This window comes from Shimia sp. CNT1-13L.2, assembly GCF_024331145.1.
Classification (GTDB): Bacteria; Pseudomonadota; Alphaproteobacteria; order Rhodobacterales; family Rhodobacteraceae; genus Shimia.
The window spans coordinates 457,251-514,921 of the sequence record NZ_JANDJO010000002.1; the positions used below are offsets into that span (position 1 = coordinate 457,251).

A 57,671-nucleotide genomic window follows, 5' to 3' on the forward strand; every position below is an offset into this window, starting at 1 on the left:
TCTGTCCCCGCGAAGAGGTGAAAGCGCGCCACGTGATTGCGCCGCCCTACGTGGTCAAGCCCAACAATGAGGGGTCGTCGGTTGGCGTCTACCTCGTCAACGAGGCCGCCAACAGCCCACCACAGCTTGCCGACGACATGCCGGATTTCGTGATGGTCGAGACCTTTGCTCCGGGCCGCGAAATGACAACCACCGTGATGGGGGATCGGGCGCTTGGGGTGACCGATATCCTGACCGACGGTTGGTATGACTATGACGCCAAGTACAAGGCGGGCGGATCGCGCCACGTTATACCTGCGGAGATCCCCGCCGAAATCTACGACGCCTGTTTGGACTATGCGGTGCGTGCGCATGAGGCCCTTGGCTGTCGCGGTGTGAGCCGCACCGATTTCCGCTGGGATGAAGAGCGGGGGCTTGAGGGTCTCATTCTTCTCGAAACCAACACCCAGCCCGGCATGACGCCAACCTCGCTGGCGCCGGAACAGGCGCAGTTGATTGGCATGAGTTTCAGCGAATTCTGTTCGTGGATGGTGGAGGACGCGTCTTGCAACAGGTAGGCGCCAAATGTGATCCGGCCCCATCCCGCTGGGTCTATCGCTACGAGCGGTTGATGCTGACGCCGCTGTTCCGCCTGTTTCTTCGGGCGGTTTTGCCTTTTGTCGTGGTGTTTGGCGCTGGCGCGATCTGGCTGTCGAGCGAAGAGCGCCGTGACACCCTGAATGCCGCGATCCACGATATCCGCACCAGCATCGAAACCCGCCCCGAGTTCATGGTCAATGTCATGGCCATTGATGGCGCAAGCGCGGGTATTTCGGAGGATATCCGGGAAATCCTGCCAATCGACTTTCCGATCAGCTCGTTTGATCTGGACCTTGCGCAAATTCAGGACAGCATTTCCGGCCTGCCCGCTGTTGCCGGTGCAACCGTGCGTATTCGCCCGGGCGGGATCATGCAGATCACCGTGACAGAGCGTGATCCGGTGATCCTCTGGAGGTCGCAAGACGGCCTGGAACTGGTCGACAACGAGGGCTTTGTGGTAGCCCGCGCGGACAGTCGTGCCGCGCATGGCACCCTGCCGTTGATGGCGGGGAAGGGGGCGGAGAACCATGTGCCCGAAGCCCTGGCGCTTTACGAGGCGGCGGGGCCGCTGTCGGGCAAGATGCGCGGCCTTGTGCGTGTGGGCGAGCGGCGCTGGGATGTGGTTCTGGAGCGCAACCAGCGCATTCTCCTGCCCGAAGTGGGGGCCGTGCAGGCGCTGGAACGTGTGATCGCGCTTAATCAGGCGCAGGATCTTCTGGAGCGTGACCTTGCGATTGTCGATATGCGCATCGCGTCGCGCCCAACCATAAGAATAGCCCAAAGGGCAGTGGAAGAGTTGTGGCGTATTCGCCAGCTGCAGGTTGAAAAGAAAGAATAATAATGATCGAGCTTTACGAGTCCCAGAGAGCGATGCGCAACATGCGCAAGGCCGCAATGCAACGCGGGGTCGTTGCCATTCTGGATGTGGGAACATCCAAGATTGCCTGTCTTGTCCTGCGCTTCGATGGCACCGAGCGCCTGTCCGAGGTGGAAGGCATTGGTTCTATGGCGGGGCAAAGCGGGTTTCGTGTGATCGGTGCCGCGACCACCCGGTCGCGTGGCGTGCGGTTCGGCGAAATCGACGCGATGCAGGAAACAGAACGCGCTATCCGCACAGCCGTTCAGGCGGCGCAGAAGATGGCCAAGATCCGTGTCGATCACGTGATCGCCTGTTTCTCCGGTGCCGCGCCACGCTCTTATGGTCTGGCGGGCAAGGTTGATCTTGAGGGGCAGGTTGTCAGCGAACAGGATGTCGCGCGCGTTCTGGCGTCTTGCGACGTGCCGGACTATGGCGATGACCGTGAAGTGCTGCACGCGCAGCCCGTGAACTTTGCGCTGGACCATCGCTCTGGCCTGTCCGATCCGCGCGGCCAGATGGGCCAGCAACTGACCACCGACATGCACATGCTGACGGTTGATGCGCCGGCAGTTCAGAACCTCGCGCATTGCGTCAAACGCTGTGATCTCGAACTGGCCGGGATTGCATCGTCTTCCTACGTGTCCGGCATGTCCGCGCTGGTCGAGGACGAACAAGAGCTTGGCGCGGCCTGTATTGACATGGGCGGCGGCTCGACAGGTCTGTCGATCTTCATGAAAAAGCACATGATTTATGCCGATGCGGTGCGCATGGGCGGCGATCACGTGACCTCGGACATTTCCATGGGCCTTCAGGTGCCTGCCGCCGCGGCGGAGCGGATCAAGACCTTTTATGGCGGCGTGCATGCAACCGGCATGGATGATCGCGAGATGATCGAGCTCGAAGGGGACACCGGCGACTGGGAACACGATCGTCGCACGGTGAGCCGTGCCGAATTGATCGGCATCATGCGTCCGCGTGTCGAGGAAATCCTCGAAGAAGTACGCGCGCGTCTGGATGCGGCGGGGTTCGAATACCTGCCCAGCCAGAAGATTGTCCTGACGGGTGGCGGCAGCCAGATCCCGGGGCTGGATGGGTTGGCCTCAAAAATCCTTGGCCAGCAGGTACGCCTTGGGCGACCGATGCGTGTGCATGGTCTCCCGCAGGCGGCAACCGGTCCCGGATTCGCCAGTGCGGTTGGCATGTGTCTCTTTGCGACACATCCGCAGGATGAATGGTGGGATTTTGACCTTCCGGTCGAACGTTACCCGGTTCGTTCGCTGATGCGGGCCATGAGATGGTTCCGGGACAATTGGTAACGGCGAATTTCCGCCCGCTTTGCGTGCGATGTGCTATCAGGCGAAATTGCGGGCGGAAAAATACATAATATCCTAGAGGGTTGCGCGAAATAGCTGATCCAAAAGGTTAAGATTTTTCCGCCAATTTTCCCGACTCCAGATATCGTCTTTCGAGCTAAATAGCGGGGCTTGAAGGGAAAAATCTCTATATTTTGCGGTGCTACGCGCTTTTTTGACGTGACGATTCCTGCTGCTTTGGATAATATCGCAAGCGAGTAGGGATAATAATCACCCGGAATTCGGGGCACATCACCCGAACACGGGAACAAGACAGGCGGAAAACCATGACTCTGAATCTGACTATGCCCGAGCAGGCGGACCTGAAGCCGCGCATCTCGGTTTTTGGTGTTGGTGGCGCAGGCGGTAACGCGGTCAACAACATGATTGAAAAGGCGCTGGAAGGTGTCGACTTTGTTGTCGCCAACACCGACGCGCAGGCGCTTCAGCAAAGCCGTTCCAAATCGCGCATCCAGCTTGGTGTGAAAGTCACCGAGGGTCTGGGCGCGGGCGCACGGGCAACCGTCGGCGCTGCGGCAGCCGAAGAAAGCATCGAACAGATTGTTGACCAGCTGGCCGGCGCGCACATGTGCTTTATCACGGCCGGTATGGGCGGTGGCACCGGTACCGGCGCGGCTCCGATCATCGCGCAGGCCGCGCGTGAGTTGGGTGTTCTGACCGTGGGTGTTGTCACCAAGCCGTTCCAGTTTGAGGGTGCCAAGCGGATGCGTCAGGCCGAAGAGGGTGTCGAAGCCCTTCAGAAGGTCGTGGACACGCTGATCATCATCCCAAACCAGAACCTATTCCGTCTTGCCACGGAAAAGACCACCTTCACCGAAGCGTTCTCGCTTGCCGATGACGTTCTGTACCAGGGTGTGAAGGGCGTGACCGACCTGATGGTTCGTCCGGGCCTCATCAACCTCGACTTTGCCGACGTTCGCGCCGTGATGGACGAGATGGGCAAGGCGATGATGGGCACCGGCGAAGCCGAAGGCGAAGATCGTGCGATCCAGGCGGCAGAGAAGGCCATCGCCAACCCGCTGCTGGACGAAATCAGCCTGCGTGGCGCGCGTGGTGTTCTTATCAACATTACCGGCGGCCACGACCTGACCCTGTTCGAACTGGACGAAGCCGCCAACCGTATCCGCGAAGAGGTTGATCCCGACGCCAACATCATCGTTGGTTCGACGCTGGATGACACTCTGGATGGTGGCATGCGGGTTTCTGTGGTTGCGACCGGCATCGATGCTTCGGAAGTTCCGGCAGAACTGCCGGTGCGCCGTCCGATGTCCAAGCCTCTGGCGACCCATGTTCTTGAAGAGCCCAAGGTTGAAGATGCCCCGGTCGTGGAGGAAACCCCGGCCGTTGCCGAGGCTCCGGTTGAGGAAGAGCCCTCGCTCTTCAATGCGCTGGACGCAGAGCGTGCCGCAGCAGAAGACCAGATGGAAGATATCTTCGAAGAGGCTCCGGCCGCTGTGCAGCAGCAGGATGATGACCTGCCGCCGCCCGCGTACCAGCCGCAGGTTGCCAGCTTCAACCCGCAGCCTGAAGCCTATGAAGAAGACGAACCCGAGACTTTCGTGGCACCCAAGGCCCGCCCTGTCGGCACCCCGTCGCCAGAAGTTCTTCAGCGCCTTCGCGCCGCCGCTGAAAAGGCCCCTTCGGCCCCGGCGGCCCGCCCTGCGGCAGCTGTTGAACCCGAAGCCCCCCTTCAGCAGCCGCGTGCCGAAGAGCCGAAGCGTGGTGGTTTCGGCCTGAACTCGCTGATTGGCCGCATGACCGGACACGGTGCGGAAAGCGCGCCTCAGGCCGCACGTCAGCAGCCGACGGTTCAGGCGGTACAGTCGGAGCCCGAGTATGACGAGGATCAGGAGCGGATCGAGATCCCTGCCTTCCTGCGTCGCCAGGCAAACTAACGTAAAGTAATTTCGTAGAAGAGGCCGCCAAATTGGCGGCCTTTTTCTTTTTAATTCATGGGCTTATCTGTCTTTGAGCGGTGATTTGCCGATTTGTTTCAGCGATGTTTCAGTCCGTTACAATGTTTGAATTGTGAAGCACTGCGCGACCAAGTAGGTCAGGATTGCGGTACCACTGGGGGCGTATCGCGCCATTCGGAGAAAAGCGTGCAACACACGGTCAAATCATCCATTCGCTTTACAGGGACAGGCCTGCACTCGGGTAAACCGGTTCACATGACGGTTCATCCGGCGTCTGCCGATTACGGCATCTGGTTCCGTCGGACGGATATTTTGATTGGTGACGCAATGATCCCCGCCCGCTGGGATGTGGTTGAACAAACCGCTCTGTGCACGCGGATTGTGAATGACGCTGGTGTGACCGTTTCCACCATCGAACACATCATGGCTGCACTCGCAGGTACCGGCGTTCACAACGCGCTGATTGAGATTGACGGCCCCGAGGTTCCGATTCTCGATGGCAGCTCGGCCGAGTTCGTTCGCGGGATCCTGCGTGCGGGCCTCGTTGGTCAGCGCCAGCGCACTCGTGTGATCGAAATTCTCAAGCCGGTTTCCGTGACCCGTGGTGATGCGACTGCCTCGCTTGCACCGGCAAACGAAATGAAGATCGATTTTCACATCGATTTCGAGGATGAGGCCATCGGCGTTCAGGACAAGTCGCTTGTCATGGCCAACGGCAGCTTCGTACGCGAGCTTTGCGATAGCCGCACATTCTGCCGCAAGGCCGATGTCGACATGATGCACGCCAATGGCCTTGCCCTTGGAGGCACGCTGGAAAACGCGGTTGTGGTTGATGGTGCAGATGTTTTGAGCCCGGGTGGCCTGCGTCACCGTGACGAGGCCGTGCGCCACAAGATGCTGGATGCCTTGGGGGATCTGGCTTTGGCGGGGGCGCCGATTGTTGGTCAGTACGTTGGCCATCGTGCAGGCCACGCCCTGACCAATGCTCTCTTGCGCGAGCTTTTTGCGCATCCGGATGCGTATCGTTTCGTTGAAGTCGACGAAATGACGGCTGCGCGTCTGCCCGGTGCCGGCGTGCATATCGCAGAAATGCCTGCCGTCGCCTGAACTTGTCTGCGATTTCCTGCCAAAGACGTTTTGCACCGCGATTTTCTGTGCTAACAGCTTTGGAAAGGGCAGTGTTGGTCTGCCTTAACCGGATAAGAGGTTGTGCAGTATGACAGGTGTCGGATCGCGTTTGGGAGTTTGCGGTGCGATTCTCGCAACAACTTTGCTTGCGGCTTGCGGCAAGGGCAGCATTGCCGAGCAAGTACAGCGTGGCGAGTTGCCAATCGAGTCCTTTTCGGCCGAGCAAATCTACGAACGGGGTGAGTACGAGCTCAACAACAACGACGAAGAGAAAGCGGCGTTCTACTTCTCTGAAGTCGAACGCTTGTATCCTTACTCGGAAATCGCCAAGCGCTCTCTCATTATGCAAGCCTTTTCGTATCATGAGGCTAAGGACTATGAGAACAGCCGCGCCGCCGCGCAGCGATTCATCGACTTTTATCCGGCGGATGACGACGCGGCCTACGCACAGTATCTTCTTGCCCTCAGCTATTATGACCAGATCGACGATGTTGGACGTGATCAGGGCCTGACCTTCCAGGCGCTGCAATCGCTGCGGAAGGTGATCGAGAACTATCCCGACAGCGGCTACTCCAAGTCGGCAAAGCTCAAGTTCGATCTCGCCTTTGACCACCTCGCTGGCAAAGAGATGGAAGTGGGGCGCTACTACCTGCGCCGTGACCACTTTGGTTCAGCCATCAAACGGTTCCGCGTTGTCGTCGAGGATTTCCAGACCACAACCCACACCCCCGAGGCGCTTCACCGTCTGGTCGAAGCCTATCTGTCCCTGGGCCTTGATGCAGAAGCCCAGACTGCTGGTGCCATCCTTGGTCACAACTACCGTTCGACCGAATGGTACGAGGACAGCTACAAGCTGCTGACGGGCCGTGGTCTCGAGTTGGAAGCGGCAAGCGATGGCTGGCTGAAGCAAGTGTATCGTCAGACCGTGCAGGGCAGATGGCTCTGATCAACCCGGACAGGATCTGAGGTTGTCCCATGCTGCGTTCGCTTGATATTCGCGACATGCTGATCATTGACCGGCTGGACCTCGGGTTCCAGCCGGGGTTGAATGTGCTGACCGGAGAAACCGGTGCGGGTAAATCGATCCTGTTGGACTCGTTGGGGTTCGTGCTTGGCTGGCGGGGACGTGCTGAACTGGTGCGCGCCGGTGCCGAGCAGGGCGAGGTTGTCGCCGTGTTTGATTTGCCCGAGGGGCACGCTGCCCATGCAATCCTTGAAGAGGCGGGGCTGCCGGGCGGTGAAGAGTTGTTCCTGCGCCGTGTGAACGGGCGGGATGGGCGCAAGACAGCCTGGGTGAACGATCGCCGCTGTTCGGGAGAGGTGTTGCGCCGTTTGTCCGAAACGCTGATCGAACTGCATGGACAACATGATGACCGTGGCCTTCTGAACCCGCGCGGGCACCGCGACCTTCTGGATGAATTCGGCCGCCTTGAAGGTCTGCGCAGTGATACGCGTTCGGCGTGGGCCGGCGTTTCCAAGGCCCGCAAAGCCCTGAGTGCAGCGGAAGAGGCGCTGGCCGCTGCGCGCGCGGAAGAAGATTTCCTGCGTCATGCTGTTGGCGAGCTGGATCAACTTGATCCGCAACCGGGCGAAGAAGCCGACCTCGATTCCCGCCGCCGCCTGATGCAGGGCGCTGAAAAGGTGCGTGAAACAGTGACGCTGGCGCATAACGCTCTCTCTCAGGGCGCAGAGAGTGCGATGGGGGATGCGCTTCGTTGGTTGGAAAGCGCGACAGAGGGCACCGAAGGTCGCCTTGACGGGACACTGGCGGCGCTTGAGCGTTCGATGAACGAATTGGCCGAGGCCGTTGATGGCGCCGAGCGATGCCTCGAAGCACTCGATTTCAATCCGCACGAGTTGGAGCAGGTTGAGGAACGGCTTTTCGCAATCCGGGCATTGGCGCGCAAACATGGGCAGGCTCCGGATGAACTGGGCGCTTTCGCCGATGACCTGCGCCAGAAACTGGCGGCGCTGGATGCGGGCGAAGGCAATATAGACGCATTGCGCAAGGCGGTGAGTGCAGCTGAAGCAACCTATGAGGCGACTGCGGCCAAACTGCGTGCAGCGCGTACAGAGGCGGCACAGCGGCTTGATGTTGCGGTTTCTGAGGAGCTGGCGCCGCTTAAGATGGAGCGTGCGGTCTTTACCACGCAGGTGAGCGAGGCCGAGGCCGGGCCTGATGGCACTGAAACCGTTGCCTTTACCGTTGCGACGAACCCGGGCGCGCCCGCGGGGCCACTGGCCAAGATCGCCTCGGGTGGCGAACTCAGCCGATTTCTTCTAGCACTCAAGGTCTGTCTGTCGGCCGGGACCACCGGTATCACCATGATCTTTGACGAGATCGACCGTGGCGTTGGTGGGGCCACGGCCGATGCAGTTGGTCGCCGTCTTGCCGCCCTGTCTGAAGGTGGGCAGGTGCTTGTTGTCACCCACTCGCCGCAAGTGGCGGCGATCGGCGCGCATCACTGGCGCGTGGCCAAGCGGGTTGAAAACGATCAGACGCTGTCCGAGGTGACACCGCTGTCCGAGGGTGAGCGCGTGGACGAAATCGCCCGCATGATCTCGGGCGACAGCATCACCGATGAAGCACGTGCCGCGGCGCGGTCGTTGCTGGGCTAACTTGCCCAAATTTTCCGTTTCGCAAGAAATCGTTACGGCCGCCCCCTTTGCCTTTTGCGGTGAAACCCCTAAAGCTAGGAGAAACCTTAGCAAAATCATTGGCTCATGGCGAAAACCACGCGATCCTTTCTGGCCCAAAGTGCCCGTGAAGCTGTCACGACCTGTCGGGGTGGATGGAAGGTTCTGGTCGAGAAAGGGCCGAGCCAGTTCCAATTCTGGCTGATCGCGCTGCTGATCGGGATTGCCGCCGGGTTCGCGGCCTTGTTTTTCCGCAAGGGCATCACTTGGCTACAGTCCACGCTTTACGGCACCGAGGATGTGAACCTCCTGCACAGTTTCGCGGGAACCTTGCCTTGGTACATGCTTTTGGTGATCCCTACGATTGGCGGCCTGGTGGTCGGGCTGATCTTGCACAGGTTCACGCCGGACGGGCGCGTGCGCTCGGTCGCTGACGTCATCGAAGGCGCGGCGTTGCTGGAAGGGCGGGTCGAGAAGAAAGAAGGTATCGCCTCGGCCTTTGCCTCGCTGATTACGTTGTCATCGGGCGGCTCGACCGGGCGGGAGGGACCTGTGGTGCACATGGCGGCGGTCATCTCGTCTTGGGTCAGTAATCGTATCAAGGCTGACGGGATCACGGGGCGCGATTTGTTGGGCTGCGCTGTGGCGGCGGCCGTGTCCGCGTCTTTCAATGCGCCGATTGCGGGTGCCCTGTTTGCTCTCGAGGTGGTCTTGCGGCACTTCGCGGTGCACGCCTTTGCCCCGATCGTGATCGCCTCTGTCGCTGGTACAGTCATCAACCGGCTGGAATTCGGGGATGTTACCGAATTTGCCCTGCCCACCTCAGGGGCCCTGCAGTTCTATCAGGAACTCCCGGCATTTCTCATGTTGGGAGGACTTTGCGGTTTTGTCGCCGTGGCCCTGATGTGGACGATTTTCTGGGCTGAGGACATGGCCACGCATATTCAGGACCGCACCCGGATGCCGCGTTGGCTGCGACCGGCGGTGTCTGGGGCTTTGCTTGGCGTTCTTGCTATCTGGTTCCCGCATATCATCGGTGTCGGCTACGAGACGACCTCTGCGGCGCTGACAGGCAAGCTGGTGCTGCATGAGGCCGTGGTTTTTGCCATCCTGAAGGTTGTGGCCGTGTCTATCACCATGGCCGGGCGCATGGGGGGCGGCGTGTTTTCACCTGCGCTGATGGTCGGGGCGCTGACGGGCCTGGCCTTCGGCCTGATCGCGACAGGGATCTTCCCCGAGGTGTCCGGCACGGTCACCCTTTATGCTCTTGCCGGCATGGGGGCGGTGGCCGCGGCGGTTCTGGGGGCGCCGATCTCGACAACGCTGATCGTGTTCGAACTGACCGGGGACTGGCAGACCGGTCTGGCCGTGATGGTGTCGGTGTCCATCTCGACAGCCCTTGGGTCGCGGTTGGTGGATCGCTCGTTCTTCCTGACGCAGCTGGAACGGCGCAATGTGCATGTCGCTGCGGGCCCCCAGGCGTACCTTCTGTCCATGTTCCGTGTGGCGGGCGTGATGCGATCCAAGGATGATCCGCGAGCAGCCTCAGAGGACACCTGCTGGGAGATGATCGCGGATGGCATCTATGTCGACGGAAACGCTACGCTCGAATCCGCGATGCCGATCTTCGACAAGGCCGCCGTGCCCTTTATCCCTGTTGTCACGATAGCGGGCGAGGGGCAGCCGCCGGAACTCTGGGGGGCACTGTTCCATGTGGATGCCCTCAAGGCATACAACCGCGCCTTGGCTGCGACGGCGGCGGAAGAGCACAGCTGAAATGAAAATTGCGCCGGTGGCACCGACGCAATACCGACGGAATACCGCCGTGATACATATGGCTGTTTTGGGCGCTTAGATACGCTCTACGGTGACGCCGTCACCCGTGTAGAAAGCCAGGTGATCCTTGATGCGCGCGACGTCTTCAATCGGAGCCTCATAGCTCCAGACGGCGTTCTTAAGTGTCTGGCTTTTGGTCACAATCGAGAAATAGCTGGCATCGCCTTTCTTGGGGCAATGGGTGCTGTGATCGCTGTCGTCCAGGAACGCCATCGCGATGTCTTCACGCGGGAAATAGATCACCGGCGGCAGGTCACCCTCGCACAGCTCAAGCGCATTCGAGCTCTCTCCCAGAATCGCGCCCCCTGCGCGAACAGTCCAGTTTCCTTCCGCTTTGCGGATCGTGATATTGTTGCCCATGCTTGTCCCCTTAAAGTCTTGCGACATCCTTTCGGATGCGTATGACACCGATGTGTCATCCTCCCGAGCGCGTACTGTGTCACAGTGGCGCGGTCGCGCGATCCAACCACATCTGTACTTCTTTGGGAAGCCTTGGTCCCAGAACGTGACGACACGTCTCATGATAGGTGTCGATCCAAGCGCGTTCTTGGTCGGATAACAGCGATGTCTCGATCATGCGACGGTCGATCGGGCACCAGGTCAGGGTGCGGAAGCATAGCATGTCCCGGTGAGAATCACCTGTTGGCAGGGCAGGAGCATCTTCGACGACGATGAGATTCTCGATGCGGATACCGAACGCGCCGGGGCGATAGTAGCCGGGTTCGTTAGACAGGATCATTCCCGGTTTCAGGGGAACATCGCTCAGGCGGCTGAGGCGTTGCGGGCCTTCGTGGACGCAGAGATACGAGCCGACACCGTGACCGAGACCATGATCGAAATCCTGTCCTGCCTGCCAGAGCGGCACGCGACCGATGGCTTCGAGGTGCATCCCGGCAAGGCCTTTGGGCCAGCGTAGTTCAGAAATCGCGATCACGCCTTTCAGCACGCGGGTGAATGCCTCGCGTTCGTCCTGCCCGACAGGCCCGACCGGAAGAGTGCGGGTGATGTCGGTGGTGCCGTCGCGATACTGGCCGCCGCTGTCGAGGACCAGAAGGTCGCCCGATGTCAGAATGCGGTTGGTGTCTTTGGTCACGCGGTAATGGATCACGGCACCATGCGGACCGGTTCCCGAGATTGTCTCGAAACTGATGTCGAGAAGCGCGTTGGTGTCACGGCGGCACTGTTCTAGTTTTTCGACAACGTCGATTTCGGTGATGCCCGTTTCCGCGTTTTCGTCATACCAGTGCAGGAAATGGCACATGGCCGCGCCATCTCGCAGGTGGGCTTCGACGCTGCCGGCGACTTCTGCGGGATTCTTGCAGGCCTTGGGAAGCGCGCAGGGGTCATCGCCCCATTGGATTTCGATCCCGGCGGTGTCAAGGGCGTGCGCCACCTTGTAGGGGGTTGTCGCCTTGTCGAGCCGGATTGGACCCGCCATGGAAACCAGCAGTTTCAGAAGCAGGTCTGGCGCATGAACGCGGATATCCGGGCCAAGATGATCGGCCACGTCTTCGAGTTTGACCGGATCCATAAACAGATCGACCGTCGCGTCGTCATTCAGCAGGGCCATTCCGTGTGCAACGGGATTGCGGGGGATGTCTGAGCCGCGAATGTTGAGCAACCAGGCGATGCTGTCGGGTTGGCTGATCAGGGCCGCGCGATGACCTTTGTGGACGAGTTCCGAAGCAAGGCGTGCACGCTTGAAGCCATGCTCTTCACCTGCGAATTCAATGGGTTGCGCAGAAGCGCGGGCACGAGGTGGATCGGGTTGATCCTCCCAGACGCGGTCAACCATGTTGTCACATGCCACCAGGGTGATGCCGCTGCCTTGCAACTTCGCTTCGAGGGTTTCGATCTGTCCGACAGTATGAAGCCACGCGTCATAGCCGATCACACCCGTGCCCTCGACATTGTCCAGAATCCATTGCCCGAGAGACACCTCGGGCCAGTCAACGGGCGTGAAGTCATCCGCGACCTGTGCCTTGACCTGGGTGCGGTAGCGGCCATCAACGAACACGCCCGCACAGTTCGCCAATGCGATACAGTAGCCCGCAGACCCCGTGAAACCGGTCAGCCAGGCGAGGCGCTCGTCGCGTGGTGCAACGTATTCGCCTTGATACACATCGGCACGGGGAATGATGAAACCGTTCAGCCCTTCCCGGGCAAGTTCCTGACGCAGAGCGGCGAGCCGGGGCGGACCCTGTTCCGGGCGCGCCAATACATTGAAATCCTGGAACACAGGCTTCCCCTTCAATCAATTTCCCAAGGGTGCCCCGTTGGCATGAGCACCGAAAGACGTATTAGCCGACTTTGCGCATTCCCAGAACGCGGGCGCGTTTGCGTGGGTCGCTGTCAAACAGGCTTGCCAGTTGTTCGGTCATCGCGCCAGCCAGCTGTTCCACATCGGTGATCGTCACCGCGCGTTCATAGTAGCGGGTCACGTCGTGGCCGATACCGATGGCCAGCAGTTCGACCTGACGGCGCTTTTCGACCATGGCGATCACGTCGCGCAGGTGTTTTTCAAGATAGTTGGCGGGGTTGACCGACAGGGTCGAGTCATCCACGGGCGCACCATCCGAGATCACCATGAGGATCTTGCGCGCCTCGGGGCGGCCAATCATGCGGCGGTGGGCCCATTCCAGTGCCTCGCCGTCGATGTTTTCTTTCAACAGGCCCTCTTTCATCATCAGGCCAAGGTTGTCGCGCGAACGGCGCCACGGGGCATCGGCCCCCTTGTAGATGATGTGGCGCAGGTCATTCAGGCGACCGGGCTGCTGGGGGCGGCCTTCGTTCAGCCATGCCTCGCGGCTTTGGCCGCCTTTCCAGGCGCGGGTGGTAAAGCCGAGAATTTCAACCTTGACGTTGCAGCGTTCCAGCGTGCGGGCGAGAACGTCGGCGCAGATTGCGGCGATCGAAATCGGACGGCCGCGCATCGAACCGGAGTTGTCGAGCAGCAGCGTCACGACGGTATCGCGGAATTCGGTGTCTTTCTCGACCTTGAACGAAAGCGGCGTTGTCGGGTTGGCGACCACGCGGGCCAGACGGCCGGCATCAAGGATGCCTTCTTCGAGGTCGAATTCCCACGAGCGGTTCTGCTGGGCCTGAAGGCGGCGTTGCAGTTTGTTGGCAAGGCGGCTGACGGCCCCCTTCAGGGGTTCAAGCTGCTGGTCGAGGTAGGCGCGCAGGCGTTCCAGTTCCACCGGCTCGGCCAGCTCTTCGGCCTTGATCTCTTCGTCGAAGTCGGTGCTGAAGACGCTGTAGTCGGGATCGGCTTCGGACACCGGCTGCGGGGCAGGCGGCTCGAGCGGGGCCTCGCCGTCGGGCATCTCGACATCTTCGCCCAACTCGTCCTCGGCCATCTCGTCCATCGAGACCTGGGCCTCGGACATGTCCTGCTGTTCTTCCTGCGACTGCTCGGGGTTGGCCTCGGCCTCGTCGTCCTGACTGTCGTCCTGGCCGCTGCTGTCGGGATCGGGCTGTTCTTCGGAATCCTCTTCCGCCTCGTCCTCCTGATCCTCTTCCTGGTCGGGATCGTCGCCAAGCTGATCGCCATAGCCAAGGTCTTCGATGACCTTGCGGGCGAATTTGGCAAAGCCCTGCTGGTCAGACAGCAGTTCGTTCAGGTCGCCTAGCGTGTCGCCGGCCTGCTGTTCGATATAGCCCTGCCAGAGCTCCATGACATTGCGGGCGGCATCGGGCAGATCGCGGCCGGTGGCGAGATGACGAATGAGATAGCCCGCGGCGACGGGCAGGGGGGCGTCGGACGAACTCTTGATCTGGTCATAGCCCTTGCCACGGGCCTCGTGTTCGATCTTGGCGTCGATGTTGCCCGCGGTGCCGGGCATGTCGCGTGCGCCCATCGCCTCGCAGCGGGCGGTTTCCATCGCCTCATAGAGGTCACGCGCCATGCCCTGTTGCGGAGCATAGCGGGCGTGCATGCCGTCGTCGTGGTACTTGAGACGTAGCGCCAGCGCATCGGCGGTGCCACGGGCCAGCAAGACCTCGTCGCGGGTCATGCGGCGCGACACCTGCGGCAGACGCACCTGATCACCGGAGACACCCGAAGGATCAACGGTGTAGGTCACCGACAGATCGGGTTCGTTGGCCATGACCTTGGTGGCCTCGGCCAGCGCCTTCTTGAACGGATCGGCGGGGTTGTCGTTAGGTTTTTTCATCGCGTCTTCGTCACTTCATCCAAGCTGATCCGGCCAGTCGCAAGATCCGACAGGACCGCCACATGCACATCCAGCGCATCAATTACTTTATATCCCGGTTCCTGACCGTCAAAGGCCAGATTGAGATCCGTTCCCGCGAGAACAACCGCTTCGGCACCCAGTTCCGTTGTCATACGCTGACCCGCATCGAGAAACATGGCGCGTTGCTCTGGCGTGCAATGGCCTGCGACTGCCATGTCTTGATAGGTTTGACCTAGTTCATCGACTTCCGCATCCAAGGCGACTGCCCTTGTTTTGACAAGCTGCCCATAAAGGCGTGTCTGCATGACAACGCGGGTTCCGAGCAGTCCCACACTCTCGATCCCTTGTTCAGAGAAGAACTTGTCGAGAGGGGCGACGGCGGAAACAAGCGGGAGCGCGGAGAGCGGTATTGTTTCGTCGAAACAGAAATGCCCACCCAAGGACGTTATCGCTGCACAATCGCATCCCGCAGCTTTCAGCCTGTCGATCAGCTTTGCGTAAACCGACGCTTGCGGGGCCCGGTCATCTGCAAGGTTGTTGCGGATCAGCTCATGCACATCGGCGTGGACGATGGTGAGGTCTAGTGTGCCACCTTTCGCCTCTACCGCCGCAACGAGGCGCTGGTAGTATACGACGGTCGCGGCAACGCCGATCCCACCAATCAAACCTATGTGCATGGGCTCATTCCCGAACTGATTACCCCAGGCTCACGCTTGCGGCGCTTTCCGGCAGTTCTTCGTCGAACAGGCGCTGGTAGAATTCGGCCACGGTCTGGCGTTCGAGTTCGTCGCATTTGTTGAGGAAGGTCAGGCGGAAGGCATAGCCCACGTCACGGAAGATTTCCGAGTTTTCGGCCCAGTTGATCACGGTCCGCGGGGACATCACGGTCGACAGGTCGCCGTTCATGAAGGCGGTGCGGGTGAGGTCGGCAACGGTGACCATCTGCTTGACGATCTTGCGGCCCGCTTCTGTGTTGAAATGCGGGTTCTTCGCCAGAACGATGTTGGTTTCGGCGTCGATCGAGAGATAGTTCAGCGTGGCGACCAGCGACCAGCGGTCCATCTGGGCCTGGTTGATCTGCTGGGTGCCGTGATAGAGGCCGGTGGTGTCACCAAGGCCCACGGTGTTCGCGGTGGCGAACAGGCGGAAATGCGGGTGCGGCTTGATGATCTCGTTCTGGTCCAGAAGGGTCAGCTTGCCGTCGGTTTCCAGAACCCGCTGGATCACGAACATCACGTCGGCACGGCCCGCGTCGTATTCGTCAAAGACGATGGCGACAGGGTTGCGCAGTGCCCAGGGCAGAATGCCTTCGTGGAATTCGGTGACCTGCTTGCCGTCACGAAGTTTGATCGCGTCTTTACCGATCAGGTCGATCCGGCTGATGTGGCTGTCGAGGTTCACACGCACGGCGGGCCAGTTCAGACGCGCGGCAACCTGTTCGATGTGGGTCGATTTGCCGGTGCCGTGGTAGCCCTGGATCATCACGCGGCGGTTACGGGCAAAGCCTGCGAGAATCGCCATCGTGGTGTCGGGATCGAACTTGTAGGTCGGGTCCACTTCGGGCACGCGGTCGCTGCGCTCTTCAAAACCTTTCACGGTCATGTCGGTGTCAAAACCGAATACATCGCGGACCGAAATCGTTTCGGTGGGTTTCGCGTTCATGTCGAGCGTGCCGTCAGCCATGCCTATTGTCCTTATGCCTTGCCCTGGGTGAGGGGTTCAAACCCGCACTTCGTGCCTGATCTTTGGAACGTTAGCAAGAGGAAGAGCGCGGAATGTGTTCGTGACGTGGTGAATGTTCCAGAACTGGATATATAACGCGAACCCGGCATTGCAAAAGCGCCCGCGAATTGTGGGCGCTTCGGGCATTTTTGCAAAGCGTGATCAGAGTGACAGGCGCAGGTCGTTGCGCGCACGCATCAGGCTGCGTTCGTCAAGAAACCGGGGCGTTGAGCGCATGTAGTCGTGAAAGGCCTGTCCATAGCCTTTTACCAGCCAGCGTTCCTCGTTGAGGACAAAGAGGAAATAGAGGGCAAAGAGGGTGGCGGCGAAGCCAAGTGTCAGGAAAGAGCCGCTGGTGATGCCAAGGCCGACGGTGGCCAGAACCGAGGTCACGTATTGGGGGTTGCGGGAATAGGCGTACATGCCGCCGGTGACGAGGCCGCCGCTCTCGCAATAGGTGTTGTCGAGGCCAAGAAAGCGATAGCCCCAAAGGGTGATGCCAAAGGCCGTGATCATGATAGGGAGACCCACGGCATAGCGCAGCCAGTGGCCCCATCCATTGACGCCGATTTCGCAGAGCGCAAAGATCACGGTCGCGCCGCAGAACAGGCGGAACAGGCCAAAGGCGAGGTGGTGGCGCCAACCATCAGAGGCGGGCCAGAGGCCAAGGTCCGGGCGTGCGAGGCTGAGCGAGAGATGACCGCCGAGGGCCAGCGCAGACAGGATTGCGGTGATGAGGGAAATCGTGTGGGCAGTGGAGAAAATGTCGAACAGCACGGCAAGAGGGCTCCTTTGAACGCGCCCGGCACGGTGCCTGTGCCCGGCATCTTCAAATCGGCTAGCAAGCGGATGTAACAGTTCGTTTTCGGTTTGGTGACGCTTGCGTCACCCTGCATCTTGCGTTTTGTGCAACGCTTCGTGAACGGCCTGTGCCACCTTTTCACGCATGGTTTCGCTCATCCCTTCAAGGTCCACGACAAGTTTGTCGCCCTTGGGAATAGGGGCCGTTCCTTTTGTCTTGCGCAGAACGCGGTAGGGGGTGATGTCGCGGGCGATGCCCTTGAAGCGTGTCGGCTCAAGGGCTTCGGCTTCGATCAGGTCGCGGACATGGGCATAGGTTTCGTAGCTCATGACGATACCGCCGGGTTCGGCGATGCCCTCAAGGCGGGCCGCCAGGTTCGCCTCGGCCCCGATGATGGTATAGTCCATCCGCGCGTCAGATCCGAAGTTGCCCACGTTGCAGTAACCGGTGTTGATGCCCATGCGCGCGCGGAAGGGGTGTTCCAGTCCCTTGGCGCGCCAGACATCGTCCAGTTCGTCAAGCCGCGACTGCATCTCAAGTGCCATGCGAACGCAGGCGCGGGCATCTTCGGCGGTGCCATTGGTGGTTGGATCGCCGAAAAATGCGACGATGGCGTCGCCGATGAACTTGTCGATGGTCGCGCCGTGGGCTTCGGCGATCTTGCTCATCTCGGTGAAGTATTCGTTCAGCAATTCGGTCAGTTCTTCCGGCTGCAAGAGTTCCGTTGTGGCGGTGAAATCCTTGATATCAGAAAAGAAAACCGTGAGTTTCTTGCGCTCGGTCGAGATGGTGACATCCTTTTCACCGGAAAAAATCGAGCGGTAGACCTGTGGCGGCAGATACTTGGAAATCTTGAGCGAAACATCGGCCAGGAAGCTGTTGTTCGCGGCCAGTTCGTTGTTCATCTGGCTGAATGAGCGGGCCAGGCGAAATTGCATGGCCGCGAAAACAAGGCCTGCCGTTCCGGCAAGCGCGAGGTATGTGAGCATCCAGCGAAAGGCCCAGAGGTTGCTTGCGATCGGTTGATTGATGGTAACGCTCTGAACGCCACGCACGTCGCCAACGGCCCAATCCTTGTGCGTGCTTTCCGGGTGGGCGTTGTGGCAATCGACGCAGGCCTGTTCCATCAGGATGGGCGTGGCCAGTGTCAGGGTATGGTCGAAGAACGTGGCGCCGCCCATGGTGACGATTTCACGGGTCTCGGGGTTGGTCCGGAAGGTTTCAAGCGCTTGGCTTTCGAATGGAGAGAGTTCGTGAGCGGTGCGGTTCATGAAGGGAAAGTCCGAGACAAACCGGTACGTGACCGCTTCTTCTGCATCGGCGACGAGTTGGCCGAGTTCAATCGAAAGCGTCGCAGGGATCGGGATGGCGCCGGGCGTGTCTCGGTAATTGTGCATCGCGAGCGAATTGCCATCGTGCAGTTTGACCGGGTCAACGACATTTTCGGCATAGTAGGCGCGTACAGCCGACAGGATGGCGTTCATGCTCTGGGTCTGGCGTTCCATGTGGTTGTCGGACAGGGCGTCCATGTCCTGCCAGAGGGCCAGAGGCAGCCCGGCCAGTGCGGCCAGAACAAGGCCAAGCACCCACACGGGGCGATCAATGAAAAATCGTCCAAGCCGTTCCATGAAAGTCTCCGTCCATCCTTGTCCTAAGGGATAGGGCAGGGGCAGGTTTCAAATTAACTGCACCAAAAGAAAGGGCGACCGTTTGGCCGCCCTGTCGAACCTTATTTGAAATTCCGGCTGTCCTTGATCTGGTCCCATGCCCAGACAACCTCTTGAAGCTGTTCTTCCTGGCTGCGGTCGCCGCCGTTCATATCCGGGTGCAGTACCTTGATCAGCTTCTTGTAGGCCTTGCGCACCTCGGCCTTGGTCCAGGTGTCCTTGGCTTCGAGGATCTCGATCGCGCGGCGTTCCGTGGGCGGCAGACGACGGCCAGCGCCGGCACCCTTACCGGGGTTCTGTGTCGCGTTGGCGCCAAGAACCTGATGCGGGTCTTCGATGCCAAGGCGGGCCCAGGCGCGGGCTTCGGGGTCGGTGAATGTCTTGGTTTCACGCTCCCACACCTTGTCTTTCGACTTCTGGGCATTCATCTCGGCTTCGGTCTTGCCGTCGAAGAAGTTCCATTTCAGGTTGTATTCGCGAACGTGTTCCTTGCAGAACCACTTGAATTCATCCAGCACGTCTGGCGCCCTTGGGGCGCGATAGAGGCCAGGTTCGTTGCACCCCTCATGTTCGCATACACGGGTCGAGGTTTCACTGGCTCCAGACATGCTGCGCCGCCCGCGCGGGTTCTTCTTCTTGGCAGAAGACACGGACATATCGAAACCGAATGGATCTTCTTTTGGCATGGACTCACCTTTTCGACTCAGGGCGCAGAGTTTAGTCTAACCGGCGGCAGATAGAAGAGGCTGAGGGCAAAAAAATGTCAGTGACACAGGAAATTCATACTCGGCTGGAAGCGGCCTTTGCGCCAAGCGAGTTGCAGGTCGTCGATGATAGCGAGCGTCACCGCGGCCATGCGGGCTATCAGGAAGGTGGCGAAAGTCACTTCAATGTCAGGATTCGGTCTTCGGCCTTCGAGGGGCTGACGCGTATTGCGCGTCACAGGGCCGTTCACAAGGCGCTGGGGGCGGAACTGGTGGCGCGAATTCACGCGCTGGCATTGGACATCGACGTCTGAGGGCTATTCGGCTGCGAGGTCTGATTTCTTGTCAGGCTTGGCCTCGCCCTCGTCCGAAACGCGTCGCGCACGCGCCAGGAGAGCGGCAGGGAGAGCATTCGGGAACGGGTCATCGCTGCCTTCGTCTTCATCCGGAACAAAGCGGGTGGAGGCTGCCGCATCTGAGACAAACGCCCCTTCTTTCGGAGCAGCTTTGGGCGCAGGCCTTTCGGGTATCGAAACAGGGTCCGTCAGCATCAAATGCCCGTCTTCGGGGGATCTTTGCCAGTCGAACTGCTCAGGAAGCTGGTCTTCGGGAAGGGTCGAATTCCAGGGAAACTGGGCCGCTGCTTCGGATCCGGCTGTCTCGGGAGCTTCGCTTTCCTCGACGTCTTGGGGCTGTTCTGGCGCAGTTTCAGCCTCCGCCGCCTCGGGAGTAGCCTCTTCGGGCAGGCGAGCGGGCGTTTGCACGTCTTCCTCTGATGGCGTCTCTTCGGCGAGGTGATGTTCCGGAATTGACGGCACTGGCACCGCTGGCAACGCATGGCGGGCAACGGCCTCGGCCAGTTGTTCGAAGGGAGCCTGTAGGTCCTCTGCCTCGGCCGACGTTGAACGGCGGAATATCAGGATGGATTTGTAGGATGTCCGGCTGGATGTCAGGCCGGTTCTTTCCTCGCATGGCAGCGTATCCGAGCGCCAGTATTCCCAGCCATCAGCGGCCAGTTCGTTCATCACACACTCAAGCGCATGGGCAAACCGCCCATTCGTGCCCTTTACCCCACGTGCCCGTTTTCCCCGGTCCGGGGCAGGCACAACTTTGTACTCGTAGTTCGTCATTCCGAAATCGGCTCAGTCACTTAATGACATGACTATAGCAGGCGGAAGTGTGTCCGTCTGCATCCGAGTTTCGGTGGTTCACGTTGGTTTCTTGGGAATTCCCATAGGCCTGCCGACGCGGTCGGGCACGGGCAGGTCGGCATGTGCTTTCGCCAAAGCGCGCATGTTTTGCAGAATGTCTTCGGGCATGGGGGCGACTTTTGGGCCGCTCATGTCGATGTGCAGGCCAAGGCCCTCGCCAGTGGCGGAAATCCAACCGTCTTCGTGGATCAACTCCTGATAGAAGTGAAACCGTTTCTCATCGTGATCCAGAAGCTGGAACGAGGCCCGTACGCGGCTGCCCAGATGCACCTCGCGGAGATAGCAAATGTGGAACTCCGCCGAAAAGGTGGTAAAGCCCCGTTTCTCGCGGTACCCGGCACCAAATCCCAGACGCTCCCAGATCTGATCGACACCACGGTCAAACAGCACGCTGTAATAGGCCATGTTGAGGTGGCCGTTATAGTCGATCCAATCTTGTTCGAGCTCCATGAAGTCGGAGAGGAAGGGGGCGTCGAATTGCATGAGAAGCCTGCTTTGGTTGATCTCTTGCCGTCACGTTAGGGAGAAACCGGGGACGGCGCAAAAAAATATCGCGCCGGTGGGGCACCGACGCGACGTGACTTTTCTTGGGGCGTGAAATTAGGTGTTCAGCTTTTGGGCGACCAGCTGGTTTACAGCCTTCGGGTTGGCCTTGCCGCCGGTGGCTTTCATGACCTGACCCACGAACCAGCCCGCGAGCTTGGGGTTCACCTTGGCTTTTTCGACCTGCGCCGGGTTGGCGGCGATGATCTCGTCCAGCGCCGCTTCGATGGCGCCGGTGTCGGTCACCTGCTTCATGCCACGCTCTTCAACGATCTGCTCGGGGTCGCCGCCCTCGGTGTAGACGATTTCGAACAGGTCCTTGCCGATTTTGCCAGAGATGGCATCCGACTTGATCAGCTTGATGATACCGGCCAGTTGCACGGGCGATACGGGGCTTTCGGTGATGTCGTGGTCTTCGCGCTTGAGACGGCCGAACAGTTCGTTGATGACCCAGTTGGCGGCCTGTTTGCCGTCGCCTGCTTCGCTGGCAACCGCTTCGAAATAGACGGCGTTTTCGGCTTCGGCGGTCAGAACCGAGGCGTCATAGTCGCTCAGGCCGAAATCTTCGAGGAAGCGGGCCTTCTTGGCATCGGGCAGTTCCGGCAGGTTGGCGGCGATGTCGTCGACCCAGCCTTGCTCGATCTCGAGCGGCAGGAGATCGGGGTCGGGGAAGTAGCGATAGTCGTGGGCTTCTTCCTTGGAGCGCATCGAACGGGTTTCGTTCTTGTCCGGATCGTAGAGGCGGGTTTCCTGTTCGACTTCACCACCGGCTTCGACGATTTTGATCTGGCGCTCGGCCTCGATCATGATCGCCTGCTGGATAAAGCGCATGGAGTTCATGTTCTTGATCTCGCAGCGGGTGCCGAGATGGCCGAAATCACCGGTTTCGCGGTATTTCTCGTAGGCGCCGGGCGAGCAGATCGAGACGTTGACGTCTGCGCGCAGGTTGCCGTTCTGCATGTTGCCGTCGCAGGTGCCGAGGTAACGCATGATCTGGCGCAGCTTGGCGATATAGGCAGCGGCTTCTTCCGGTCCGCGGATGTCGGGACGCGAAACGATTTCCATCAGCGCAACGCCGGTCCGGTTGAGATCGACGAAAGACATGTGCGGGTCCATGTCGTGGATCGACTTGCCCGCGTCCTGCTCAAGGTGGATGCGCTCGACGCGCACGTTGCGTGCGGTGCCGTCGCCCATTTCGACCAGCACTTCGCCTTCGCCCACGATCGGGTGATAGAGCTGCGAAATCTGGTAGCCCTGCGGAAGGTCGGGGTAGAAATAGTTCTTGCGGTCGAAAGCGGAGAACAGGTTGATGTCCGCCTTGAGGCCAAGACCCGTGCGCACGGCCTGTGCGACGCATTCCTCGTTGATGACCGGAAGCATGCCGGGCATGCCCGCGTCAACGAAGGCCACGTTCGAGTTCGGCTCGGCGCCGAACTTGGTGGATGCACCCGAGAACAGCTTGGCATTCGAGCTGACCTGCGCGTGGACCTCCATACCGATGACCAGTTCCCAGTCCTGCTTGGCGCCAGCGACGATCTTGGGCTTGGGGGATTCATATGTCAGGTCGAGCATGCCAGACTCCTTTGAACGCAATTGGATCGCGTTCTAGGGCAGAGCTTGGACAGGAGCAAGAGGGCAGGCGGCTCAGGAGTTGCTTTGGGTGATGCCATCCGGGCCAAAAGTGACCGTGTGCCCTTCCTGAAGGCGCTTGAGGAAGGGCATGGCCACGGCCTTGAGGGCGGTTTGGCGACCCTTGTCGGCGAGACGCTCTTCCGAAATGATCCGCGCGGTGTTTTCGAAGCCGATTTCCGCGTGGCCCCAGATGAGCGGATGCACCTCGCGCAGGTGATGCGTGATGATGTCTTCGAACCCCTGTCGCAGGTTGGCCGCGATCTCGGGGTTTTGGCCCGTTTCGTTGTAGCGTGAACGCGCGATCTGCCAGCTTTGATAGAGGTGGGCCGCAAGCAGGTTGGCAACGTGCTGGTCCTGACGGCGGGCGAGGATGTCGCGCACACCATCGAGGAAGTAGTCCATCTCGATCATGTCAAAGCCGTCGGGATCGACCAATACGGCATCGAACCAGACCCAGGCATAGGCGCCAGCGCCCCAGTCTTCGTAGGTGCGGGCTGCCGTGCGGCGGGCTTCGAGATCGAGGGCCTGAAAATCTCCGTACCAGCGCGGCAGGAGGTAGTTGCCAAGCGCCCGCATATGGCGCGGGTTCATTGGATCAAGGTCGATCAGACGTTCGAATTCGCGCGACAGGTACAGCGCGGGGTTGGTCTGACCGGGTAACAGGGCACAGCGGGCGGCAGACAGGGCAGGTGATCCCTGTGCTTCGGGGCTGAAACTGTCGAGGATGGTCTGGGCGCGTTCGAAATGCGCCTCGAAGGCTTCGCGATTTATCGGGTGAATGTCTTCATTGGATTTCGCACCACGCCATGCCCAGCCAATATCGATGTGCATGTGAGCGACAACGAGGGCCAGCGGATAGCAGTCGGGATGGTCTTCAAGAACGGACTCGAGGGCCTCTACGCCATGAAAGAATTGTGAGTCATTGGCGGGGCGGCCATGCAGAAGCGAGTGTTCGGCGGCGCGCACCACATCCGAGCGCGCACCATAAGCCAGCAGTTCGGCAATCGCGAGGCCGGCCTGCGTTGTATCGCGGCACTGGTCAGCGTCATAAATCCGGTTGGCCAATTCGCCCCATTCCTCCTGACGGGCGCAGCGTAGGCCAAGCTCTTGCGCAATAACGCCTTCCTTCTGGTCCTTGGGTGCCGAAATCACGGGAATATGCAGTTGTCCGAGCATCTTGCGGTAGGTCACGTTGCCGGGGGCAAGGGCGGGGCCGGGTACGGAAACTTCAGAGGGCTTGCGCGAAAATGCACGTAATGAGGGCGATAGCAGGTCGGCAATCTTGGACGTTGGTTTAGAAAACAGTGACATTCGGGTTCAGGCTCCATCCGTTGCGATACAACTTGACGGAGCATTCAGGCCGAAACATGGCACCTTGTGGGAATGTTGCTGGCGATTTTGGCGTGCAAATAGCGCAGTCAGATCACCCTGAAATGGTGTCTCTCTACCTTGATGCCACGTGCTTTCATCGCCTCTTCAAGGAGTTGATGCGGGGGCGTTGCGTTCTGGGGGATACGTTGTTTGCGTTTGCCCGCAAGAATCAGGGTCACGCGCACAGAGAAGTCCCAGCGGGTATCAAAACGGGCCTTTTCGATATGAGACAGGCCGACTTCTGCATCCTGGCCGGGTGCCTGCCAGAGGATGGCCGTGTCATTCAGTTCGAACCGGGTGGTGGGGTTCTTCACCAGATCCCAGATCGCCGGAAGGATCGGAAGCGCAAAAAGAACCAGAAGCCAGGGCAGTGTCCCGACCGAATAGAGACCGGCGAGGATCGCGAGGGCGAAGAGAACGGCGATCCAGGTGCGGGGCGTGCGGCCTGACGACGTGTGGACAAGCGGAGGCTGGGTCATCCCAGAATCCGCGTGATCATTTCGTTGGTGTCGCGGCTGAGGTTCGGCGTTGCGAGAATGCGTTCCAGCTCTGCCTTGATCCGCGCCTGCCGTGTCTCGTCATAGCGCCGCCACGTCTGGAACGCGGAACACATGCGTGCGGTTGTCTGGGGGTTCAGCGGGTCGAGTTTGATCAGCCAGTCTGCCAGCAGGGTATAGGCCGCGCCGTTGTCGTGATGGAACCCTGCGTGCTGCATCTGCATCGCGCCCATGACGGCGCGGAACCGGTTGGGGTTCTTCATGTCGAAATCGGGATGCTCGGTCAGGGCGCGGGTGGTGTCGGCCACGGCCTCGGGTTTGGCCTGAATGATCTGCAAGCTGAACCATTTGTCCATGACAAGGCGGTCGTGCTTCCATTGGGTTTCGAAGGCGGCCAGTTCGTCCTGGCCCTTGCCAGCGTCCAGAAGGGCGCTGAGGGCGGCGAGTTGCAGGGTCATGTTGTCTGCGGCCGCATACTGTTTCGCCGCCGCCGCGCCACCATCCAGACGGGTCAGGAGGGAGAGGGCGGCGTTGCCAAGGGAGCGTTTACCGGATTGTTCGGCGTCCGGCGCGAAGGGCTCGGTCACGGTGTTGTCGCTGTAGAGATCGGGCAGAATGTCAGCCAGCGCAGACGCCTTGGCATCACGCAGGGCTTCGCTTGCGAGGTGGATTTTGGCCGGATCAGGGGTGATGCCCTGTTCATGCAGAAGCGCGGCCAGTTCCGATTGCGTCGGCTGCCCAAGCATCAAGGCGCGGTAGGAGGCGTCAAGGTTGGCATCGCGCACGACGGCCTTGAGGCCGTCAAGGTAGGCCGGGTTGGGGGCGGCGTCGTTGATGATGGCATTCAACAGCGAGTCGCGCGCCAGCATCCGGCCCGCTTCCCAGCGGTTGAACGGATCGGTGTCATGCGCCAGCAGGAAGGCGCGGCGGTCATTGTCGATATCCTGCTCGAGCGCAACGGGAGCCGAGAAGCCGCGCAGGACCGAGGGGATCGGGCGGGTGGCGTGGCCCTGGAAAGCAAAGCTCTGCTCTGCCTTGTCCAGTTCCAGCACACGGGTTTCCATCACCTCGTCGCCATTGGGGTTCAGAAGACCGACGGCAACGGGGATGACTTGAGGGTGTTTCTCTTCCTGTCCCGGAGTGGGGGCAGAGGTCTGCGACAAATGCAGGGTGAAGGTGTCCCCTTCATATTCCTCGCGGACAGCAACCCGTGGCGTGCCGGACTGTGAATACCACAGTTTGAATTGCGTCAGGTCGCGCCCTGTGGCGTCCTCAAATACTTGCAGCCAGTCTTCGATGGTTGCGGCGTCGCCGTCGTGGCGGTCGAAGTAAAGGTCGAGGGCCTTGGCATAGTCTTCGTCACCGACAAGCGTTTTCAGCATACCGATGACTTCGGCGCCCTTTTCGTAAACGGTCGCCGTGTAGAAATTGTTGATTTCCTGAAAGCTCTCAGGGCGCACGGGGTGGGAGAGCGGCCCCTGATCCTCTGGGAACTGACGGCCACGCAGGGCCAGCACGTTGTCGATACGCGCCACCGAGGCTGAGCGCATGTCGGCGGTGAACTGCTGGTCGCGGAAAACGGTCAGGCCTTCTTTCAGGCAAAGCTGGAACCAGTCGCGGCAGGTAATGCGGTTGCCGGTCCAGTTGTGGAAATACTCGTGGGCTATGATGGCTTCGATGCGCTCAAAGTTGGCATCGGTCGAGGTTTCGGGTGAAGCCAGAACGCAGGACGAGTTGAAGATGTTCAGCCCTTTGTTTTCCATCGCGCCCATGTTGAAATCGTCAACCGCAACTATGTTGAAGATGTCGAGATCGTATTCACGGCCGTAAACGTCTTCATCCCACTTCATGGATTTCTTGAGAGCTTCCATTCCGAAGGCACATTTGTGCTCGTCTCCGGGGCGGACATAGATGTTGAGCGCGACCGCGTTGCCCGATTTGGTGGTGAAGCTGTCGGGATGCGCGACAAGATCTCCGGCCACAAGGGCAAACAGGTAGGCGGGTTTGGGCCATGGATCGGACCATTCGGCAAAACCCTTGCCGCTGGCACCGGGATTGCCGTTGGACAACAGAACAGGTTCTTCGCCTTCGATACGCACGTTGAACGTGGCCATGACGTCGGGGCGGTCGGGGTAGAAGGTAATCTTTCGGAACCCTTCCGCCTCGCATTGGGTGCAGTACATGCCATTTGACATGTATAGACCTTCGAGGGCGGTATTGGCTTCGGGGTTGATCTCGACTTCGGCCTCCCATGTGAATGGGGCGTCAGGGGCGGTGACTTCGATGCCGCCTTCGACCTTCATGGGCGAAACCTCGGTGCCGTCAATCTTTGCCGAAATCAGCTCAAGTTGTTCACCATGCAGGAAAAAACGCCTGTCATTGGCATCCGGGTTCGGGCGGAAACGGATGGTGCTGAGGACGCGGGTCTTGGTGGGATGCAGGCGGAAGACCAGATCGACGCTGTCGATCAGATACCCGAAGGGGGTGTAATCCTTGAGATAGATCGTCTGAGGGGCCGCATCGCGCATCGGGAACTCCTGAGTTGTGGTTGCGTTGAAACCTAATGGAATAGAGCGCGGCTTCAAGCGGCGAAAATTGGCTGTTTTGAATTCAAGGAGAGTGTTTGATATTCGATTGAAAATCTTGAAGGTAACTTTGGTAAGAAAAAATAACCAATTTTGTTGCCTATAGGAAACTTCTGTTCTACATCGGGACGCGAGAGAGTGGAGTTGGAAGGGATAGTCATGTCCGAACGTATCGAGAAACATGGGCTCAGGGTCGATCCGGCCCTTGTGGCTTTCATCGAAGAACGTGCTTTGCCGGGGACCGGCGTATCGGCTGATGCCTACTGGTCGGGCCTAAGCGCACTGGCGCACGAACTGGGGCCGGAAAATCGAAGGTTTCTGGCGGTGCGGGAAGAGGTGCAGCAGAAACTTGATGCCTGGCACATGGCCCGCAAGGGTGCAGAGCATGATGCCGAGGAATACAAGGCGTTTCTGAAGGAAATTGGCTATCTGGTCGAAGAAGGCGCGGACTTTGAAATCGAAACCGCCAATGTCGATCCCGAGATTGCCAAGGTTCCCGGGCCGCAGCTTGTGGTTCCGATCACCAACGCCCGCTTTGCACTGAATGCTGCGAATGCGCGCTGGGGATCGCTTTACGATGCGCTTTACGGCACCGATGCGATGGGCGACCTGCCGACCGGAAAGGGCTATGACGCGGACCGTGGTGCGCGGGTGATCGCCTGGGCCAAGGGGTTCCTTGATGATGCGATTCCGCTTGCCTCGGGCTCGTGGAAAGATGTGTCGGGCATCTCGGTTGAAGGGGGTGTTCTGGCACCGGCTTTGAAGTCGGTTGACCAATTTGCGGGTTACGTTGGCGACGCGGCGGCACCGTCGCGCGTTCTTTTGAAGAACAAGGGTTTGCATGTCATCCTTGAAATCGACGCCAGTGGTGCGATTGGCGCGACCGATCCCGCAGGCATCAATGATGTGACATTGGAATCTGCCCTGTCGACCATCATGGATTGCGAAGACTCGGTTGCCTGTGTTGATGCCGAAGACAAGGTCGTAGCTTATGGTAATTGGCTTGGCCTTATGAAAGGCGACCTTTCGGAAGAGGTTTCCAAGGGCGGCAAGAGCTTTACCCGCGTTCTGAATGATGACGTTGCCTACATTACGCCGGAAGGTGAGGAGAAATCGTTAAAGGGGCGTTCCCTGATGCTGGTGCGCAATGTGGGGCACCTCATGACGAACCCTGCTGCGCTTGATCGCGAGGGCAACGAAATCGGCGAAGGGCTCATGGATGCCCTGACCACCGTGATGATCGCGATGCACGATTTGCAGCGCGACAGCGGGAACTCGGTGCATGGCTCGGTCTATGTCGTGAAGCCGAAGATGCACGGGCCGGAGGAAGTGGGTTTTACTGATCGCATCTTTGACAAGGTTGAAGACATCCTTGGCCTGCCGCGCCACACCGTGAAGATCGGCATTATGGATGAGGAACGCCGCACCAGTGCCAACCTGAAAGAGTGCATTCGCGCCGCCAAGCATCGCGTTGCCTTTATCAACACCGGTTTCCTTGACCGGACAGGCGATGAAATCCATTCCTCGATGGAAGCCGGGGCTTTCCTGCGCAAGGGCGCTATGAAAACCACGCCCTGGATCCTGTCTTACGAGGATCGCAACGTAGACATCGGGCTGGCCTGTGGTCTGCAGGGCAAGGCGCAGATCGGCAAGGGCATGTGGGCGATGCCCGACATGATGGGCGCAATGCTGGACCAGAAGGTCGGCCATCCGAAATCCGGTGCGAACTGTGCCTGGGTGCCGTCGCCAACGGCAGCGACGCTCCACGCAACGCACTACCACGCGATTGATGTTCTGGCCCGTCAGGACGAGATCAAGGCCGGTGGCGCGCGCGGGACTTTGGATGATCTGCTGACCCTTCCGGTTATGAGCGGTGAAAACCTGAGCGACGCCGAGATCCAGGAAGAGATCGAGAACAACGCCCAGGGTATCCTTGGATACGTGGTGCGCTGGGTCGATCAGGGTGTTGGCTGTTCCAAGGTGCCGGATATTCATGACGTGGGCCTTATGGAAGACCGCGCAACCTGCCGGATTTCCTCGCAGGCGCTGGCGAACTGGCTGCATCACGGTGTGGTCAGCGAGGCGCAGGTCATGGAGGCCATGCAGAAGATGGCCGGTGTCGTGGACCGTCAGAACGAAGGTGATCCCCTGTATCGCGCGATGGCACCGGGCTTTGATGGCGTGGCGTTCCAGGCGGCCTGCGACCTCGTGTTCCGTGGGCGGGTTCAGCCCTCGGGCTATACCGAGCCGGTACTGCATGCGCGCCGCCTTGAGTTGAAGGCCAGCTTGTAACGCAAAAAATCAAAAAGGAGGGCGCGCGCCCTCCTTTTCAACATGTTCAAATCTCCGTTGAAGGGACCAAATCTCATGGCCATCTCACTCCGTAAGGCCCGGACAATCATTCGTAAGGCGCTTGAAAAAGGGCGCGAACTGGAACTGAAACCGCTTTCGGTTGTCGTGCTGGATGCAGGCGGAAACGTACAGGCGTTCGAGCGCGAGGATGGGGCAGCTCCCGGGCGTTTCGCGATTGCGCACGGCAAGGCCTATGGCTCGGTCATGCTGGGGATGGCAGGCACGGCGCAGATGGCGCGTGCGGAAGGCCAAGCCTATTTCATGGCAGCGGTTAACGGCGTTTACGGCGGTCAGGTGATCCCTGTGCCCGGTGGCGTTCTTGTGCGCGGCAAGAAAGGCGAGGTAATCGGCGCGGTTGGGGTGACCGGTGACACCTCGGACAATGACGCGATTGCCGCTCTTGCAGGCATCGAGGCAGCCGGTCTGACCGGCGAGGCCTGATCCCCTTTGCCATTCCGGCGGGGCGTGCTTATGTTGAGAGCGACTAAAGGCGCGAGGACACCATGACACGGCCCGTCGTAGGGATTATCGGCAACCAGTATCTTATCAATGACCAGTACCCGGCGCATGCCGGCGGCACCATGAATTCCGAAGCGATTTCAGGGGTGTCTGGCTGTATGCCGATTTTGGTTCCGGCTGATCCACGTTTTGTTTCCGTAGATGAACTGCTGAACATCTGTGACGGTTTCTTGCTGACGGGTGGGCGTCCGAACGTGCACCCCGAGCATTATGGTGAGGTGGCGACCGATGCGCATGGCGAATTCGACCGTGCGCGCGATGCCATCACCCTGCCGCTGGTGCGGGCCTGCGTTGAGAGCGGGCAACCGTTTTTCGGGATTTGCCGTGGCTTTCAGGAAGTGAACGTCGCCATGGGGGGATCGCTTTATCCGGAAATCCGCGATCTGCCGGGGCGTGACAATCACCGGATGCCGCCCGATGGCACGCTGGAAGAAAAATTTGCGCTGCGCCACGTGGTGACCTTCTCGGAAGGTGGCGTATTCCACGAGTTGATGGGGTCGCAGAAGGTGATGACCAATACCCTGCACGGGCAGGGGATCAAGCGGGCTGGTACCCGTGTTGAAGTGGACGGTCATGCGCCGGATGGCACGCCGGAGGCAATCTATATCAAGGATGCGCCGGGCTTTACCTTGTCGGTGCAGTGGCATCCGGAATGGGATGCCGCCAACGATCCGGTGTCTCGCCCCCTGTTCGAGGCGTTTGGATCGGCTGTGCGCGCTTGGGCCGAAGAACGGCGGCCTCAGAGGGTATTGCGCAGCGCCTGACCTGTGTCGGGTTGTTGCGGGGCATTTGCGGGAAACAGCAGGCGGGCCTCGTGCGCCTTGAGACAGGTCCGCGCGGTCGGGCCATAGGCCGAAACATCTCCGCGCAACTCTGGAAAGGCCGAGAACATGGCGTCGCGTGTCGCGGGCCCCATGCCTGACAGCGCATAGTCGGCAGCGTGGAAGCTTTCGGTAGCGACGCCCTCGGCATAGACGATCTGGTGCCGGTCGAACATCATGTGGATATAGGTCACCTTGGGGCAGGGCAGCTGCATCACGCTGTGGTCGTTGATCATGTGCTTGGCGGCAACCAGAACCTCTTGTTCTGCAAACAGAAGATCCGCGCGCCAGTCGTCGACGAGAAAGCGGTGTTGCGGCGAGACGATCAGCGGGCGGTTGGCGCCCTCAAGGGCGTCCCGGCCAAGGTAGATCGGGGCAAAGGCGCCCTGGCCTTCGACGGTGGTGGCCCCGATCCAGCGGATTGGTTGCAACCCGTCGTCGCGGGTCAGGACAAGGTCGCCCGCCTGTAGGCTTTCGATCGGGCGTTCCCCTTGCGCGGTCAGGATGCGGGTGCCGGGGGTGAAACAGACGACGGACTTGAGGCTTTCGTCGAAGATGTTCTCGATTTCCGAGAAGGTTACAACGGTTCCGTCATTGAGCTGGATGGTGCCGCTATAGCCGCCTGCAACGCTGTCCTCGGATGTGATGACGAGGGTGCTGACGTCTGCGACGTCGCCAAGATAAAGGAGGTCGCCACCGGTTTCGTCGCCTTCGCCGCCGGTGATGGAGATCCCGTCAGTGTTGCCTTCGCCAAGGTCCAGAAGCAGGAAGACGTCATCACCGTCGCCCCCCTCGACCGTGTCGCCGTGGCTGACTTCGAAACGGTCATCTCCGGCTCCGCCGTAAGCCTGATCCGCACCTGTGCCACCGACCAGCGTGTCGTCGCCGTCCTGACCATGCAGGATATCGTTGCCTGATCCGCCGTCGATGGAGTCATTGCCACTGCCGATTTCGACCATCGTGGTGAAGTGGATGTCGCTGACCCAGAGGGCCTGGCCGGAGGAACCGCCGTTTTCGTAGGTGATTTCGATCGAGGACACAGGACCCGCGATTTCGATCAGGGCGGAGCCGTTGGCGCTTGAGCTGCTGTCCGAGGAGGCCCCTGCGGTTATGGTGTTGCCGGACAGGGTTTCGTTGCCGTCCAGCGAGATGGTGACAGGGACGGGGTTGCCCTCGGCGTCAAAGGCGTTGACGGTGACGATGTCCTGCCAGCCGGATTGGTCGATGTCGTTGATCCGGAAGGAAACGTCCTGAACCGAGTCGCTGATGCCATCGGTGTTCGAGGAAAAGTCGATGTTTGTCGTCGAGGTGGTGCCAACGCCCGATCCGGTCAGGCTGAGGTTTGAGTTGGCGTCGAAGGGCTCGCCGGTTTCGGTGTAGACCGTCTCGGTGCTTTCTACCGTGATACCAGTGGTTTGTGCGGTGGTTTCGAAACTGACCGCAACGTCCATGTCGCCCGTGGTTTGCGTAAAGCCGCCGCTGAGGTCGCTCTCGTCGGCCCCCGCGGAGGACCAGTTCAGGCTTTCGGAAGCGCCGCTGTCAAAGCCGTCGCCGTAGAGAACGTCATCGCCGCTTCCGCCGTCGATCTGATCGTTGCCTTCGTCGCCATAAACAGTGTCATTGCCGGCGCCAGAAGAGATGGTGTCGTCGCCATCCGCGGCGCGGATGCTGTCGCCAAGTCCGCCGGTGCCCGATCCGGTGCCGCCGTCGACGCTGTCTCCGTCGGCGTCAGAGTAGGTGGCGTCGATGGTTTCGCTTGCGTCGGTGCCGTCGATCTCGCCGTCCGTGGTACTGAAGGTCGGAGCACTTGTGACCGAAGCACTGGTGATGGTGTCGACCGGGCCATAGTCGGGGACGAAATAGACGTTTCCATTGGTCGCGAGGTAGTAGACGCCGGGTTCCGAGGTGTTGGTATAGGTGGTGCCAGCATAGGTGCCGGACCAGACCCAGGTTCCCGAGCCCAGAACGCTATCGGTGGAAAAGGAAACAAGACCGCCGCCGATGGAATCGGTGGGGTCGAGGCTGCCGTTTTCCAATGTGACGAGATAACCGTTTGGCATCTTCGGTCGCGCTCCTGTGGGGGACGGGATCGTCCGATTGTTTCCAAATTGGTAACGGAGCGTTTTGGCGGAAAACGGAGAGTATTAAGGAAAGATTAAGATTTGTGGCGCGGATTGCGGCAAAAATGGGGCCACGGCCTAAACCGTTCAGAGTTTCCGAATGTTGTTTTCTTTGGGTTGGCTGATTGGTCTTAAACTCTTGAGGCGAGATTAAGGCGCAGGGTTTAACGTCAGGTTACTTTCGAGCGCGTCTTGAACTCGGGGCGATCCCAGAGGGCATTGGTCATGACATCTTCGAGGATATCAACGGCAGCGCGAACGTCTGTTTCGTCGATGTAGAGGGGCGTGAACCCAAAGCGCATGATGTCAGGCGCGCGGAAATCGCCGATCACGCCGCGCGAGATCAGGGCCTGCATGGCGGCGTAACCCTGTTCGAAGTGGAATGAGACCTGGGAACCGCGCTGGGCGGGATCACGAGGGGTGGCCAGTTGCAGTTGCGGGCACCTGCTTTCGACCTCGGAAATGAAGAGGGATGTCAGGTCCTGGGATTTCTGCCGAACGTCGGAGATCGTGGTCAAGTCCCAGATATCCAGTGCTTTTTCCAATGCCGTCAGGGCAAGAACCGGCGGCGTGCCGACCCGCATGCGTTCAATGCCTGCGCCGGGGCGGTAATCGAGGTCGAAGGCAAAGGGGGCGTCGTGACCAAGCCAGCCGGAGAGGGCAGGGCGGGCGGTGTCGGCGTGTCGCGGGGCGACATAGATGAATGCGGGCGCTCCCGGGCCGCCGTTGAGGTATTTGTAGGTGCAGCCGACCGCAAAGTCCGCGTTGCATTCGGACAGGCGGACGTCAGTGGCGCCGGCGGTGTGGGCGAGATCCCAGACCGTGACGACGCCTTTCGCGTGTGCAAGTGCAGTGAGCGCCTTCATGTCGTGCAGGCGGCCGGTGCGGTAATCGACCTCTGTGAGCATCAGAACGGCCACGTCTTCGGTGATGTTTTCGGCCACGTCTTCGGGCGCGACGATGCGCAATTCGTGGTTTTGTTTCAGGGACTTGACGAGCCCGTCTGCCATGTAGAGATCGGAGGGGAAGTTGCCGGAATCCGAGAGGATGATCTTGCGGCCTTCTGGGGCGAGGTCTAGGGCTGCGGCGAGGGCCTGATAGACCTTGATGGACAGGGTATCGCCCATCACGACGTGGCCGGGTTCCGCGCCGATCAGTCGGGCGATGCGGTCGCCGACGCGGGTGGGCTGATCCATCCATCCGGCCTTGTTCCAGCCGGTGATCAGCATCTCACCCCATTGATTTTGCATGACTTCCTGCATGGCGGCGGGGGCGGCCGAGGGCAGGGGGCCAAGCGAATTCCCATCAAGATAGATAAGGCCTTCGGGCAGGTCGAACATGGCCTTGGTGGCTTGGAAATTTGTCATTTTTGGCTCCCTCACTCGCGCGGCATCACACTATCGGTTAACCGGTGTGGGGCAAGGCAAAACCAACGTCGGTATTACGTCGGTATCGTGGCGGTATTGCGGAGGTGGCGATACCGACGCGTCGCGGTTTTACACAGGTTGCCAAAGGGTTAATCTGACGGGGGCGGGAATTCGAGGGGGATGCCGAGTTCGATCCGTTTCTTCCTGGACAGCCCCTTGGAGACGAGTTCGTAACTAATCGCGATGTGCCGGCGCAGCTCTTCGTCGGAGAGGCCGGGGGCCGCATAGTGTTGCAGCCACTTCATGCCGCGCGAGGCAAGATAGGGGGCGGGGCGGATGCCCGGGGTTTCCTGGAGCACTTCGAAAGCGATTTCGCTGACCTTGAAGGTGAAGGCATCCACCTTGTCCGCCCAGCCACAGATGGCAAAGACCTTGTCCGCGACTTTCCAGACGTCGGAGTTCCCCCACTGCACCACGTGGGATGTTGCCGGGAAGGTGGCGCAGTAGGTGTTGAACTCGTCGCGGGTCATGGGGCGAGGTTACATCTCGCCGCCGGAGATTTGAATGGTCTGTCCGTTCATCGAGCCGGAATTCGGCGCGCAGAGGAACATGGCGGCTTCGGCGACCTCTTCCGAGGTGATCAGGCGGCCATGCGGGTTGACGCCAACCATCAGCTTGTGGGCTTCCTCTTCGGAGAGGCCGGTGCGCTGCATGATCTTCTGTGTGTTGGAGGTCACGATGTCGGTGTCGACATAGGCGGGGCAGAGCGAGTTGAAGGTGTAGGGCTTGCCCGCATAGTCGGCCGAAAGGGCCTTGATGAGGCCGTTCAGCGCATGTTTCGAGGCAGAGTAGCAGGGTGCGCCCTTGAGACCGCGCAGACCCGCGATCGAAGATACACCGATAACGCGGCCCCAGTCGGTGGTGACCATGGACTTGAGGCTTTCGCGGATGGTCAGGAACGCGCCGTCGACGTTAATGCCCATCATGTGACGCCATTCGTCCAGCGTGGATTTGTGCAGGGCGCGGCCTTCGGCGACGCCGGCATTGGCGACACAGATCTGGATCGGGCCGCGCGCTTCGACGGCCGCGGCAACGCCGTTCACCACCGAGTCTTCGTTGGCCACATCCATCTGAAGCGCGTGCAGACCGTTGCCCGCGTTCTCCTCGAGAACGCTTTGGCGACGGCCTGTAATGGTGACCTGCGCCCCTTCAGCGGCCAAGGCGCGGGCGATGGCGAGGCCGATTCCGGTGCCGCCGCCGGTGACAAGCGCATGTTTTCCTTGCAGATGCATATCTCTCTCCCTGTTTTGAAAGCAGGGTACATACCCGCCGGTATGTTTCAAGGTGCGCCGTTCCGTCACTTTATTACTTATTCACAGTTGCGAATTTGTACATTATTGCTTTGGGAGTGACATTTTCAGGGAGGGCGAGGATGACTCGTTTTGCAGTTTGGGCCGCCGCGATGGCGCTTGGCACCGCGGCTTTGGCCAGTGAGGACATTGCCGATCAGTATCCGCAGTCAGAGCTTTATTCCAAGCCGGTCGAGGTGATCCCGCACGTGTTTTCGGCGATCGGGGCGACGGCGCCGCCGACCTACGAGAACTCGGGGCATAACAACAACCTGTCCTTCGTGGTGACGGACGAGGGGGTTGTCGTGGTGAATGGCGGGGCGTCGGTGCGGCTTGCCAAGGCGCTGCATGACGAGATCAAGGCGGTGACGGACCAGCCTGTGAAACTCGTAATCAATGAAAACGGGCAGGGGCACGCGATGCTGGGCAATGCCTATTGGATGGACCTTGGGGTCGACGTCCTTGCCCATGTGGACGCCATCGAGGCCTTTACCTCGGAGGCGGATTTCATCCTTCAGGGCATGGAGCGTTACAACCGTGACAAGGCGGAAGGCACGCGGACCGTCACGCCGAACCTGTCGTTCGAGGACGAGTACAAGTTCACGCTGGGCGGGGTTGAGTTTCATGTCATGTACATGGGCCCCTCGCATGATCCGGGGGATGCGCAGGTCTGGTTGCCGCAATGGGGTATGCTGATTGCGGGGGACATTGCCTTCCACGAGCGCATGTTGCCGATTTTCGAAGGCATCTGCACCAGCTGCTGGATCGAGACATGGGATGAAAAGCTGGAACCGCTGGCACCGACCTATGTCATTCCGGGGCATGGCCACCCGACCAACCTTGCGCAGGTGCGTCGGTATACTCGCGACTATCTGGTGGATCTGCGCGAGAAGATTGGCGCGCATATCGATGAGGGTGGTGACCTTGCCGGGGCCTATTATGTCGACCAGGAACGCTGGAAGACGCTTGATACCTTCGAGGAACTGGCGACCAAAAACGCAGGCCGCGTGTTCGAAGAGATGGAATGGGAGTAAATCCCGAAACGCCCGTACCAATGCTGTGGCACGGGCGTAACTTTTTCCTTTTTGTTGCGCAGGGTCAAAATACGACATTGCGGACGCTGTAAACGTCGTTAAAGGAGATGTCATGAAACGACTGGTGTCGGCAGTTCTGGCTTTGGCCTTGGCCATGCCCGCTTTGGCGGACGAGGAAATCGTTCTCGAAGCGGTTCAGGACTATATGGATTTTGCCACCTATGAGGCGGGTATCATCCTTCCTGCACAACTGACGCAGGACGTATTCGAAGCTGCGACTTTTGTCGATACCCGTGATGCCGAACAATTCGAGGCCGGCCATATTCCGGGCGCCATGCATATGGAATGGCGCGAGGTGGCTGCCCGTCTTGACGAAATTCCGGACAGCGGAATGGTGGTTTTTTATTGCAATACCGGCACGTTGTCATCGCAGGCCACTTTCGCGGCGCGTCTTTTGGGGCGGGAGAACGTGGTGGTGTTGCAGACTGGCATGAGAGGCTGGTCGGAGACGGCGGCGTATAAACCATGAAGCAGTGGATTGATCTTCCTCCCGCATGGCTAGCGGGTGCGCTGGTGCTTGCCTGGGTTCAGGCCAGCCACTATGCGCTGGGCCTGACCTTCGGGCCGGTCTGGGCCGACCTTGTTGGCGGGCTTTGCGTGGGCGGCGGGATCGTCCTGATGCTGCTTGCGGTGACGGAAATGCGCCGCCAGAAAACCACGCTGATCCCGCATCGCGACGCGGATCGTCTGGTTCAAAGCGGGATTTTCTCGCGCACGCGCAACCCGATCTATATCGGGGATGCGCTGATCCTGTTGGGATTGATCCTGTACTGGGATGCGGTTCTTGCAGTGCCGCTGGTGCCGATCTTTGTCTGGATCATCGAAAAGCGCTTTGTCATCCCGGAAGAAAACCGTCTGCGCCGCAAGTTCCGTGCGGATTTCGCCCGCTATTGCCAGAAAACACGGCGGTGGGTGTGATGACGTGGCGGCGCAGAAATCGGGGAGATGCCATTTTGCTTGTGCAGCATTTGGGATGTCGTTAAAACTTTTCGCAACCGCAGCATGGGTTGCGTGAAATAATCTTGCTCTTTGACCGAAGGGGGATAGGAAACGTGAAAATCGGTACACCAAAAGAGGTGTTTGACGGGGAAAACCGGGTCGCAATGACACCGGACTCTGCCAAGCAGCTTCAGAAACTGGGTTACGAATGTGCCATTGAGACCGGCGCCGGTTTGGCAGCCGGGTTCTCGGATGCCAGCTATGAAGAGGCGGGCGTCGAGATCATCAAGACCCCCGCTGCTTTGTGGAAAGCGGTGGATATCGTGGCCAAGGTGCGTCAGCCGAATGAAACCGAGCTGAAGCGCCTGACCAAGGACAAGACGCTGATTTCGTTCTTCAACCCGGCAGGGAATGAAGACGGCATGGAAGTGGCCAAGTCCAAGGGCGCGAACGTGATCGCCATGGAAATGGTGCCGCGTATTTCGCGTGCGCAGAAGATGGACGCGCTGTCGTCGATGGCCAACATCGCCGGTTACCGCGCGGTGATCGAGGCGGGCAACAACTTTGGCCGTTTCTTCACTGGCCAGATCACGGCGGCGGGCAAGGTTCCCCCGGCCAAGGTTCTGGTTGTGGGTGCGGGTGTTGCCGGTCTGGCAGCGATCGGTACTTCGACCTCGCTTGGCGCGATCACCCTGGCGTTCGACGTGCGTCCGGAAGTGGCCGAGCAGGTTGAATCGATGGGCGCCGAGTTTGTCTACCTCGACTTCGAGGAAGAACAGCAGGATGGCGCGGCGACCGGCGGTTACGCCTCGGTATCGAGCCCTGAGTTCCGCGAGGCACAGCTGGCCAAGTTCCGTGAACTGGCGCCGGAAGTCGATATCGTGATCACCACGGCCCTTATTCCGAACCGCGAAGCGCCGGAACTGTGGACCGAGGACATGGTTGCCGCGATGAAACCGGGTTCGGTAATCGTCGACCTTGCCGCCGAGAAGGGTGGTAACTGTAAGCTGACCGTCATGGACGAGAAGATCGTGACCGAGAATGGCGTGACCATCATCGGCTATACCGACTTCCCGAGCCGCATGGCAGCGCAGTCGTCGTCGCTTTATGCCACCAACATCCGTCACATGATGGCCGACCTGACCCCCGAGAAGGACGGTCAGATCAACCATGACATGGAAGATGACGTGATCCGCGGCGCGACCGTGACCTTTGAGGGTGACATCACCTTCCCGCCGCCGCCGCCGAAAGTGCAGGCGATTGCCGCCAAGCCCAAAGAGACGGTGCCGGAACTGACGCCAGAAGAAAAACGCGCTGCCGAAGTGGCCGCGTTCAAGGCGCAGACCAAGCAGCAGGTGACCCTGCTGGCGGTAGGTGCGGCGCTGATGATGGGCGTGGGTCTCGTGGCCCCGGCAAGCTTTATGCAGCACTTCATCGTGTTCGTTCTGTCGGTCTTCGTGGGCTTCCAGGTGATCTGGAATGTCAGCCACTCGCTGCACACCCCGCTGATGGCCGTGACCAACGCGATTTCGTCGATCATCATCCTGGGTGCCGTCCTCCAGATCGGATCGGGCAGCTTCCTGGTGATCCTGCTGGCCGCGATTTCGGTGTTCTTTGCCGGGATCAATATCTTCGGCGGCTTCCTCGTAACACGGCGCATGCTCGCCATGTTCCAGAAATCTTAAGGAGGCCGGGACTATGGAATTGGGCTTCACTACTGCCGTCTACGTTGTTGCGGCTGTTCTTTTCATCCTCAGCTTGGGTGGCCTTTCGGGGCAGGAAAGCGCGAAACGTGCTGTCTGGTACGGCATTGTCGGCATGGCGCTGGCGGTGTTTGCCACGCTGATCGGCCCCGGTGCCGGCCTGTGGTGGCTGTCGGTTATCCTGATCGCTGCCGGTGGTGTGATCGGTTATCAGCTGGCGTCGAAGGTCGAGATGACCCAGATGCCGGAACTGGTTGCCGGTATGCACGCGCTGGTTGGTCTTGCGGCCGTGTTCGTTGGCTTCAACGCGCATTTCGAGCTGGGCAACGTCATGGCGATGAGCCCCGACGGCACCCTGCCGCTGAGCAAGGATCTGGCCAAGGGGCTTGAGGGTTTCGCGGCGCTTTTGGCCAAGAAGACCCCGGTTGAGATCAACATCCTGCGGGTCGAGGCGAGCCTTGGTATCTGGATCGGTGCCGTGACCTTTACCGGGTCTGTCATCGCCTATGGCAAGCTTTCGGGCAAGGTGACGTCGGCGGCAACCAAGCTGCCTGGTGGTCACGCGCTGAACGCGGGTGCGGCGGCGATCTCGCTTGTCTGCCTGATCTGGTACCTGAACTCGGGCAGCCTGCTGCCGCTGCTGATCCTGACCATCGCGGCGCTGTTCATCGGTTATCACCTGATCATGGGTATCGGCGGCGCCGACATGCCGGTGGTTGTGTCGATGCTGAACTCCTATTCGGGTTGGGCCGCGGCCGCGATTGGTTTCAGCTTGGGCAACGACCTGCTGATCGTGGTTGGTGCGCTTGTGGGTTCCTCGGGTGCGATCCTGTCCTACATCATGTGTAAGGCGATGAACCGTTCGTTCGTCAGCGTTATCCTTGGTGGCTTTGGTGGCGCGGCTGGTCCGGCCATGGAAGTGGAAGGCGAGCAGATCGCCATCGACGCAGACGGCGTGGCAACCGCGCTGGAAGAGGCCGACAGCATCATCATCATCCCGGGCTACGGTATGGCCGTTGCGCAGGCTCAGCAGAACGTGGCGGAACTGACCCGTCGTCTGCGTGCCAAGGGCAAGACCGTGCGTTTCGCGATCCACCCGGTTGCGGGCCGTCTGCCGGGCCACATGAACGTGCTTCTGGCCGAAGCCAAGGTGCCTTATGACATCGTTCTGGAAATGGACGAGATCAACGAGGACTTCCCGGAGACCGATGTTTCGATCGTTATCGGTTCGAACGACATCGTGAACCCGGCGGCACAGGAAGACCCGAACTCGCCGATCGCAGGCATGCCGGTTCTGGAGTGCTGGAAGTCGAAGCAGGTGTTTGTTTCGAAGCGTGGTCAGGGCACCGGTTACTCGGGCATCGAGAACCCGCTGTTCTACAAAGAAAACACCCGCATGTTCTATGGTGACGCGAAGCAATCGCTGGATACCCTGCTGACCATGATCAACTGATCCGGTTGCAGAAAAGACAGGAAAGGGCGCCCGTTGCGGCGCCCTTTTTGTTTTGCGGGAGTGGGCGCGATTTGACCGAATGGTTGGGCATTGGGGGAATATGCTTGTTTTTTAGGGTGTTGAGGCGGTTTGTATACCATTGCATTCGCGTAACATGTTGAAATAAAACATTTTTGTTTACATGTGGTCAAAATTGGCTAGGGTGCGGGGACTTCAGGAGAGTGCCCATGGCCCCGATTGCCGATCACCCGCTGCGATACAAGCTGACCAACGAGTTGCACGCGCGCCCCTTCCCATCGCTGGAGGAGCCCTGCACGGCGGTGTTCATAGCCATCAAGAAGCCGGTCAACGCGGTGGGGCGGGACCGGGGCGAGGATCTTGCGCATCTGTGCGATCTTCTGGATCGTCACGGGGTGGCGCATCCGCAACCGGGGGCCACGCATTACTCGGGGCAGATCGGGCGTCATGCGCTGAAGTGGGAGCAGCACACGGAGTTCGTGACCTACACGGTGTTCACACCGGGTCTGAGTGCGCGGCCGTTTGATCCCGCGGAATTCGAGGTGTTTCCCGAAGATTGGTTGGCGCAGGCGCCGGGTGTGCGGGTGACATCGGCGTTGATCCGGGTGGAGGAGCGGCCGGAGGAAGAGGTGATCATCCGGAGCCTGCGGGACTGGTTTGTACCCGAAAGCCTGGCGGTCTCCGAAGTGCTGGATGGCTCTGCCGTGGTCGGAACGGACTTTCGGATCAACCCGTCAGGACATATGCGGATGGGGGTTTTCGTAACGCCGGGTACGGGGGCGCGGCGGATCGGGCGGATCGTGCAGCGGCTGTGCGAGATCGAGACCTACAAGAGCATGTCTATGCTGGGCTTCAGCCGCGTGCGCTCGATGACGGGGCCGCTTGGGGCGCTGGAGAGCGAACTGACCGCGCTGATGGGGGAAATCAGCCGCGGGGATGCACCGCCGGAGGAGACGCTTGAGCGTCTGTTGCAGGTCTCGGCGGAGCTGGAGAACATGATCGCAGAGAGTGCTTTTCGCTTTGGAGCCACGGGGGCTTATGAGACCATCGTGCACCAGCGCATCGAAGTCATGCGGGAAGAGCGTTATGACGGGCGCCAGATTTTCTCGGAGTTCATGATGCGCCGCTATGATCCGGCGATGCGGACGGTGGCCTCAACGCAAAAGCGGTTGGAAGACCTGTCGCAGCGGGCGACGCGGGCGGGCGAGTTGCTCAGGACCAAGGTGGATGTTTCGCGGTCTGCGCAGAACCAGGCCTTGCTTGAGAGCATGGACCGGCGGGCGGATCTGGCGCTGCGCTTGCAGGAGACGGTGGAAGGGCTGTCGGTGGTCGCGATCAGCTACTATGCGGTGTCGCTGGCCTCATACGCGGTGTATCCGCTGGCCAAGAGCCTTGGTCTCAGCAAGGGCGAGGTGACGGCGGCTTTGGTTCTGCCGGTGGTTGGCCTTGTCTGGTGGATGGTGCGCCGTATCAAGCAGAAGATGCACTAGGGGCAAAACCTTCTCGAAGGTTTTGCCCGGGGAGATTTTTCCAGAAAAATCTCGTTACTCGGCAGGGATGGCCGCGGTACGTGGGCTGGCGTTCAGCAGGCTGTGCGTGACCCGTGCACCGGCGACGATGGCCGCCACCGCGGTGATAGCCGAGAGCGAGAGGGTCGGGATGCCCGACAGGCCTGCGCCGACGGTGCAACCGCCTGCCAGTACACCACCGAACCCCATGAGCGTTGCGCCCAGCAGGTAACGGCCGGTTTGCGCCGGGGTTTCGAAACTCTGCCAGCGGAAGCTGCGGAAGGCGAGCGAGGAGAGCAGGCTGCCCGCGAGCACGCCGCCGATCAGGGCTGCTCCGAAGTTCGCAGAAACCGCGCTGGAGGCCACCGTGAAGAAAAGGGCATCTGCGGCGGGGGCGGTGAAGGCGAGGCTTTCGAAGGGGACGGGATCAAAGTCGTCGTAGAGGACAAAGCCGGTGCCAACCCATGCCAGCGGCACCAGTGCGCCGATCAGGGCCGCGCCGAGGAGGGTGGCGGGACGGTTGCCCGAGCGCAGCGCGATGAAACCTGCCGCGCCGACAATGAGCGCAACCCAGAGTGCTGAAGGGCCGGGGAGTGAGGTGGCCTCGAGCGGGAGGGTATAAGCGCTGATCGACAGGCGCAGGGGTGCAAGCACCCCTTTCATGGCCGCATGGGCCACGAAGGCAAAGACAAGAAGGACAAGGGCGGCTCGCAGGTTGCCTGTGGCCGACAGAACGGTCAGGCGCGAGGCACAGCCGCGGGTGAGGACCATGCCAACCCCGAACAGGCCGCCACCGATCAGAAGGGCTGCCAGCGGCAGGTCGGGTGACAGGAAGCGGTGGTCGGCAAACGAGATCAACCCGGCCTGTACTGCGGTCTGGGTGCCGAGAACGGCCACGGCAAGGGCGGTGAGCCAGACACCGAGGGCGGCGCGGCGGTCTTCACCGACGATACCTCGGCGGAAACAAAACTTGGTGCGCTCGGCCAGTGCGCCGAAGGCAAGGCCAAGGGCGAGTGCGAAGAACACGATTGCCTCTGGGGCGGTGAGCGTGTCGAAACCGAGGGACTCGAACATGGTGTTGTCTCATGCATTGGAATTTTTTCCCAAATGCAGACGAATTCAAATATGATCAAGTGTTGTTGCGTTGCCGGAGGGGCAGGGTTTCGGGACGCTGTTCCGTCAGGGTGTGTGCAGGGAGGAACAGGGTTCCGATAACGGCAAAGGCCGGATCAATTGACCCGGCCTTTGGAGGAATCCAGACTGGATGTCCTTATTTCGTTAGCGACCCCGGATGCGCGGGTCGAGCGCGTCGCGCAGGCCGTCGCCAAGGTAATTCACCGACAGAACCGTCAGCGAGATGGCCATGCCCGGCAGGACCACGCGTTCGGGGTATTGGTCCATTCGCGGTACGGCATCGGCCAGCATCTTGCCCCATGTCGGGAAGTCGGGCGGGAAGCCGACACCGAGGAAGGACAGGGCGCTTTCGGTGATGATCGCGGTGGCAAGTCCGAGGGTGGCGGAGACCATGATCGGCGACACCACGTTGGGCAGCAGGTGCCGGCGGATGATTGCGCCGGGGGTGGTGCCGATGGACCTTGCGGCGAGGATGAACTCGCGCTCTTTCAGCGCAAGCACCTCGGAACGCACGATCCGTGCGGTCTGCATCCAGGATGTCACGCCCACCACGCCCACGATCAGGATGAACATCCCGGTTTCCGGCCCGAAGGCGGCGCGGAGCTGATCGCGGAACAGGGTCACGGCAACCAGCAGGAGCGGCAGGATCGGCAGTGACAGCACCAGATCGGTAAAGCGCATCAGCGGGCCGTCGAGTTTGCGGAAGAACCCGGCCAGAACACCGATCGAGGTGCCGATGCTGAGGGCGAGGATCATGGCAACCCAGCCGACGGCCATCGAGGTGCGGCCGCCCACGATCATGTTGGCCAGCGCGTCACGCCCGAGGTTGTCGGTGCCCAGCGGGTGTGCCCACTGGACCTTGGCATCGCCATCCCAGATCGCGGTGTAGATCGGGCGGACATCCTTGTTACGGATGTCGAGTTTCTGGGGATCAAGGGTCCAGATGTATTCGCCGAACAGGACACCGAGGGTGATGAACAAGAGGAAGGTGCCGCCCATGAGGGCGCCCTTGTGTTTCTTGAACTGGTCCCAGACGTCTTTCCACTGCGAATGCGGCGGTTCGGTTGGCACCTTGTCCTGAAGCGGCTCGATCTTTTTTGCGGTCGACTCAGTCATAGCGGATCCTCGGGTCGAGCACGCCGTAGAGAATATCGGCGATGAGGTTGAAGACGACGATCAGCACCGCGATCATGAAGGCGAGTGTCTGAACCGAGGGAAGGTCATTGGCAAACAGGGCGTTCAGCAGCTGGTCACCGATGCCGTTCACTTTGAAGACCACTTCCGTGATGATCGCGCCACCGAAGATGCCGGGGATGCCAAGGGCGATGGCGGTAACCACCGGGATCATCGAGTTGCGCAGCACGTGCACCATGACCACGACCTTTTCGGGCAGGCCCTTGGCGCGGGCGGTGCGGACGTAGTCCTGGTTAAGGTTGTCGAGCATCGAGGCGCGCATGAAGCGGCTGATCTGGGCCGTGGTCTGTAGGGCCAGAACCATGACCGGCATGATCATCTGGCGTAACTGCACCATGAAGCTGTCCCAGTCGTTGACCACGTGTGTGGTGTCATAGACCGAGGGGAACCAGCCCAGCTGGACCGCGAAGATCATAATCAGGAGCGGGCCGGTGAAGAAGGGCGGGATCGAGAAGCCGATCATGGTGATGAAAGTGCCCGACTGGTCGAAGATCGAATACTGGCGATAGGCCGAGTAGATGCCGATCGGCAGGGCGATCAGGATGCCGACGATGTAGGACATGCCGACAACCCAGAGGGTCTGGGGCAGACGCTGGGCAACCATGTCCATCACGGGCGAGCGGGTCTGCCAGCTCAGGATGCGTTGTTTGCCTTCGGCGAAGGTGGTGCCGAACATGTTGTCGAACAGGACCTGCGGTTCGATCCAGAAGAACTGAACCAGCCATTTCCAGTAGCGGATGTGAAGGGGTTCGCCGAGACCGAGCGCTTCGCGCATCTTGGCCTTGACTTCGGGGGGCACGGTCAGCGGGACCTGGGCCATCGGATCACCGGGGGCGAGTTCAAGCAGCAGGAAGATCACCAGGCTGATGAACAAAAGCGTCGGGACCGCGAGGATAAGTCGTCGGATCGTGAATGTGAGCATGATCGGCGCCTTTGTAGAGCAGTCTTTTTCTATTTTTGGCGGGAATGCACCGCCTTTGGCAAGTGGCGGCGTCTTTATGTGCAAAGACGCCCCGGTGCAACGACCGGGGCGTCCTGTTTCGCGTCAGCTTATTTTACGCGATGCCAGTCGGCGATGTTCCACAGTTCCGAATCCCAGGTGTTCAGAACCACGCCACCGAGGGTGTTCGAATGTGCCGAGACGCGACCACGGTCCACCAGCGGAAGGATGGTGTAGGTTTCCTTGGTCAGCATGTCGTTCATCTTCTTGGCGAGTTCATAACGCTTTTCGAGATCCGAGGTGCGCGACAGTTCGTCGATCATCGCATCGTAAGCCGGGTCACAGAAACGGTTGATGTTCTCACCCTGCCACTGCGATTCAGGCTTGGGCTCGTTGCCGCAACGGTACATCGACAGGTAGGCCTGCGGATCGGTGCCGTCGAAGTTGTTGGCGTACATTTCAACGTCGGCATAGAACTTCTGGAAGGTGTCCGGCGAGCCCGGGTCACCACCGAAGAAGACCGAAGCGTTCAGGTTGCGCAGTTCGGTTTCAACACCGATCTCGCTCCACCACTGCTTGATCAGGGCTTGGAAGTCCTGACGAACGGCGTTGGTCGAGGTTTGGTACAGGATCGAGAGGCGTACGCCGTCCTTGGCACGTACACCGTCAGAGCCTTTTACCCAACCGGCATCGTCCAGCAGCTTGTTCGCGCCAGCGATGTCCTGGGTCAGACAGTCGGTGTTGTCGGAGGCGTAAACCGCCGGTCCGGGAACCAGGTTACAGGTCGGGCGACCGGCCTGACCGTAGCCGACTTCAACCAGCAGTTCGCGGTCGATGGCCATCGACAGGGCCTTACGCACGTTGATGTCCGACAGGAACGGGTGCGGAGCCTTGCGGGTCGAACGGGTGTCGGCGTCGAGCGACGGCGACGGGTCGGTCATGTTCATTTCCAGACGCTCGACCAGCGAACCGAAGGCCGCGATCGGGGTGCCTTTGCCGCCTTCAGCCATCTTGGCCAGAACGTCGGGGGCCAGCTGGAGGTTCCAGGCGTAGTCAAACTCGCCGGTTTCCAGAACGGCGCGGCCTGCTGCGGTCGCGTCACCACCACCTTTGAAGGTCAGGGTTGCGAAGGCAGGCTTCGATGCGTCACGGTAGTTCGGGTTGGCTTCCATCGAGATCACGTCGTTCGGTTTGAACTCGGTGACGACGAAGGGACCGGTCCCGATCGGGCCAAAGTTGGCGTCGGTGCATTCCGGGGCCTTGGCGCCCATGCAGTTCTCGAACTGGGCTTTCTGGATAATCGGCGACTGGCCGCCCATGAACGGACCGTAGGGGTTCGGCTTGGGCTCGGAGAAGTTCACCTTGACGGTGAGGTCGTCGATGATCTCGACGTTATCGACGCCGTCGAACTTGGCCAACTGGGCGCAACCACCTTCGGGGTGCATACAGTAATCAGCCGTGAATTTCACGTCAGCCGAGGTCACGGCGGACCCGTCCGACCATTTCAGGCCCGACTTCAGTTTCCAGGTGATCGACTTGAGATCTTCGGACACACCGCCGTTGGCGACGGTCGGGATTGCCTCTGCAAGGTAGGGGACAAGTGCGCCATTGGGATCGTAGCGGCCGAGGGGCTCGATAACGAGCGATGCCGATTCGATGTCCTTGGTGCCGCCCGACAGGAACGGGTTCAGGATCGAGGGCGCTTGCCAATAAATAATGTTGACGTGGCCGTCCGAACCGCGTTCTGCCATTGCCGCAGGGGCCATGGCAAATGCGGCGGCAGCGCCTAGCATAAGTGATTTAACCTTCATGGTTCACTCCTTGTTGCGCACAAAATTGTGCTTATTGCGCGACGGCCTTGCCAGCCGTTCGCTTGTTGGTTGTCATGTGAGAAAACAGATGAGACGCCGTATAAAAACGGTTCTCAAAAATATATCCCCTCTCGACTGAGGGCATCACAGACCAAGGTGCGACAAATTGCAAGCCTTGCGTTTCGATTTACGCAGCGGCAACGGGAAAGAATTCTGCCTCCTGTTTGACAGTAGGGCGTTGCTGTCGTTAGCGTCACCATATTCTAGGGGTAGCTAAAAATGGGGTGAGCGATCCATGTTGGATAACGCCATCGCGTCAATCGAGAACCTGCGCGTCGAGTTCCAGACCAAGAGCGGTCCGGTGGTCGGGGTCGAGGATGTCTCGTTCAAGGTCAATTCGGGTGAAACGGTTTGTATCGTTGGCGAATCCGGGTCGGGAAAATCAGTTTCGAGCCTGTCGTTGATGCGGCTTGTGGAGTTCGGAGGCGGGGAAATCGCCGGCGGTCGCCTGTTGTTCGATCGCCGCGATGGTGGTGAGACGGATCTTGCCGGAACCGAGCAGGACTTGATGCGGACGATTCGCGGCAATGAAATCGGAATGATTTTTCAGGAGCCGATGACAGCATTGAATCCTGTGTTCACTGTTGGCCGGCAACTGACCGAAGGCCTGCGGTTGCACAAGAAGATGAGCAAAGACGCGGCCGAGGCGCGGGCGCTGGAACTGCTCAAGCAGGTGCGCATTCCCGAGCCGGAGCGCCGCATGAAGCAATATCCGCACGAATTGTCGGGCGGGATGCGTCAGCGCGTGGTAATTGCCATGGCGATGGCCTGCGAGCCGCGCCTGTTGATCGCGGACGAACCGACAACCGCGCTGGACGTGACGATCCAGGCGGAAATCCTTGCGCTGATGGACCGCCTGAAGCGCGAAACCGGGACGGCGGTGATGTTCATCACGCACGACATGGCGGTTGTGGCGCAGATGGCGGACCGCGTTGTTGTCATGTTCCGTGGCAACAAGGTGGAAGAGGGGACGGTCGAGGAAATCTTCGAGAACCCCAAGCACGACTATACCAAGGCGCTTTTGGCGGCGGTTCCCAAGCTGGGCGAAATGACGGGAACGGATTTGCCGCGTCCGATGAAACTTTTTGGTGTCGAGGGGCAGAACCTTGATCCGATCCCCGGTGTCGACGAACCCATTCTTGAAGTGAAAAACCTCGTGACGCGCTTTCCGGTTCAGGGCGGGCTGTTGCGCCGGACCGTGGCCAATGTGCATGCGGTCGAAGATGTATCCTTTACGGTGAACAAGGGGCAGACCCTGTCGCTCGTGGGCGAATCTGGCTGCGGCAAGTCGACAGCGGGCCGCTCTATCCTGCGTCTTGTGGAGCCGATGGCCGGGGAAGTCCTGTTTGACGACGTGGATGTGATGTCGCTGAACCAATCGCAGTTGCACAAGGTGCGCCGCGATATGCAGATGATCTTCCAGGATCCCTTTGCCTCGCTCAATCCGCAGATGCAGCTGATGGAGCAGGTGGCGGAACCGATGCGCAACTATGGCACCCATTCGGGAAGCGAGTTGCAGGATCGCGTGGCACATCTGTTTGACCGGGTAGAGCTGCCGCGCAGTTTCATGAAGCGCTATCCGCATGAATTGTCGGGTGGCCAACGCCAGCGGATTGCGATTGCACGTGCGCTTGCGCTGAACCCCAAGCTGATCGTGGCGGACGAAGCCGTTTCGGCGCTGGACGTGTCGGTTCAGGCGCAGGTTCTGAACTTGATGATGGAGTTGCAGGCAGAATTGAACCTGTCCTACCTGTTCATCAGTCACGACATGGCTGTCGTTGAGCGGGTGAGCCACTATGTCGGGGTGATGTATCTGGGGCGGATCGTGGAACTGGGGCCGCGGCGTGCGGTCTTTGAAAATCCGCAGCACGCTTATACGCAGGCCCTGATGAAGGCGGTTCCGATTGCCGACCCGCGTCAGCGCAAGTCCGAGAAGGACCTGAACTTCAAGCCGATCCCATCGCCGATCCACCCTATTGGTCACGAGCCGGGGCCGTCGGAGTATTTCGAGGTGACGCCGGGCCACAAGGTTCTGCGTTCGGACAGCGGGTACTGACATTTTCGGAGGAAGCGTGGCTGAGTGCTGTGCTTCCTCATTATTGTGCATCGACGTTGCGTCTGATCGATCCCGGCCAGAAGTGGGTTTGGGTGCATCGAATTTGGTGGGATACGGGTGATCTTTTGACATTTTCCCTTTGGTCAAAACGCTCTAGGCTCCCTTCGAATCCAGCGAGGGAAAAATGGGTGAGCGACTAACTCCTAGGGAGATTCTTGATAAGCTCGTGGGCTTTCCCACGGTCAGCCGTGACAGCAACCTGCCATTGATCGAGTGGGTGGATGACTATCTGAAGGGTCATGGCATCGAAGCGCATCGTCACTATGACGAAACCAATGAAAAGGCGGCGCTTTTTGCACATGTCGGTCCCTGGGAAGAGGGCGGCGTGGTGTTGTCAGGGCATACGGACGTGGTGCCGGTGGATGGTCAGCCCTGGGGCACCGATCCGTTCAGCGTTGTTGAAAAGGATGGCAAGCTTTTCGGGCGTGGCACCTGTGACATGAAGGGCTTTGACGCGCTGGCGATCTGGGCGCTTGTCGAAGGGCATTACAGTGACCTCAGGCGGCCGCTGCAACTGGCGTTGAGCTATGACGAGGAGATCGGCTGTCTTGGGGCGCCGCCGATGATCCGCGCGATGCAGCCGATTGTGCCCAAGGCCAGCGCGGTCATTGTCGGGGAGCCTTCGATGATGCAGGCGGTGACCGGGCACAAGGGCGGCTTTGGCTATCACCTGCATGTGCAGGGCTTCGAGGTGCATTCGTCGATCCTGCACACCGGGGTGAACGCGATCCTGTATGGGGCGAAGATCATCGAGTGGGTGAACGAGATGAATGCCGCCAATATGGCCGCCGAGCCGGGCGAGATTGCCGCGATGTTCGATCCGCCGTTCACCACATTGCATGTGGGCACGATCAAGGGCGGCACAGCGCATAACATCACTGCCAAGGATTGCTGGTTCGGTGTGGATTTCCGGGTGGTGCCCGGTGATGACGTTGAAGACTGGCGCAAGCGGTTCCTGGCCAAGGTGGCCGAGGTCGAAGCGATGATGCAGGCCGTGGTGCCGGAGACCAGGATTTCGCTGGAAGAACGGTTCCAGCTTCCGGGACTGGTGCCGGAAGAGAATGGCGAAGCGGAAAGCATCGTGCGCCGACTGACGGGGGACAACGCCAGCCATGTTGTCAGCTATGGCACGGAGGGCGGACAGTTCCAGGAAGGCGGCTACTCTGCCGTGATCTGCGGACCGGGTGACATTGCGCAGGCGCACCAGCCCAACGAATACCTGACCGTGGCACAGTTCGAGGCCGGGCAGGGGTTCATGGCACGATTGCTGGATTTGTTGCGAGGATGACGGGGCAGATGGCAGGCTTTCCGATTTCCTTGGGCAATGCGCCCGAGTTTGAAGGGGCGCTGCCAGAGGCGGCGGATGTCGTGATCATCGGTGCCGGCGTGATCGGTATCGCCAGCGCCTATTACCTTGCCAAGAAGGGGCTGAAACCGGTTGTCGTTGAAAAGGGCCGTGTTGCGGGGGAACAGTCTTCGCGCAACTGGGGCTGGATTCGGCAGCAGGGGCGTGACCTTGCCGAAATCCCAATCATGGTGGAGGCAAACCGTCTTTGGAAAGAGATCGCCGAGGCGGTGGACGAAGACATTGGTCTCAATATCTGTGGCCTGACCTATTTTGCCGAGACGCAAGAGGCGCTGGCGGTTTACGAGGACTGGCTGGAGCAGGCGCGCCCGCTTGGGGTGGACAGTGTGATCCTGTCGCCCGCCGAGATCGAAGCCAAGTTTCCCGGCATGACCAAGAGCTATGTCGGTGCGTTGCATACGCCCTCAGATATGCGGGCCGAACCGTTTCTGGCGGTGCCTGCGCTGGCGCGGGCGGCTGTTGCGGCGGGGGCGGTGATTGTCGAGGACTGCGCGGCGCGGGTGCTGGAACGGGAAAACGGCCGTGTCAGTGGCCTTGTGACCGAGAAGGGCTGCATTCGCACGCAGGAGGTGATCGTTGCAGGGGGGAGTTGGTCTTCGTTGTTCCTGCGCAACGAAGGGGTCAATATTCCCCAGCTTTCGGTGCGTGCGACGGTGGTGCAGACCGGCGAAGTTCCCGACATTCATCAGGGCGGTGCCAATGGGTCCAAACTGGCGTTCCGGCGGCGGGAGGATGGGGGCTATACGCTGGCGGCGTCAGGGTTTCATGAGACTTTTGTCGGGCCGGACTGTTTCCGGCATTTCCGCACCTACCTACCGCAGTTGATGGAAGCGCCGTTTTCACACAATTACCGCCCGATGTCGCCCAAGGGATACCCTGATGGCTGGGGGACCAGACGGCGGTGGCGTGGCGGGGACGTGACGCCGTTTGAGAAGATGCGCATCCTTGATCCGGCGCCGAATGCCCGCAAGGTCGAGGAAATCCGCGCGCGGTTTGAGGCGCTGTTTCCGGCGCTGGGCAAGGTCGAGGTTGAACGCAGCTGGGCAGGCATGATCGACGCGACACCCGACGTGGTGCCGGTGGTGGATCGTGCTCCGGTCGAGGGGTTGTCGATCTGTACCGGCATGTGCGGGCACGGGTTTGGGATTGGTCCGGCCTTTGGGCGGATCATGGCGGATATGGTGACCGGCGGCGACGTGGGGCATGACCTGCATCGCTTTCGGTTGTCCCGTTTTTCGGATGGCTCAAAGTTGATCCTTGGGCCGGATCTCTGATTTGCAGTTTTGAGGGGGTGTGCAATGGCTGTAAGAAATCGTTTGGCAGAAATGCATGAAGAAATCACCGGATGGCGGCGGCATCTGCATGCCAATCCTGAGCTGATGTATGACGTGCACGAGACCGCGGCCTTTGTCGAAAGGCGTCTGAAAGAGTTTGGTGTCGACGAGATTGTACCGGGTATTGGCCGCACCGGTGTGGTCGGTGTCATCAAGGGGCAGAGCGATGTCTCGGGGCGTGTGATCGGGCTTCGGGCCGATATGGACGCGCTGCCGATCGAAGAGGCGACGGGGCTGGACTATGCCTCGACCGTTCCGGGCAAGATGCATGCCTGCGGGCATGACGGGCATACGTCGATGCTTCTTGGTGCGGCCAAGTACCTTGCGGAGACCCGCAATTTCGACGGTACTGTCGTCCTTATCTTCCAGCCAGCCGAAGAAGGCGGCGCGGGGGGCAAGGCCATGTGTGACGATGGGATGATGGATCGTTGGGGGGTGCAGGAGGTTTATGGCCTGCACAACTATCCCGGTCTGCCGGTGGGCGAGTTTGCCATCCGGCCCGGACCGTTGATGGCGTCGGCGGATGAGTTCGAGATCGTGGTGACAGGGCGCGGAGGCCATGCGGCGGCCCCGCATGAGGCGATTGATACCACCCTCGTGGCGTCGCAGATCGTTGTGTCGCTGCAAAGCATCGTGGCGCGTACCGTTGATCCGGTAAAGCGGGTGGTGGTGACCGTGGGAACATTCAACACCGACAGCAACGCGTCGAACGTGATTGCCCACACGGTGCGGATGAAAGGCACGGTGCGCACGCTTGATCCCGAATATCGTCAGATCGCCGAAGAGCGTATCCGGGCTATTGCCGAACATACCGCCCTGGCCTATGGGGCGACGGCCAAGATGACCTGGACCGATGGATACCCCGTGACGGTGAATACCGAGGAGCACACGGGCTATGCCGCCGAGGCCGCGCGCGCGGTGGCCGGGGACAGCAAAGTCGATGACATGACCGCGCCGGTGATGCCGGCAGAGGATTTCTCGTTCATGCTTGAAGAGCGTCCGGGAGCCTATATCTTCCTTGGGAATGGCGACACGCAGATGTGCCACCATCCTCAATACGTATTTGATGACGACGCGATTCCGGTTGGGTGTAGCTGGTTCGCGGAGTTGGTTGAGCGGCGGATGCCGCTTACCAAGGACTGACCAGAAAAGGAGCGAACAGATGCCAGTCAAAAACCGTTTTGCCGAACTGCAGGCAGAGATTACCGAATGGCGGCGGGACATTCACGAGAACCCCGAGATCCTTTTCGAAACCCATCGCACCTCGGCTTTGGTGGCCGAGAAACTTGAGGCCTTTGGCTGTGACGAGGTGGTCACGGGCATCGGGCGCACCGGCGTTGTTGGTGTGATTAAGGGCAAGGAGACCGGATCGGGCAAGGTGATTGGTCTGCGGGCTGACATGGACGCCCTGCCGATCCACGAGCAGACGGGTTTGGGCTATGCCTCGAAGACGCCGGGCGCGATGCACGCCTGTGGCCACGACGGTCACACGGCGATGTTGCTTGGTGCGGCCAAGTACCTGTCGGAGACCCGCAACTTTGATGGCACCGTGGTCGTGATCTTCCAGCCCGCCGAAGAAGGTGGAGGTGGCGGCAAGGAAATGTGCGATGACGGCATGATGGACCGCTGGGGCATTCAGGAGGTCTATGGCATGCACAACTGGCCGGGCAAACCGGTTGGGTCCTTTGCCATCCGTCCGGGGGCGTTCTTTGCGGCGACCGATACCTTCGACATTGTGTTCGAAGGCAAGGGTGGCCACGCGGCGAAACCGCAGGAGACGGTGGACACGACCGTGATGACCGCGCAGGCGGTTCTGGCGCTTCAGACCGTAGCAAGCCGCAACGCCGATCCGGTGGACCAGATCGTTGTGTCGGTCACCTCTTTCGAGACCTCTTCGAATGCCTACAACGTGATCCCGCAGAAGACCCATCTGAAGGGCACCGTGCGCACCATGAGCCACGCGATGCGCGATCTTGCCGAAACCCGCATCAAGGAGATCTGCACTGGCATCGCCGCCACCTTTGGCGGTTCGGTCGCAGTGGATTACCATCGTGGCTATCCGGTGATGGTGAACACCGAAGAGCAGACCGAATTTGCCGCGGATGTGGCCCGCGCCGTTAGTGGCCAGTGTGATGACGCGCCGCTGGTGATGGGCGGTGAAGATTTTGCCTTCATGCTGGAAGAGCGCCCCGGCGCCTATATCCTTGTTGGCAATGGCGATACGGCGATGGTGCACCACCCCGAGTACAACTTCAACGACGACGCCATTCCGGCGGGGTGCAGCTGGTGGGCAGAGATTGTCGAGCAGCGGATGCCTGCCGCGTAAGCGTTTGAAATAAGAAAATTTTGAAGGGGTCGCGCCGCGAGGTGCGGCCCTTATTTCATGAGGTCAAGCAGATCGCGCAGGACGTCCTGGCGGATGTTCTGGGCAGAGGCCACATAGGCGCGGGCGTTGTCTGCGAGAGACGTCTGCTGGGGGTCCTTCAGAAGGCGGGCGACGGTCGTGCCGAGGGCCTGGGCGTCTGCGACCTCAAGACAGGCCGCGTGGTTTTTCATCTCGCCATAGGCAAGGCTGAAGTTGGCGTGTTGCGGGCCGTGCAGGATGGCGCAGTCGAAATGGGCGGGTTCGTAGGGGTTGTGCCCGCCGACGGGTGTGAAGGATCCGGCGATAAAGGTGATGGGCGCGAGGTGATACCACAGTCCGGTTTCGCCAAGCGTGTCGGCGAGGTAGATCTGGGTGTCCGGGCTTGGTGTTTCGCCCCGGCTGCGCCGTGCAATCGTCCAGCCTTCGGAACGCAACTGCGCCTCGATCTCGTTGCCCCGGTCCGGGTGGCGCGGGACAAGGATTTGCAGGGCGTCTGGGCATTGGGCGGTGACGGCGCGGTGCGCTTCGGTCACGAGAGACTCTTCCCCTGGATGGGTCGAGGACGCCACCCAGATGGGCCGCGTGCCGATCTGGGCTTTCAGCTTTGCCGCCTCGTCTGCGTCGAAGGGCAGGGGGGCGGAGGCGGCTTTCATGTCGCCAGTGGTGCACAGGGCGCTGCGTGGTGCGCCGAGGAGTTCGAGGGCCTGTTCGGTGCCGCGGACCTGACAGAGGATACAGTCGAAGCGGGTAAAGAGGGCGCGGGCGGTGGCGGAGAGTTTTTGCCATTGGGTCAGCGACTTGGCCGACAGGCGGGCGTTGATCAGGGCCAGCGGAATGTCCCGCGATTTGGCCTGAAGAATCTGGTTGGGCCAGATTTCGCTTTCGACAAAGACTGCGAGGTCCGGTTTCCAGTGGGACAGGAAACGGCGCACGGCCTGTGGCGTGTCGATCGGCGAGAACTGGTGCAGGGCGCCATCGGGCAGGCGCTTTTCGGCGAGGGCGGCGGCGGTTCCGGTTGTTGTCGTAACCAGAACCCGGTGGCCGGCCTCGGTGATTTCCCTGACGAGATCGAGGACCGACAGGAATTCACCGACGCTGACAGTGTGCATCCAGACCAAAGTGCCTTGGGGGCGCGGTTTGGAGGCATGGCCATTGCGTTCGCGCAGGCGATCCAGCGGGGCGTTGGTGGCGATGAAACGGCGACGTGCGGCGCGCATGGCCAAGGGCGCGGCAGCAAAGGTCAGCGCCTGATAGAGGCGCGTGACAAACGTCAGAGGGGCGGGAGGCATCAGCCGCCTGTGTGGCTCATGTGGCGCGACATCTGGCCATCGGCACGCTGGCGCGAATAGTCAAAGTCATGGCCCTTGGGCTTGAGCCGGATCGCGGCGCGGATCGCTTCTTCGAGAACCTCGGGGTCGGTTGAGCTGCGCAGCGGTTCGCGCAGGTCGTACATGTCTTCTTGCCCAAGGCACATGAACAATTGGCCGGTGCAGGTCAGGCGCACACGGTTGCAGCTTTCGCAGAAGTTATGCGTCAGCGGGGTGATGAAACCGATCTTCTGACCGGTTTCTTCCAGCCGCACATAGCGGGCCGGACCGCCGGTGCGTTCGGCAAGGTCGGTCAGCGTGTATTCTTCGCCCAGACGGGCGCGCAGATCCTTGAGCGACCAGTACTGGTCAAGACGGTCCTCGTTGCCAAGGTCGCCCATCGGCATGACCTCGATCCATGTGAGATCCATGTCGCGCTCGGCGCACCAGCGGGTGATCGGGATCATTTCGTCTTCGTTGAAGCCCTTGAGGGCGACGGCATTGATCTTGACGCGCAGCCCTGCCTTCTGGGCGGCGTCGATGCCGCGCAGGACCTGGGGCAGGCGGCCCCAGCGGGTGATCTCGGCGAATTTCTCCTCGACGATGGTATCGAGTGAGATGTTCACGCGGCGCACCCCGGCGGCATAGAGCTGATCTGCGTATTTTTCGAGCTGCGAGCCGTTGGTCGTGAGTGTGAGTTCCTTGAGCTTGCCGCTGTCGAGATGGCGGGTCATGCCCTGGAAGAACGTCATGATGTCACGACGTACCAGCGGTTCTCCGCCTGTAATGCGCAGTTTCTCAACACCAAGGTCGACAAAGGCGGAGCAGAGGCGGTCCAATTCCTCGAGCGTCAGGAGTTCCTTTTTGGGAAGGAAGGTCATGTTCTCCGACATGCAATAGACGCAGCGGAAATCGCAGCGGTCGGTGACGGAGACGCGCAGGTAATTGACAGCGCGCTGGAAGGGGTCGATCAAGGGTGCAGTCATAGCGTTATAGGTAGTGTGAGTTTGGTGGCGGGGCAAGGGCGGAAGATGATGGACAATTCTTGGAAGTTTGGAATTTGCGGGCTGGCATTGCTGGGGCTGATGGCGTGTGAAGGCGGGCTGTCGCAGGTGAAGATGCCGGACTGGCCTGTGCTGGACCGATTTGGCAAGAAGTCAGCCCCCGAGGAAACGACCGAAGTTGACCCCTTGGACGTGGACGGCGCAACAGGGGAAGATGCGGAAGTTGCCCCCATCAGCGCGATTGGCCCCAAAGGGGATTTGGGCAAGACCGTCGTGTCTCTGGGCACGGCGACCGAGCCGGGGCTGTGGCTGAAGACGCCACTGGCCAAGGTGCCGGGACCGGGGCGGGTGCGTTATGGCGGGCAGAGCGTGGAGGTGACGTTGATCCCGCTGGTCGGCGAAGACACCGCCGGTTCCCGCCTGTCGTTGCAAGCGATGCAGGCCTTGGGCATTCCGCTGACGGATCTGGCAGAAGTGTCAGTGTCCGGCAGTTAAGGCGCTATTTCAGATATTTGCCAGCCTCCTTGCGGGCAAAGGGC

The 57,671-nt window shown here is 60.3% G+C and carries 49 protein-coding genes (2 of these 49 cut by a window edge); 24 read left to right on the top strand and 25 right to left on the bottom strand.

Annotated elements, in window-relative coordinates:
* From NNA36_RS05945 to NNA36_RS05980, 8 genes are all read left to right on the top strand, one after another.
* Positions 1-557: the 3' portion of a D-alanine--D-alanine ligase gene (locus NNA36_RS05945; protein WP_255105186.1), read on the top strand. Its footprint begins 358 nt before the window's first position; only the last 557 of its 915 coding nucleotides appear in the window; its start codon lies beyond the left edge, outside the window; its stop codon occupies positions 555-557.
* A complete protein-coding gene (locus NNA36_RS05950) occupies positions 545-1,417 on the top strand; it encodes a cell division protein FtsQ/DivIB (RefSeq protein ID WP_255105188.1) in 873 nt (290 codons plus the stop codon). Before NNA36_RS05945 ends, NNA36_RS05950 begins: the two co-directional genes overlap by 13 nt.
* Positions 1,418-1,419: 2 nt before the next feature.
* Positions 1,420-2,754, top strand: a complete 1,335-nt coding sequence (gene ftsA / locus NNA36_RS05955) for a cell division protein FtsA (protein ID WP_255105190.1) — start codon at positions 1,420-1,422, stop codon at positions 2,752-2,754.
* 323 nt (positions 2,755-3,077) lie between these two features.
* Positions 3,078-4,706 carry a cell division protein FtsZ gene (ftsZ, locus tag NNA36_RS05960; RefSeq protein WP_255105193.1) on the top strand — a complete coding sequence of 543 codons (1,629 nt, stop codon included), beginning with the start codon at positions 3,078-3,080 and terminating at the stop codon, positions 4,704-4,706.
* A 207-nt stretch (positions 4,707-4,913) separates the two neighbouring features.
* The gene (gene lpxC / locus NNA36_RS05965) at positions 4,914-5,834 is read left to right on the top strand and encodes a UDP-3-O-acyl-N-acetylglucosamine deacetylase (protein ID WP_255105196.1); all 921 of its coding nucleotides are present in this window, start codon (positions 4,914-4,916) and stop codon (positions 5,832-5,834) included.
* A gap of 109 nt (positions 5,835-5,943) precedes the next feature.
* Complete coding sequence (locus tag NNA36_RS05970; protein ID WP_255105199.1) at positions 5,944-6,801, top strand: outer membrane protein assembly factor BamD; 858 nt, start codon at positions 5,944-5,946, stop codon at positions 6,799-6,801.
* Between the two features lie 29 nt (positions 6,802-6,830).
* Positions 6,831-8,474 carry a DNA repair protein RecN gene (recN, locus tag NNA36_RS05975; protein ID WP_255105202.1) on the top strand — a complete coding sequence of 548 codons (1,644 nt, stop codon included), beginning with the start codon at positions 6,831-6,833 and terminating at the stop codon, positions 8,472-8,474.
* Positions 8,475-8,579: 105 nt separating this feature from the next.
* On the top strand, positions 8,580-10,268 hold the full coding sequence (locus NNA36_RS05980) for a chloride channel protein (RefSeq protein WP_255105205.1): 1,689 nt from the start codon (positions 8,580-8,582) through the stop codon (positions 10,266-10,268).
* A 75-nt stretch (positions 10,269-10,343) separates the two neighbouring features.
* Here NNA36_RS05980 and NNA36_RS05985 read toward each other — a convergent pair whose 3' ends face one another.
* The 8 genes from NNA36_RS05985 to NNA36_RS06020 form a co-directional block, all read right to left on the bottom strand.
* Positions 10,344-10,688 carry a DUF427 domain-containing protein gene (locus tag NNA36_RS05985; protein WP_255105208.1) on the bottom strand — a complete coding sequence of 115 codons (345 nt, stop codon included), beginning with the start codon at positions 10,686-10,688 and terminating at the stop codon, positions 10,344-10,346.
* Between the two features lie 79 nt (positions 10,689-10,767).
* Complete coding sequence (locus tag NNA36_RS05990) at positions 10,768-12,567, bottom strand: aminopeptidase P family protein (protein WP_255105211.1); 1,800 nt, start codon at positions 12,565-12,567, stop codon at positions 10,768-10,770.
* Between the two features lie 61 nt (positions 12,568-12,628).
* On the bottom strand, positions 12,629-14,503 hold the full coding sequence (cobT, locus tag NNA36_RS05995) for a cobaltochelatase subunit CobT (protein WP_255105213.1): 1,875 nt from the start codon (positions 14,501-14,503) through the stop codon (positions 12,629-12,631).
* Positions 14,500-15,201 (bottom strand): aspartate/glutamate racemase family protein, encoded by a 702-nt coding sequence (locus NNA36_RS06000; RefSeq protein WP_255105216.1) that lies wholly within the window; start codon positions 15,199-15,201, stop codon positions 14,500-14,502. The genes cobT and NNA36_RS06000 overlap by 4 nt, the downstream gene beginning before the upstream one ends.
* 19 nt (positions 15,202-15,220) lie before the next feature.
* Positions 15,221-16,207, bottom strand: a complete 987-nt coding sequence (gene cobS, locus NNA36_RS06005) for a cobaltochelatase subunit CobS (protein ID WP_255105218.1) — start codon at positions 16,205-16,207, stop codon at positions 15,221-15,223.
* A 201-nt stretch (positions 16,208-16,408) separates the two neighbouring features.
* The gene (locus tag NNA36_RS06010; protein WP_255105220.1) at positions 16,409-17,023 is read right to left on the bottom strand and encodes a PEMT/PEM2 methyltransferase family protein; all 615 of its coding nucleotides are present in this window, start codon (positions 17,021-17,023) and stop codon (positions 16,409-16,411) included.
* Positions 17,024-17,131: 108 nt separating this feature from the next.
* Positions 17,132-18,676 carry an adenylate/guanylate cyclase domain-containing protein gene (locus NNA36_RS06015; protein ID WP_255105222.1) on the bottom strand — a complete coding sequence of 515 codons (1,545 nt, stop codon included), beginning with the start codon at positions 18,674-18,676 and terminating at the stop codon, positions 17,132-17,134.
* Between the two features lie 101 nt (positions 18,677-18,777).
* Entirely contained in the window at positions 18,778-19,401 is a 624-nt protein-coding gene (locus tag NNA36_RS06020) for a J domain-containing protein (RefSeq protein ID WP_255105224.1), read from the bottom strand.
* Between the two features lie 74 nt (positions 19,402-19,475).
* Between NNA36_RS06020 and NNA36_RS06025 the strand changes: the two genes are divergently transcribed.
* On the top strand, positions 19,476-19,733 hold the full coding sequence (locus NNA36_RS06025) for a BolA family transcriptional regulator (RefSeq protein WP_255105227.1): 258 nt from the start codon (positions 19,476-19,478) through the stop codon (positions 19,731-19,733).
* A gap of 3 nt (positions 19,734-19,736) precedes the next feature.
* On the opposite strand, the gene NNA36_RS06030 is transcribed toward NNA36_RS06025, so the two are convergent.
* From NNA36_RS06030 to pepN, 6 genes are all read right to left on the bottom strand, one after another.
* Entirely contained in the window at positions 19,737-20,549 is an 813-nt protein-coding gene (locus NNA36_RS06030; protein WP_255105230.1) for a DUF4177 domain-containing protein, read from the bottom strand.
* 78 nt (positions 20,550-20,627) lie between these two features.
* Entirely contained in the window at positions 20,628-21,113 is a 486-nt protein-coding gene (locus tag NNA36_RS06035; protein WP_255105232.1) for a thioesterase family protein, read from the bottom strand.
* Positions 21,114-21,230: 117 nt separating this feature from the next.
* A complete protein-coding gene (gene gatB / locus NNA36_RS06040; protein WP_255105235.1) occupies positions 21,231-22,745 on the bottom strand; it encodes an Asp-tRNA(Asn)/Glu-tRNA(Gln) amidotransferase subunit GatB in 1,515 nt (504 codons plus the stop codon).
* 72 nt (positions 22,746-22,817) lie between these two features.
* Positions 22,818-24,116: a hypothetical protein gene (locus NNA36_RS06045; protein ID WP_255105237.1), complete on the bottom strand. Its 1,299-nt coding sequence runs from the start codon at positions 24,114-24,116 to the stop codon at positions 22,818-22,820.
* Positions 24,117-24,223: 107 nt separating this feature from the next.
* Positions 24,224-24,655 carry a hypothetical protein gene (locus NNA36_RS06050; protein WP_255105239.1) on the bottom strand — a complete coding sequence of 144 codons (432 nt, stop codon included), beginning with the start codon at positions 24,653-24,655 and terminating at the stop codon, positions 24,224-24,226.
* Positions 24,652-27,201: an aminopeptidase N gene (pepN, locus tag NNA36_RS06055; RefSeq protein ID WP_255105241.1), complete on the bottom strand. Its 2,550-nt coding sequence runs from the start codon at positions 27,199-27,201 to the stop codon at positions 24,652-24,654. The genes NNA36_RS06050 and pepN overlap by 4 nt, the downstream gene beginning before the upstream one ends.
* Positions 27,202-27,417: 216 nt before the next feature.
* Between pepN and NNA36_RS06060 the strand changes: the two genes are divergently transcribed.
* The 3 genes from NNA36_RS06060 to NNA36_RS06070 all read left to right on the top strand — a co-directional run bounded on the left by NNA36_RS06060 (position 27,418) and on the right by NNA36_RS06070 (position 30,893).
* On the top strand, positions 27,418-29,550 hold the full coding sequence (locus tag NNA36_RS06060; protein ID WP_255105245.1) for a malate synthase G: 2,133 nt from the start codon (positions 27,418-27,420) through the stop codon (positions 29,548-29,550).
* Positions 29,551-29,625: 75 nt separating this feature from the next.
* Positions 29,626-30,051: a heme-binding protein gene (locus tag NNA36_RS06065; RefSeq protein WP_255105247.1), complete on the top strand. Its 426-nt coding sequence runs from the start codon at positions 29,626-29,628 to the stop codon at positions 30,049-30,051.
* Positions 30,052-30,113: 62 nt separating this feature from the next.
* The gene (locus tag NNA36_RS06070; protein ID WP_255105250.1) at positions 30,114-30,893 is read left to right on the top strand and encodes a gamma-glutamyl-gamma-aminobutyrate hydrolase family protein; all 780 of its coding nucleotides are present in this window, start codon (positions 30,114-30,116) and stop codon (positions 30,891-30,893) included.
* Here NNA36_RS06070 and NNA36_RS06075 read toward each other — a convergent pair.
* The 4 genes from NNA36_RS06075 to NNA36_RS06090 all read right to left on the bottom strand — a co-directional run bounded on the left by NNA36_RS06075 (position 30,869) and on the right by NNA36_RS06090 (position 35,729).
* Positions 30,869-33,010, bottom strand: a complete 2,142-nt coding sequence (locus tag NNA36_RS06075) for a Hint domain-containing protein (protein ID WP_255105252.1) — start codon at positions 33,008-33,010, stop codon at positions 30,869-30,871. The genes NNA36_RS06070 and NNA36_RS06075 overlap by 25 nt on opposite strands.
* Positions 33,011-33,240: 230 nt before the next feature.
* Positions 33,241-34,437: a kynureninase gene (gene kynU / locus NNA36_RS06080; RefSeq protein WP_255105254.1), complete on the bottom strand. Its 1,197-nt coding sequence runs from the start codon at positions 34,435-34,437 to the stop codon at positions 33,241-33,243.
* Between the two features lie 149 nt (positions 34,438-34,586).
* Positions 34,587-34,967: an MmcQ/YjbR family DNA-binding protein gene (locus NNA36_RS06085; RefSeq protein WP_255105256.1), complete on the bottom strand. Its 381-nt coding sequence runs from the start codon at positions 34,965-34,967 to the stop codon at positions 34,587-34,589.
* A 9-nt stretch (positions 34,968-34,976) separates the two neighbouring features.
* The gene (locus NNA36_RS06090; protein WP_255105258.1) at positions 34,977-35,729 is read right to left on the bottom strand and encodes an SDR family NAD(P)-dependent oxidoreductase; all 753 of its coding nucleotides are present in this window, start codon (positions 35,727-35,729) and stop codon (positions 34,977-34,979) included.
* 140 nt (positions 35,730-35,869) lie between these two features.
* On the opposite strand from NNA36_RS06090, the gene NNA36_RS06095 reads away from it, so the two are divergent.
* The 6 genes from NNA36_RS06095 to NNA36_RS06120 all read left to right on the top strand — a co-directional run bounded on the left by NNA36_RS06095 (position 35,870) and on the right by NNA36_RS06120 (position 42,483).
* Positions 35,870-36,820, top strand: a complete 951-nt coding sequence (locus NNA36_RS06095) for an MBL fold metallo-hydrolase (protein ID WP_255105260.1) — start codon at positions 35,870-35,872, stop codon at positions 36,818-36,820.
* A 112-nt stretch (positions 36,821-36,932) separates the two neighbouring features.
* Positions 36,933-37,349, top strand: coding sequence for a rhodanese-like domain-containing protein (locus NNA36_RS06100; RefSeq protein ID WP_255105262.1), 417 nt, complete (start codon positions 36,933-36,935; stop codon positions 37,347-37,349).
* Positions 37,346-37,798 carry an isoprenylcysteine carboxylmethyltransferase family protein gene (locus NNA36_RS06105; RefSeq protein ID WP_255105264.1) on the top strand — a complete coding sequence of 151 codons (453 nt, stop codon included), beginning with the start codon at positions 37,346-37,348 and terminating at the stop codon, positions 37,796-37,798. The genes NNA36_RS06100 and NNA36_RS06105 overlap by 4 nt, the downstream gene beginning before the upstream one ends.
* 134 nt (positions 37,799-37,932) lie before the next feature.
* Positions 37,933-39,504, top strand: coding sequence for a Re/Si-specific NAD(P)(+) transhydrogenase subunit alpha (locus NNA36_RS06110; RefSeq protein WP_255105265.1), 1,572 nt, complete (start codon positions 37,933-37,935; stop codon positions 39,502-39,504).
* Between the two features lie 13 nt (positions 39,505-39,517).
* Positions 39,518-40,975, top strand: a complete 1,458-nt coding sequence (locus NNA36_RS06115) for an NAD(P)(+) transhydrogenase (Re/Si-specific) subunit beta (protein WP_255105268.1) — start codon at positions 39,518-39,520, stop codon at positions 40,973-40,975.
* A 227-nt stretch (positions 40,976-41,202) separates the two neighbouring features.
* On the top strand, positions 41,203-42,483 hold the full coding sequence (locus NNA36_RS06120) for a DUF3422 family protein (protein ID WP_255105271.1): 1,281 nt from the start codon (positions 41,203-41,205) through the stop codon (positions 42,481-42,483).
* Positions 42,484-42,537: 54 nt separating this feature from the next.
* On the opposite strand, the gene NNA36_RS06125 is transcribed toward NNA36_RS06120, so the two are convergent.
* The 4 genes from NNA36_RS06125 to NNA36_RS06140 all read right to left on the bottom strand — a co-directional run bounded on the left by NNA36_RS06125 (position 42,538) and on the right by NNA36_RS06140 (position 47,580).
* Complete coding sequence (locus NNA36_RS06125; protein ID WP_255105273.1) at positions 42,538-43,575, bottom strand: YeeE/YedE family protein; 1,038 nt, start codon at positions 43,573-43,575, stop codon at positions 42,538-42,540.
* Positions 43,576-43,779: 204 nt separating this feature from the next.
* Positions 43,780-44,751 carry an ABC transporter permease gene (locus NNA36_RS06130; protein WP_255105275.1) on the bottom strand — a complete coding sequence of 324 codons (972 nt, stop codon included), beginning with the start codon at positions 44,749-44,751 and terminating at the stop codon, positions 43,780-43,782.
* Positions 44,744-45,751: an ABC transporter permease gene (locus NNA36_RS06135; protein ID WP_255105277.1), complete on the bottom strand. Its 1,008-nt coding sequence runs from the start codon at positions 45,749-45,751 to the stop codon at positions 44,744-44,746. Before NNA36_RS06135 ends, NNA36_RS06130 begins: the two co-directional genes overlap by 8 nt.
* A gap of 128 nt (positions 45,752-45,879) precedes the next feature.
* Positions 45,880-47,580 (bottom strand): peptide ABC transporter substrate-binding protein, encoded by a 1,701-nt coding sequence (locus NNA36_RS06140; RefSeq protein ID WP_255105279.1) that lies wholly within the window; start codon positions 47,578-47,580, stop codon positions 45,880-45,882.
* Positions 47,581-47,875: 295 nt separating this feature from the next.
* Between NNA36_RS06140 and NNA36_RS06145 the strand changes: the two genes are divergently transcribed.
* The 5 genes from NNA36_RS06145 to NNA36_RS06165 all read left to right on the top strand — a co-directional run bounded on the left by NNA36_RS06145 (position 47,876) and on the right by NNA36_RS06165 (position 54,782).
* Complete coding sequence (locus NNA36_RS06145) at positions 47,876-49,696, top strand: ABC transporter ATP-binding protein (RefSeq protein WP_255105281.1); 1,821 nt, start codon at positions 47,876-47,878, stop codon at positions 49,694-49,696.
* A gap of 184 nt (positions 49,697-49,880) precedes the next feature.
* Positions 49,881-51,044: an acetylornithine deacetylase gene (gene argE, locus NNA36_RS06150; RefSeq protein ID WP_255105283.1), complete on the top strand. Its 1,164-nt coding sequence runs from the start codon at positions 49,881-49,883 to the stop codon at positions 51,042-51,044.
* Positions 51,045-51,052: 8 nt separating this feature from the next.
* Positions 51,053-52,396, top strand: coding sequence for an FAD-binding oxidoreductase (locus NNA36_RS06155; RefSeq protein WP_255105285.1), 1,344 nt, complete (start codon positions 51,053-51,055; stop codon positions 52,394-52,396).
* A 24-nt stretch (positions 52,397-52,420) separates the two neighbouring features.
* The gene (locus NNA36_RS06160) at positions 52,421-53,599 is read left to right on the top strand and encodes a M20 aminoacylase family protein (RefSeq protein WP_255105287.1); all 1,179 of its coding nucleotides are present in this window, start codon (positions 52,421-52,423) and stop codon (positions 53,597-53,599) included.
* A 19-nt stretch (positions 53,600-53,618) separates the two neighbouring features.
* Entirely contained in the window at positions 53,619-54,782 is a 1,164-nt protein-coding gene (locus tag NNA36_RS06165) for a M20 aminoacylase family protein (protein WP_255105289.1), read from the top strand.
* A gap of 50 nt (positions 54,783-54,832) precedes the next feature.
* Here the strand turns inward: NNA36_RS06165 and NNA36_RS06170 are convergent, their stop codons facing one another.
* A complete protein-coding gene (locus NNA36_RS06170) occupies positions 54,833-56,110 on the bottom strand; it encodes a 3-deoxy-D-manno-octulosonic acid transferase (RefSeq protein ID WP_255105291.1) in 1,278 nt (425 codons plus the stop codon).
* A complete protein-coding gene (moaA, locus tag NNA36_RS06175; RefSeq protein ID WP_255105294.1) occupies positions 56,110-57,114 on the bottom strand; it encodes a GTP 3',8-cyclase MoaA in 1,005 nt (334 codons plus the stop codon). Before moaA ends, NNA36_RS06170 begins: the two co-directional genes overlap by 1 nt.
* Before the next feature lie 45 nt (positions 57,115-57,159).
* Here moaA and NNA36_RS06180 point away from each other — a divergent pair, with 45 nt between their 5' ends.
* Complete coding sequence (locus NNA36_RS06180; protein ID WP_255105298.1) at positions 57,160-57,627, top strand: hypothetical protein; 468 nt, start codon at positions 57,160-57,162, stop codon at positions 57,625-57,627.
* A 4-nt stretch (positions 57,628-57,631) separates the two neighbouring features.
* On the opposite strand, the gene NNA36_RS06185 is transcribed toward NNA36_RS06180, so the two are convergent.
* Positions 57,632-57,671, bottom strand: the 3' portion of a protein-coding gene (locus NNA36_RS06185) for a DNA alkylation repair protein (RefSeq protein ID WP_255105301.1). It continues 638 nt past the right edge of the window; the window shows 40 of its 678 coding nt (coding positions 639-678); the start codon falls outside the window, past its right edge; its stop codon occupies positions 57,632-57,634.

What these genes read in the sequence shown, in the direction of transcription:
- NNA36_RS06065 (WP_255105247.1), top strand. Translation starts at nt 29,626, where the DNA reads ATGGCCATCTCACTCCGTAAGGCCCGGACAATCATTCGTAAGGCGCTT.
- NNA36_RS06045 (WP_255105237.1), bottom strand. Translation starts at nt 24,116, where the DNA reads ATGTCACTGTTTTCTAAACCAACGTCCAAGATTGCCGACCTGCTATCG.
- NNA36_RS06090 (WP_255105258.1), bottom strand. Translation starts at nt 35,729, where the DNA reads ATGCATCTGCAAGGAAAACATGCGCTTGTCACCGGCGGCGGCACCGGA.
- ftsA (WP_255105190.1), top strand. Translation starts at nt 1,420, where the DNA reads ATGATCGAGCTTTACGAGTCCCAGAGAGCGATGCGCAACATGCGCAAG.
- NNA36_RS06165 (WP_255105289.1), top strand. Translation starts at nt 53,619, where the DNA reads ATGCCAGTCAAAAACCGTTTTGCCGAACTGCAGGCAGAGATTACCGAA.
- NNA36_RS06000 (WP_255105216.1), bottom strand. Translation starts at nt 15,201, where the DNA reads ATGCACATAGGTTTGATTGGTGGGATCGGCGTTGCCGCGACCGTCGTA.
- kynU (WP_255105254.1), bottom strand. Translation starts at nt 34,437, where the DNA reads ATGACAAATTTCCAAGCCACCAAGGCCATGTTCGACCTGCCCGAAGGC.
- pepN (WP_255105241.1), bottom strand. Translation starts at nt 27,201, where the DNA reads ATGCGCGATGCGGCCCCTCAGACGATCTATCTCAAGGATTACACCCCC.
- NNA36_RS06075 (WP_255105252.1), bottom strand. Translation starts at nt 33,010, where the DNA reads ATGCCAAACGGTTATCTCGTCACATTGGAAAACGGCAGCCTCGACCCC.
- cobS (WP_255105218.1), bottom strand. Translation starts at nt 16,207, where the DNA reads ATGGCTGACGGCACGCTCGACATGAACGCGAAACCCACCGAAACGATT.
- NNA36_RS06140 (WP_255105279.1), bottom strand. Translation starts at nt 47,580, where the DNA reads ATGAAGGTTAAATCACTTATGCTAGGCGCTGCCGCCGCATTTGCCATG.
- NNA36_RS06170 (WP_255105291.1), bottom strand. Translation starts at nt 56,110, where the DNA reads ATGCCTCCCGCCCCTCTGACGTTTGTCACGCGCCTCTATCAGGCGCTG.
- NNA36_RS06095 (WP_255105260.1), top strand. Translation starts at nt 35,870, where the DNA reads ATGACTCGTTTTGCAGTTTGGGCCGCCGCGATGGCGCTTGGCACCGCG.
- NNA36_RS06085 (WP_255105256.1), bottom strand. Translation starts at nt 34,967, where the DNA reads ATGACCCGCGACGAGTTCAACACCTACTGCGCCACCTTCCCGGCAACA.
- NNA36_RS05985 (WP_255105208.1), bottom strand. Translation starts at nt 10,688, where the DNA reads ATGGGCAACAATATCACGATCCGCAAAGCGGAAGGAAACTGGACTGTT.
- NNA36_RS06060 (WP_255105245.1), top strand. Translation starts at nt 27,418, where the DNA reads ATGTCCGAACGTATCGAGAAACATGGGCTCAGGGTCGATCCGGCCCTT.
- NNA36_RS06070 (WP_255105250.1), top strand. Translation starts at nt 30,114, where the DNA reads ATGACACGGCCCGTCGTAGGGATTATCGGCAACCAGTATCTTATCAAT.
- NNA36_RS06180 (WP_255105298.1), top strand. Translation starts at nt 57,160, where the DNA reads ATGATGGACAATTCTTGGAAGTTTGGAATTTGCGGGCTGGCATTGCTG.
- moaA (WP_255105294.1), bottom strand. Translation starts at nt 57,114, where the DNA reads ATGACTGCACCCTTGATCGACCCCTTCCAGCGCGCTGTCAATTACCTG.
- NNA36_RS06030 (WP_255105230.1), bottom strand. Translation starts at nt 20,549, where the DNA reads ATGACGAACTACGAGTACAAAGTTGTGCCTGCCCCGGACCGGGGAAAA.
- NNA36_RS06115 (WP_255105268.1), top strand. Translation starts at nt 39,518, where the DNA reads ATGGAATTGGGCTTCACTACTGCCGTCTACGTTGTTGCGGCTGTTCTT.
- recN (WP_255105202.1), top strand. Translation starts at nt 6,831, where the DNA reads ATGCTGCGTTCGCTTGATATTCGCGACATGCTGATCATTGACCGGCTG.
- NNA36_RS06105 (WP_255105264.1), top strand. Translation starts at nt 37,346, where the DNA reads ATGAAGCAGTGGATTGATCTTCCTCCCGCATGGCTAGCGGGTGCGCTG.
- NNA36_RS06120 (WP_255105271.1), top strand. Translation starts at nt 41,203, where the DNA reads ATGGCCCCGATTGCCGATCACCCGCTGCGATACAAGCTGACCAACGAG.
- NNA36_RS06145 (WP_255105281.1), top strand. Translation starts at nt 47,876, where the DNA reads ATGTTGGATAACGCCATCGCGTCAATCGAGAACCTGCGCGTCGAGTTC.
- NNA36_RS06015 (WP_255105222.1), bottom strand. Translation starts at nt 18,676, where the DNA reads ATGGAACGGCTTGGACGATTTTTCATTGATCGCCCCGTGTGGGTGCTT.
- NNA36_RS06130 (WP_255105275.1), bottom strand. Translation starts at nt 44,751, where the DNA reads ATGACTGAGTCGACCGCAAAAAAGATCGAGCCGCTTCAGGACAAGGTG.
- NNA36_RS06025 (WP_255105227.1), top strand. Translation starts at nt 19,476, where the DNA reads ATGTCAGTGACACAGGAAATTCATACTCGGCTGGAAGCGGCCTTTGCG.
- NNA36_RS06100 (WP_255105262.1), top strand. Translation starts at nt 36,933, where the DNA reads ATGAAACGACTGGTGTCGGCAGTTCTGGCTTTGGCCTTGGCCATGCCC.
- NNA36_RS05980 (WP_255105205.1), top strand. Translation starts at nt 8,580, where the DNA reads ATGGCGAAAACCACGCGATCCTTTCTGGCCCAAAGTGCCCGTGAAGCT.
- NNA36_RS06155 (WP_255105285.1), top strand. Translation starts at nt 51,053, where the DNA reads ATGGCAGGCTTTCCGATTTCCTTGGGCAATGCGCCCGAGTTTGAAGGG.
- NNA36_RS06135 (WP_255105277.1), bottom strand. Translation starts at nt 45,751, where the DNA reads ATGCTCACATTCACGATCCGACGACTTATCCTCGCGGTCCCGACGCTT.
- cobT (WP_255105213.1), bottom strand. Translation starts at nt 14,503, where the DNA reads ATGAAAAAACCTAACGACAACCCCGCCGATCCGTTCAAGAAGGCGCTG.
- NNA36_RS06160 (WP_255105287.1), top strand. Translation starts at nt 52,421, where the DNA reads ATGGCTGTAAGAAATCGTTTGGCAGAAATGCATGAAGAAATCACCGGA.
- argE (WP_255105283.1), top strand. Translation starts at nt 49,881, where the DNA reads ATGGGTGAGCGACTAACTCCTAGGGAGATTCTTGATAAGCTCGTGGGC.
- ftsZ (WP_255105193.1), top strand. Translation starts at nt 3,078, where the DNA reads ATGACTCTGAATCTGACTATGCCCGAGCAGGCGGACCTGAAGCCGCGC.
- NNA36_RS06125 (WP_255105273.1), bottom strand. Translation starts at nt 43,575, where the DNA reads ATGTTCGAGTCCCTCGGTTTCGACACGCTCACCGCCCCAGAGGCAATC.
- NNA36_RS06020 (WP_255105224.1), bottom strand. Translation starts at nt 19,401, where the DNA reads ATGCCAAAAGAAGATCCATTCGGTTTCGATATGTCCGTGTCTTCTGCC.
- NNA36_RS06035 (WP_255105232.1), bottom strand. Translation starts at nt 21,113, where the DNA reads ATGCAATTCGACGCCCCCTTCCTCTCCGACTTCATGGAGCTCGAACAA.
- NNA36_RS06050 (WP_255105239.1), bottom strand. Translation starts at nt 24,655, where the DNA reads ATGACCCAGCCTCCGCTTGTCCACACGTCGTCAGGCCGCACGCCCCGC.
- NNA36_RS05970 (WP_255105199.1), top strand. Translation starts at nt 5,944, where the DNA reads ATGACAGGTGTCGGATCGCGTTTGGGAGTTTGCGGTGCGATTCTCGCA.
- gatB (WP_255105235.1), bottom strand. Translation starts at nt 22,745, where the DNA reads ATGCTCGACCTGACATATGAATCCCCCAAGCCCAAGATCGTCGCTGGC.